We start from the raw sequence: 55,826 nt of genomic DNA, 5'->3' as shown, positions 1-55,826 counted from the left end.
ACGCGCACCACTGCCTGGTACCGTCCGTGCCACAACTAAACACCACCCACCCCAACCACGTCACGCTCAGCAGCCAGCCCACAAGGGGCCGTCAGACGGTTAACACCGAAAGGCGGTCCCATGCCCGTGGACGGCATCGCCCCGCAGACCCTCAGTACCCAGCAGGCGGCCAACGCTCTCGGCTGCAGCCTCAACACCCTCTACAAGCTGCTCGAAACCGGCAGCCTGCACAGCTTCCGCGTGGGCAGGCGGCTGCGCATCCGGCTGTCCGACCTGGAGCAATTCATGGCCAACGGCGGCACCCGATGACCGCCGCGGAAAGGGCCGGCGAACACCTGCCGCCGTGGCTGGCGAGGCTTTCCCCAGAGTGCCGAGACGCTGTGCGGCGCAATGTCGCCCAAGCGCCGCCACTGGCAGACGAGCAGGTCGAGCGCCTGGCGGCCCTGCTGCGCACCGGCGGTGGTGCCCGGTGAGTAATAGCCCACCAACGCAAGCAAGCCGCCCGCTGGGAGCGCGGCGGCCTGCAAAGCGTCTGGGGAGACGCGCCCAGCATGACACACACGCCCGACATTGCCCGGCAACCAAGGCGGCGCCCGGGTGAGTGGCTTCGACAAATTCGGCTGGCTCAAGGCCTTGCTGCGCGACCCGCGGTTCACCGACAGGGAGGCGCGGATAGGCGCGGCCATATGCGTCGAGTTCACGCGGGCTGACGGCACCGGCTGGGAGGTGCCATTGACCACGCTCGCTGCGGTGCCGCCAAGCGGTCTGTCTGTAACGCGGCTCAAGCAGTTGCTCGCGCGGCTCGTCCAGATGGGCTACCTGGTGGAGACATCGCGGTCAGGCGGTGGCCGTGCGCAGTTTGCGAAGCGGGCGCACAGCCTTGCCGGGCCGCCGAAACCTGGTACGCCAGCGGAGCAGGTTTCCGAGGAAACCCGGTACGCCAGCGTGCAAAACCTGGTACGCCAGCGTGTGAAACCTGGTACGCCAGCGTTACACAAAGTGGCCTCTGACCTGCAGCAATGCACCCCTACAGGTACTTCTACAGGTACTTCTACAGGTGTGTTGCGCGCGGGCGCGCGCGAGCGCACACGCCCAGACCCCTACTGCTCGAAGCACATGCCGGACGGGACGACGGACAACTGCGGCGGCTGCCTACGAGCCCGCAAGCGGTGCGAGCAGTGGGACAGCGAGCAGGAGCGCGCAGCTGCGGAGGCGGCAGCCGCCGCGAGGGCGCTGCGGGAGAACTGCCCCAGGTGCGAGGGCCGGGGTGTCGAGGACCTACCGGATGGCACGGGGCGCAAGTGCGACCACAGCGTGGTGGGCCACCAGGCGGCGGCTCTGTGAGCGCGGCATTGCGGCCCCACGTCAAAGCTGGCGGCCTAACGGGGTCCACCTGGTGTGGCCGTGCCCGGCGGGCGACTACGGCGACGCTGGAGGCCATACAGCGCTGGCGCCATGGCGCAATGCCAACAGGCGCAACACCATTGCGCCATGGCGCCACGCACGGCAGGTGGCCAGCGTGAGGCGCTGTGACGACTGCGGCACGCAGCTGTTGCGCACCAACCGCACCAGCTGCTGCGCGGAGTGCACCCTAATTCGAAAGAACGACCGGCTCACCACACCCGCCATGCGGGAGCGACGCGAGCAACTCTTGCGGGCCGCCGCCGTGGCTGCCCGCATCGCAGAGATGAGTGACGAAACACCAACCGATAGAAGGGAATACAGATGACCCGTACCAACGGCGCACCCGCGCCTGGCTCGCCACCCTTACCCGACCACATCTCCCACCGAGACGGAGTACTTGTCTACGACACGGGCACTCTCAAGTGCGACTTCGCGCAGGTGGGACGGGTGATAGACGAGTTACACGAAAGCCACTTCCTCAACGACCCCGACCTCGACAGAGACGTGCTGCACGTGCTCATCCTGAGCCGGTTGGTCGGCCACCAACAGGGCGACGGGACGTGCGCGTTCAGCGAGGAGCAGTTGTTCGCCGCCGCCGCGGATGGCCGGAACATTGACCTGGCCGACAGCATCATCGCCGCCGCGCGTCTTACCGCGGATGGCAAGCCGCACTATCACGCCGTTGCCGTACGGGACGGCATGCGCGGCATCACCGCTCAGTCAGGCCTGGAGGAGGCAAGGGTGCTGGCCCTCCAGGCGGGGCAGGACGAGCAGGAGCGCTGGGAAGCGGCCTGGGTCGTCGGTTGCGGCGAGCGATGCCGGGTCGAGGAGATTATCGACCCGGCCCGCAGTGACCCGGCTGCCTGGGGCGAACCAACCTGGACAGCAGCAGCCCGCCGGTGACCACACCGCCTGTCGCCGGCAATCCCGCCAAGGACCCGGCGCTGCTGGTGCCGTGCCCGGTGTGCCACGCGGAGGTGGGCCAGCCGTGCGTGGGCCGCCGCATGCGCAGCCCAGGGGACCGCCACCGCGAACGGGTCGAGGGGGCAGCTGCTGCTGCAGCGGCAGACCCGGCGCACTTGCCGCCGCCGTGGCCGGGCCGCGACACGTTCGACCTGGTGTGCATGGTGTGCCGCGAGGAGATCACCGCGCAGCGCCGGGGCTACGCCGCGGTGGACCGCCACGCCGCCATGCGCCGCACCGCCACGCTGGCGCAGTGGCGCGCAGAGCACGGGGTGGCAGGCCAGCACCTGCCGCCGCTGCGCTGGCGCCTGGTGCACGCGGACTGCGACCGGGTGCGGCGCCAGGCCCGCGGGGACGCCCGCATACGCGCGGAGGAACTGCGCACTGTGCGGCGGCTGCTGCGCATGAGCGCCGCCCTCACCACCCGGCGGTGGGTGGCTGACACGGATTGGCCAGCCCTGGTGGCCTACGTCATCCGGGGGTCTGCGGTCACGGCGGCCAATGCAGCGGCGGCACGGCGCCACGCGGAGGCCGCGAAGCGCGCTGTGCTGCAGGAGGACCGGGAACCGGATGCCGTCTGAGCAGTGGCGCCCGGTGCCGGGCTGGGAGCAGCTGTACGAGGTGTCCGACCTGGCCCGTGTCCGCAGCCTGGACCGCACGGTGCACCAGCTGGGGGAGACACGCACACGCCACGGCCAACTGCTGAGCGCCGTGTGGACCCGCGACGGACAGCTGCAAGTCAGCTTCTCCGCGGCAGGCCGCACCACCACCTACCGGCTGGCCGTATTGGTGCTGCGCACCTTCGTGGGTGAGGCGCCGCCGGGTTGCCGCCCGGCCTACGCCAATGACGATCCTGGAGATTGCCGCCTGGCGAACCTGCGGTGGGCGCCGCCGCCGCCGAAAGACGCGGCGGCACGACGCCACCCGGCACAGCATGCTGCGCAGCCGCCCGCCGCGCTGGTGTGCCATACCGAGGCCCGCGCGGAGATCACGCACTGGTCCTGTGCCGCCGAAGCGTGGGAAGCCGGGTACGAGCTTGCGCCGTGCTCGCGGGACTGCCGCGGCCTGCACACCATCGTGGCCGCAGACGGTAAGGGCCGCCTCCGCGCCACCACCCTGCACCGTGGCGCCACGGCGCCAAACAACAACCAGAGGGGAACGCCATGACCGATCTGCCGGGGCAGCTGCGCCAGCTGCCCGCCGAGGCCGTGATGCAGCTGGACGCGGAGTTCAGCATGCTGTCCCGCCTGCCCACCGCGCACACCGCCGCCGCCTGGGCTGACGGCTGGTGCTGGCGCATCCAGTGGGACCTAGGCCTGGACCAGCGCCACCTGGACCCGCCCGGCCTGGACACCCTGCGCCTTGGCGAACTGGTGGTGCTGCGCGACCACTTCGGGCAGTCCCGCTGGTGCTGCTCGCCCATCCCGGCCCTGGCGCAGTGGTGCCGCCAGCTGGTGGAGGCGCTGGTGGACGAGTTCGACCGCCGGGCGTGGGTGCGGGCCAACGAGGAGGCACGGTTCCAGATCATCGCCGCGGAGGAGAACCGGCGGGCGCGGGAGGGCAAGCCGCCACCGGACCTGCGCGGGCTGCCCACGTGGAAGGAAATCAGCACGCCGCCCGCGGATAGCTGAAATGCCAAGCGCGCTGGGCACTTACGGCAACACGCCGCGCCAGCGCGACCGCTAGACGGGTGTCGGCGGGCGGGCGTAGCATCCGGCGCAAGGCAAACCGCTGGTCCGCTGACGGGCTGGTCCGGCGGGGCGCCCATCGCCAGCTGGAACGTGAGCGCGTCGGACGCGACGGACAGGCCGAACCGGCTGGCGGCGGCCCGTAGGCGCCCTGGCACAGGGCACGCGGGCCACTCAATCAGCTATGCACATGCGTTGCGCGGAAACGCGATTCGTCGCGCGCGCCTACCCACAGGAGACACGCCAATGTCTGGCATCCAGGAACAACTCGACCGCCTGGTGGCGCTGCGCGATCAGGCCGCCGCCAAGGTCACCGCCATCCTCGACAACGCCGAGGGGGAGGGCCGCACCCACCTCACGCCGGAAGAGACCACCGAGTGGCGGCAGCGCACCGCCCACATCGCAGAACTGGACGAACTGATCGAACACCAGCGCGGCGAACTCCAGCGCAGCGGAAAGCTCAACCACGATGCGCAGCGCGTGCGCCAGGCGTCCGGCCAGCCCGGCGGTGGCGCAGAGTCCGAGAGCGCGGCGTGGGCGCAACGCGCAGCGCAGGCCATCCACAGCATGGGCGGGGAGGGCCGCGCACTCACCAGCGGCGCAGTGGACGTGCCCCGCCTGGTGGAGCCGACCGTGACGCCCATGGCCCGGCCCAAGCGGCTCATCGACCTGCTGGTCAACCGCAAGCAACTGGAGGGCAACGCCTTCGAGTACTTCCGGCAGACCGTGCGCACCAACAACGCGGCACCGGTGGCCGACAACGCGCTCAAGCCCACCAGCGTGCTGACCACCACCGCGGTGCAGGACCGTGCCCGCGTCATCGCCCACCTGTCCGAGCCCGCCCCCATCCGGCTGCTGCAGGACGTGGAGGGCCTGGAGCAGTGGCTGGCCACCGAGATGGCAGAGGGCGTGCTGGACGCGCTGGAGCGCCAGGTCATCGTGGGCAACGGCACCGGGGAGAACATGCTGGGCGTGCGTGCGGTGCCCGGCACCACACAGGTCGCCTACGCCACCAGCGTGCCCACCACCATGCGCAAGGCGCTGTCCGCGCTGCAGCTGGCCGGCGAAGCTCCCAACGCGGTGGTGATGCACCCCACGGACGCGGAGACAGTGGACCTCACCCGCTGGGGCACAGACGGCGGGTTCCTCACCGGCGGCTACGCCAACGATCCCGGCGCCGGATTCGGCACCAGCGCCAACATCTTCGGCGGCCCCGAGATCCAGCGCGTCATCAGCCCCAGCGTCCCGGCAGGCACCGCACTGCTTGCCGACTGGAGCGTGGTGCGGCTGTACGTGCGGGAGGCAGTCAACGTGCTGCTGGACATGTCCGGCGAACTGTTCACCAAGAACCAGTTCATCGCCCGCGGGGAAGGCCGCTTCGGGCTGGGCGTGCTGCGGCCCAGCGCCATCGCCGTTATCGACCTGACGCCGTAATGCCTGCCACCGAGGACGGGATCACGGCGGTGCCCACCGGTAACGGGCGGTGGCGCTGGACCTGGCGCGCACCGTGGGGTGCGGTCCACACGGCGCACGACACCAACAAGACGGAGGCGCTGGCGCTGGCTGCCGGGCGCCGGTGGCTGCGCAAGCAGCAGCGCCCGTGAACGTGTGGGACCAGGACGACGGCGGCGAGTGGCTGGAGATCAGCCAGTGCGCCAAGCGCATGGGCATCACACCCGAGCGTGTGCTCGACCTGGTGCGGCGCCGTGCCCTGCGCAGCCGTCACGCCTACGGCGTCACCCTGGTGCAGCCCGCCATCCTGTCCGGCGCCGTGTAGGAGAGCTTGCCGCCGCGTGCCTCCTCGTCAGTCGTGGCGGCGGCAAGGGTGTGCGGTGCGGGTCCAGACCAGCGGCCCGCACCGCCACCCAACCGAGCACCGTGCTGCGCGGCACCGCCAGGCCAGACCACCGGCCCCTACCGCGTCCAGCCCACCGGGCCGCGCAGCACGGCCAAGCAACCACACCAGGCGGCACGCCAACGAGCGCCAGCGGCGACCACAGCGGCAGCCCAACACCGCCACCACCGCGCCGACCCACGGGGGGTAAGGGGGTGCTCAAAGTCCCCAACCTGGCCAGCCCCCGACCGATCCGGCTCCGGTTTTCTCCCCCCGCCATGGTGAACGCGCAACACCGGCCTGGCGGGGTCAGCTGGGAGGCCGCTGGCGGGGCCTAGAACAGCCGTGATCTGGCCGGATTCGCCCGGCTACGGCGTCAGTCGGAGCGGCTGGGCGTTTACCACCAAAGTGAACACCCGGCGCGCAGTCGGTTCTGGGTGTGTACCAGAGGGAGGGCGCGATGCCGAGGCTCTACGACGACGCGGCGCGGGCGGCCCGTGATGCGCAGCTGCTGCGGCTGTACCTGGCGGGCCACAGCTACCGCGCCATGGCGGCGCAGCCCGGCCTGGACCTCTCCCTGCGCGGTGTCGTCAAGGCGGTGCGGCGCCAGCTGGCCGCCGGGCTGGACCAGGCTGCCGTGGCGGCAGCCTTCGCTGCCGCGTACCGGGCCGCCTGTGCCGGGGACCCCCGGGGCGCGCGGGCGGTAAGCCGTCTGCTAAGCGCGCTGGGCAGTCCCGGCGTGGCGCCGCCCGAATCGAGCGGTGGGTGAGGCACCATAGTTGCTGGCGGTGTACCGGCCAGGTCTAACTGCGCCCCCACCCCGTAGAAACATCCGCGACGGAAGTTAGCCGAATGCCGAAACGTAGCCCCTGGGCAGGACACCACAAGCGTGAAGGGGCGGCCAACGCCAAGATGCTCCAAATCTGGCTGTCAGCCGAACACCCCTGCACGTGCGGCCACCCCCAGGGCTTCCACCGGGACACTGACGACGGCAAAAACCTCGGCAGGTGCGAACCTGCCGACTGCGACTGCACGGCGTTCGAGGAAGACGTGATCGCCGCAGCTGCGCGGCGACAACCACCCCAGCCTGTGCAGAGGCCACCCCAGCCGGTGCGGCGGCGCGGGCGCAGGATGAGCGATGACGACGCGCTGGCGCGGGCCATGCGCGCCGAGGAGCAGCGGGAGGTTAGCGCTGATGAGGCGTGGGACCGCGCGCTGCACGCCAAGCGCCCCAACCCCATCGGCAAGCCCCGGCGCGAGACGCTCGACAACCCGGCGGCCATGGACGCGCTGCGCCAGCTGGGCGGCAGCCCAGAGGACCTCACCGGCAGCTGAAAGCACATCACCCCGGCGCGCAGGCCGGGGTGATGTAGGCAGGGGGTGAGCGGCGGGCCGCTGGGGCGTCACTCCTCCAGCTTCGCCACAGCCTCCCTGTAGGGCAGGTCCCGGTATTGCCGGTGGCTCAGCTGCGGCGCGCCGTTCTCGTACCGCTGCGCCAGGTCCTCGGCTTGCGCCCTGGTGGTGCACACGCCTCCCACTGGCGTGAAGGCGCTGCCTCCCTTCTGCGCCGCGTGGTACTCACGGTCGCCTGTGCGGGTGATGCGGTAGACGTAGCGCCCGCCGCCGCGTGCCCGCCACTGGTTGGCGTCATCCCGCCACTGCTCGAACGCCAGCTGCACCGGCTGGTGCCAGGCCCGCCGGGCTGCCCCGGTAGTGGCGGCGGGTTCCGGCGTGGACGCGGCCCGTCGCTTGACGGTGTGCCGTGGCGAACTCTTTGGCGCTGCGTGGCCGCTGCACGCGGGGGTCGTGTAGTTGCTGCTCACTGTGGGTTTCCTTCCGGTGGGTGGCGGCCCGCTGCGGGCTGCTCAGCAAACGCCACGCTAGCCTCGGTCGCCCTGCCGCTCAAGCCTCCCGGCGCGCCTGCCAGCGTGCTGGGCGGCCACAAGCCGAAACTGTGCACTTATTGCGTAACGGGTAAGTCGGAGTTCCTGCGCACCCTGACGCTCGGCCTGGTGGCCAACCATTCGCCCGCCACCCTGAACCTCATCCTGGTCGACTTCAAGGGCGGCGCAACGTTTCTCGGGTTCGACCGGCTGCCGCACGTGTCGGCGGTCATCACCAACCTCGCCGACGAGGCGCCGCTGGTGGCCCGCATGCGGGACGCGCTGGCGGGGGAGCTGAACCGTCGCCAGGAGGTGCTGCGCGCGGCCGGCTGCGCGGGCGTCGCCGACTACGACCGCGCACGGTCCGCAGGTCGCGCGCTGCCGCCGCTGCCGGCGCTGTTCATCGTGGTCGACGAGTTCTCCGAGATGCTCACCCAGCACCCCGAGTTCGCCGAGCTGTTCGTGGCGATCGGGCGGCTCGGCCGGTCGCTGCGGATCCACCTGTTGCTGGCGAGCCAGCGCCTCGACGAGGGCCGGCTGCGGGGCCTGGAGTCGCACCTGTCCTACCGCATCTGCCTCAAGACGTTCTCCGCCAACGAATCCCGCACGGTGCTCGGTGTGCCCGACGCGCACACCCTGCCCGGCAACCCGGGCGCCGCCTACCTCCGCACCCCGTCGGGTGAGCTGACTCGCTTCCAGGCGGCCTACGTCTCGGGCACCTACGCCGCGCCGGCCGCCCGGGCGACCACGACGGCGCCGGCCCGCCCGCGCGTGACGCGGTTCTGCGCCGCCCCCGTCGGCAGCGTCAGCATGGCCGCCGCGTCGCCGTCGGCCGCGTCGCCGTCGGCCGCGGCGCCGGACGCCGGCAACCGGACCGTGCTCGACGCCGTCGTCGGCTGCCTGACCGGGCACGGTCCCGACGCGCACCGCGTGTGGCTGCCGCCGCTGGCCGAATCCCCGCCGCTGGACCGCCTGCTCGAGCACGCGGGCCCGCTCGCGGTGCCCGTCGGCGTGATCGACCGGCCGTATGACCAGCGCCGCGATCCGCTGCTGGTCGAGCTCGGCGGCGCGGCCGGCAACGTGGCCGTCGTCGGCGCGCCGCAGGCCGGCAAGTCGACGACGCTGCGGACGCTCGTCCTGGCGCTCGCGAGCTGCCACCGCCCCGCCGACGTGCAGTGCTACTGCCTGGACTTCGGGGGCGGATCGCTCGCGGCGCTCGCCGGGCTGCCGCACGTGGGCGCCGTGGCGGGCCGCGGGCAACCCGACCTGGTGCGGCGCACGGTCGCCGACATGACGATGCTGCTGCGCGCCCGCGAGGACCGCTTCCGCGAGCTCGGGATCGATTCCATGGCCGAGTTCCGGCGCCGCTGCGCCGCGGGCGACCCCGCCGTCGCGGGGGAGCGGTCCGGCGACGCCTTCCTCGTCGTGGACGGCTGGTCAGCCATCCGCCAGGAGCACGAATCGCTCGAAGCGACGATCACCGACCTCGCCGCCCGCGGGCTGTCCTACGGCATCCACGTGGTGATCGCGGCGTCGCGGTGGGCCGAGCTGCGGGCAGCCGTCAAGGATCAGCTCGGTACCCGCATCGAGCTGCGGCTGGCCGACAGCGCCGACTCCGAGCTCGACCGCAAGGCCGCCGCGCTGGTGCCCGCCGATCGGCCCGGGCGCGGGATCACCCCTGCGGGCGAACAGTTGCAGGTCGCGCTGCCACGCCTGGACGGCCGCGCGGACGCGGCGGATCTCGCAGCAGCGCTCGGGGAGGCCGCCGACGGTTTGCGCGCCCGGCACGGCGACGAGGCGGCGCCACCGGTGCGCCTGCTCCCGGAGGTCGTCGAGTTCGCCGCGCCGGCGGGCGAGGGCTCGGCGGTTCGGCTGGCGCTGGGTCTGGCAGAGGGCGACCTCGCGCCGGTCTGGCTCGATTTCACCGAGCAGTCCCATCTGCTGATCCTCGGCGACAACGGCTGCGGCAAGACAGCGGTGCTCCGCACGGTGTGCAGGTCGTTGTGCCACGACGCGTCCGGCGCGGCGCGCGTGCTGGTCGTGGACTACCGGCGCACGCTGCTCGGCGTCGTCGAGACCGACCACCTCTTCGGCTACGCGATGTCCGCGACCGCCCTCGAGTCACACGTCACCGCGCTGACGTCGGAACTGCGCTCGCGGCTTCCCGGCGCCGACGTCACGCAGGCGCAGCTACGTGACCGGAGCTGGTGGAGCGGACCGGAGATCTACGTCGTCGTCGACGATTACGACCTGGTCGCCACCGCCGGTGGCAATCCGCTGCTGCCGCTGCTGGAGTTCGTGCCGCAGGCCCGCGACGTGGGCCTGCACCTGGTGGTCGCTCGGCGCACCGGCGGTGCCGCCCGCGCCATGTTCGATCCGCTCTTGGGGCGGCTCCGCGAAGTCGGCTGCGCCGGGCTCATGATGAGCGGTGGCGCCGACGAGGGCGTGCTGATCGGCGGCGTGCGACCGGCCGTCCTGCCGCCGGGACGGGGCACCCTGGTCACCCGCCGCGGTGGCGAACAGGTGCTCCAGGTCGCCTGGAGCCCCGAATGACCGCGGCGACGACGTGGCGGGCCGTGATCGCCGTCGGACCGAGTGCCGTCTGCGTCCGGCGGGCCGGTGCGGGGGAGTGCGACCGACTCGACGCCGAGGTGGTCGACGCCGCGCTGACCGGAGTCGACGACGACGTGGTGCTGCTCGACGACGAGCCGATTGCGGTCGAGGCGCTGTGGCACGGCATCTTCGCGGGCGCCCTGCGCGGCATCACCGGCGGCGTGGCACTCGTCTTCCCGACGGCATGGCCCGCCGCTCGGTGCGAGACGGTCGCCGCCGTCGCCCGGCAGCTGACCGCGGACGTGACCGTGCACCGCCGCGCGGAACTGCTCGCGGAACCGGCTGCGGCGCTGATCGTCGAGATCGGGCCGGACGCGGTGTGCATCTGCACGGTCGCGCCGGAACCGACGGTCCTCGACCTGGTCAGCCGGGACGCCCCGCCCGCCGACGTCGCGGACGCGGTCGTCAAGGTGGCGGCCCGCCACGTTCGCGGCGCGGTGGGCATCGACTGCCCCGACGAGGTGCCCGGCGCCACCGTGCTGGCGACGATGATCGGCGCGCGCCTGCGCGAGCGTGGCCGGTGCGCGACCACGGTCGGCGACGACCGGTTGTTCGCGGTCCCGCCGGCGGACGCGCCGGTGAAGCGGCAGTTCGTCGGCACTGCCACGCAGTGGCCGAGGCGGCGGCTCGTGGTGATCGCCGCGCTGGCGGCCGCAGCCCTCGTGGGCGCGCCGTTCCTCGCGATTGCTCAGCGCACCCCGCCGGCACCGATGCCCACCGCCCTGTTCGTCGAGGGGCGGGTCGCGGTCGAGATCCCCGTCGACTGGACCGTCGAGCGCATCACCGGCGGTACCGGATCGGCGCGGGTGCAGGTGACCTCGCCGGCGGATCGACAGACCGCGCTCCACCTCACCCAGGCGCCGCTGCCGCCGGGCGACGATCTGGGCGATGTGTCCGCCGCGCTGCAGACCGCGATCGACACGGCGCCCGGCACCTTCCTCGACTACCGCTTTGACGACCGACGCGGCGACCGCGACGTCATCTCCTACCGCGAAGTGCGACCCAGCCGCACGGTGCAGTGGCTGGTGTTCGTCGACGGGCCGGTGCGGATCGGCATCGGCTGCCAGAGCGCCGCGGGGCAGGAGCGGGCGATCGAATCGGCCTGCACGCGCGCCGTCGCGTCCGCCCGGGCGCTGCCGCGCAGCTGAGCGGAACCGAATCGGTTGGTGCGCAGTCCAACCCAGTAGTTCACAACCGATCAGGGGGAGCCATGACCACACCGGCCGGCGGCAGTGCCGCCGCATCGAACACACTCACCACCGACTTCGAGCTCATGCGCCACGTGGCCGGCCAGGCCGAGGCGCGCAACGAGGAAATCCGGGCCATGCTGCACAGCTTCATCGGCCGCATGACCAGCGTGCCCGCCACGGTGTGGGGCGGCGCCGCCGCCACCGCCTTCCGCGGCGTCGTCGACCGCTGGAACACCGAATCGCTGAAGCTCCACCAGGCGCTGCAGGGCATCGCCGAAACCATCCGCAGCAACGAGCGGGCCCTCGCCGCGGCCGCCGAGGCGCACTCGCAGCAGCTCGGTTCCGTCGCCTCCGGCATCTGACCACCGAAACCGAATCAGGAGCACTTCATGGACCCCGTGCTGTCGTACAACTTCGACGAAATCGAGTTCACCGTCCGTCAGGACATCCACGCCACCTCCGCCCGGCTCAACGGCGCGCTGGAGGACCTGCGGTCGCAGATCGCGCCGCTACAGCAGGTGTGGACCCGCGAAGCCGCCGAGGCCTACCGCGCCCAGCAGGCCAGCTGGGACTCCGCGGCCGCCGCGCTCAACGACATCCTGTTCCGCCTCGGCAACGCCGTGCGCGACGGCTCCGACGAGGTGGCGGCCACCGACCGCCGCGCCGCGGGCGCCTGGGGGTAGCCCGCGCCGGCGCAGCAGAGACCCTGTGCGGTCCCGATAGGAGGGGAGCCTTCGGGACCGCACAGTTCTGTCTGCAGCGGACGCAACCACGGCGGCGGGCGTAAGAATTCGGACATGAGCCGCAGCGCGTGAACCGCGGTCGCGCGGTTATTCAGCCGGGGACCGGCAGAGGTCGGTTGAACCGAGCGCGCGACGAGGGGTGCCGAAGATATGTCCGAACGGCTGGGAGTGGCGGTGATCGGCCTCGGCGGTGCGGTCGCGACCACAGCGGTGGCAGGGATCGAGATGATCCGCAAAGGCTCCAGCGACCTGTCGGGGCTTCCGCTGGCCGACAAGCAGGTCGACGGGCTGCCGGATTACCGCGACATCGTCTTCGCGGGCTGGGACTTGAGCCCCGACGACCTGGCGACCGCCGCCATGCGCCACGGCGTCATCGGCGAAACCCAGCTCAAGGACGGCGCGTCGGCGCTGCACGAGATGCGGCCGTGGGCGGCGGTCGGCAGCCGCGACTTCTGCGCCAACATCGAGGGCGCCAACAAGATCGCCGCCGATGGGCACCGCGCCGCCGTCGAACGCATCCAGGCCGACCTCGCGGGCTTCAAGCGCGGCAACAACCTCGATCGGATGGTCGTGCTCAACCTCGCCTCCACCGAGCGCAAGGCCGACGCCGACGCCGAGGCGCTGCAATCGGTGGCCGCCTTCGAGCGCGGACTCGACAGCGACGACCCCGCGATCAGCCCCGCGATGATGTACGCCTACGCGGCGATCTCGCAGGACACGCCGTACGCCAACTTCACGCCGTCGGTGGCGGCGGACGTTAAGCCGCTCGCCGACCTCGCCGCGCAGCGCAACGTGCCGGTGGCGGGCAAGGACGGCAAGACCGGGCAGACGCTGCTCAAGACCGTCATCGCCCCCGCGCTGCGGGATCGGGCACTGCACGTCGACGGCTGGTTCTCCACCAACATCCTGGGCAACTCCGACGGGCTCGCGCTCGACGACCCGAAGTCGCTGGAGAGCAAGGTCGGCACGAAGCTCTCCGTGCTCGACCAGCTGCTCGGCTATCCGGTCGAGGACCACATCGTGATGATCCACTACTACCGACCGCGCGGCGACGACAAGGAAGCCTGGGACAACGTCGACTTCACCGGCTTCCTCGGCCAGAAGATGCAGCTCAAGCTGAACTTCCTGTGCAAGGACTCGGTGCTCGCCGCGCCGCTGGCGATCGAGATCGCGCGCTGCCTGACACTGGCGCAGCAGCGCGGCGAGGGCGGCGTGCAGGAGCAGCTCGGCGTGTTCTTCAAGTCCCCGCAGACCCGCGGCGGCCAGCCCGAGCACGAGTTCTTCGCCCAGCAGGCGACGCTGGACGCGTGGTTGGCGGCGCGGTGACCGGTGTCGCCGCGCCGGCGCACCAGCTGACGCCGGCGGTGCTCCCGCTGTTCCGCGAACTGGGAGACCTCAAGCGGATCCGCACCGCCGACCGCGACGGGTCCCTCGCCGAGCGGTTGTTCCGCGACGCGTGGGCCGGCATCGTCCGCGGCGAACCGCACACCGACGTGATGGCACGCACCGTCGCCGCGGCGCTCGCCGCCGCCCGGCTCGGCGGGCTCGACCTGCGCACCCTGCGCACGCTCGGGCTCCGCGACGACGCCGAGGCCGTCCTGCAGGACGCCTTCGACGAGGTGACCGGCGACATCGACGGTGGGCTCGCCGGCCGGCTCCGGAGCGCGCTGCCCGATGGCGCGCCGGCATCGGGCACGACACCGCCGTTCGTCGACGCGCTGGCCCGGCAGCCACGCGCCGGGGTCACCAGCCCGGGCCGGCCGCGGATCATGTTGGCGCCGTTCGAGAACCACGCCGAACACTGCCTGCTGGTCGCGGTGTACGGCGTGCTGGTCGCGCCGTGGTACCACGCCGATCCGACGCCGGTGTTCGTGGCGTCGCTGGCCCACCACCTGCACAACGCGGCGATGCCCGACTCCGGGTTCAGCGGCGAGATCCTGCTCGGCGGCACGCTCGACGGCGTCGTGAGCCGCGCCCGCGACCACGCGCTGGCCCAGCTCGACCCGGCGCTCGCAGACCAGATCCGCACCGCGCTCGCCCCGATCGGCGGCGACGCCACCGCCGAAGCCCGCGCGTTCCACGTCGGCGACGTGCTCGACCGGGTGCTGGAGATCCAGCAGCACCTGCGGACCGCGTCGGTGACCATGACCGATGTGCTCGACACCTACGGGCTCGTCCACGACGGACCCGTCAAGGCGTTCCACGACCGCATCCTGGCGGATACCGGCCTGGCGTGAGCATGCTCGTCTCGCCCGCCACCGGCGAACCGTTGCGGTCCGACACCCCGCACTCGCTCGCCGACGGCGCGGGCGGCCGCTGGCCGGTGGTCGACGGCATCCCCTACCTGCGGGGCGGGCGCGACGACCTGGTCGCGACGGCGCTGGCGCACCTGGACGCCGGCCGGTCCGACGACGCGCTCGTCGCGTTGCTCGCCGACCAGGACGACTGGTGGACCGGCCCGACCGCCGAGCCCGCCGCGCTGCGGCGCCTGGTCGCCGAGCGGGCGTCGCTGACGCTGCGGGAGGCGCTGGCGCTGCTGCAGCTGGGCCCGGTCGCCGACTATTTCACCTACCGCTGGGGCGATCCCACCTATCTCGGCGCGCTGGCGCTGCTGCAGGCGCACTGGCAGGCGCCGGACACGGCGTTCGAATTGGCCTGCGGCATCGGTCATTTCGTGCGGGAACTGTCGCGGCGCGGGGTTCGCTGCACCGGCGCCGACGTGGTGTTCGCCAAGTGCTGGGTGGCGCGGCACTGGGTGGCGCCCGACGCCGACTACCTGGTGTTCGACGCCGCCCTGCGGTGGCCGATCGGCGACGCGCGCTTCGACCTCGTCCAGTGCCATGACGCGTTCTACTTCCTGCCCCGGCAGGACGAGGTCGCGGCGCGGTTGCGCGACGCCGTCGCACCCGGCGGCACGCTCGCGGTCAGCCACGTCCACAACGCCGGCTACGCGGGCGGGGCGAAGGGGCCGGCACGATCGGCCGCCGAGTGGGCGGCGCTCTTCCCGGCCGCCGCGGTGTACGACGAGCGGACCCTGCTCGACGCGCTGCTCGACGCCGGCACGCCGCAGCCCGTCGGCTGGGCCGAGGACCCGGCGATCGAGGCGTGGTCGCTCGTCGAACCCGCCGGGCCGGCGCGCGCGGTCGCCGGCGGAGTCGCCGAGCCGCCCGCCGACGCCCACCTACAGCCGCACCCGCTGCTCGACGGCGACACCGTGCGCTGGCCGTCGGCGCGCTACCGCGAGGAGTACGCCACGAGCCCATGGCAGGACGTGGCGTTCGACCCGGTCCGCAGCCGCCGTCTCGTCGACCTCCCGGAGCGGTGGTGACGATGGCGGGCACACGCTGGGGGATCGCCGGGTTCGGCTGGGTGGCCCGCGACTACATGGCGCCGGCGATCGCGGCCGCCGGCGGCACGCTCGTCGCCGTCGCCGACCCGTCGCCACGCGCCCGGGCCGCGGCGGAGGCGGCCGGGATCGCCGCCTACGACGACGCGGGCGCGATGCTCGCGCGCGGCGACGTCGACCTGCTCTACGTCGCCACCCCGAACAACGCCCACTTGCCGCCGGTGCTGGCCGCCTGCGCGGCGGGCGTGCCGGTGCTGTGCGAGAAGCCGATGGCCGCCACGCTCGCCGACGCCGAGGCCATCGCCGCCGCGGTGACCGACGCGAACGTGTTGTACGGCACCGCCTTCGACCAGCGCCACCATCCGGCGCACCGCCGGCTCGCCGAGCTGATCGCCGACGGCGCCGTCGGGCGCCCACTCGCCGTGCGGATCGTCTACGCGTGCTGGGTCGGTGCGCAGTGGTCGGCGGACGGCTCCGAGCGCCCGAACTGGCGGGTCGACCCGACGGCGGCCGGCGGCGGCGCCGTCATCGACCTGGCGCTGCACGGCCTTGACCTCACGCAGCTGCTCGTCGGACAACCGTTGCAGCGATTGCACATCGACGTCCAGCAGCGCCTGCACTCCTACCCCGTCGACGACGGCGGCGTGCTGTCCGGGCGCACCACCACCGGGGTGCTGGTGAGCAGCCACGTCGCCTACAACTGCTGCGAGCAGCTGCCCCGGCGCCGGCTCGAGGTGCTCGGTGAATCGGGGCTGCTGACCGCCGTCGACACCATGGGCCAAACCGCCGGCGGCACGCTCACGCTGACCCGCGACGACGGCGCCGACCTGATCGGCTTCGGCGACGCTTCCCCGTTCACCGCACAGGCCGCCGCGTTCCAGCGGGCGGCCGCCGGTGAGCCGCACGACTTCTCGATCACCCGCGACCTCGACCTGATGCGCCTGTTCGACCGAGCCTACAAGGAGGCGTGCGCATGCCGTTGAGCCATTTCGCCTGCGCGCACTGCGGTTTCTGGCAACACCACTTCGCGCCGCCGGACTGCCCGGTGTGTACCGACGTGCGCAACGACCTGCCCGCCGACGGCTGGTGTTTCCTGCCCGAGGAGCAGGTGCGCGCCGGCCACACCGGCGAGGTGCGGCAGGTCGCCGAGAACCTCTACGCCTGCACCACGCAGCCGTCGCTGGGTCTCGGCGGCACCGGCTGGCTGATCACCCGGCCCGAGGGCAACATCGCGTTCGAGGCCGCGCCGTACTACTGCGACGAGATGCTTTCCGCCATCGCCGATCTCGGTGGTGTGGCGGTGTTGGCCGCCAGCCACGCCCACGCCTACGGCGCGCTGTGGCAGCTGCAGCGCGCATTCGACCCGCCCGTCGTCGCCATCCACCGCGACGACCTGCGGATGACCAAGGCGTTCCGGGTCACGCGGCCCTACGACGACGTGCTCGAACTGGCGCCCGGCTACACGCTGCACCACACCGGCGGCCACTACGAGGGCCACGCGGCGCTGCACGATGCGCCCGGCCGGCGACTGTTCTGCGGCGACATGTTCAAGATCGACCAGGACGAGCACGGCCGCAGCTCCGCCATCAGCAGCCACAAGGCGTTCCACAAGGAGATCCCGCTGACGCACAACGAGATCCGGCGCTACCGCGACGTGATCGCGCCGCTCGACTTCGACGCCGTGCTCACCCCGTTCGAGTACGCGCCCGAAATCGGCCGCGACCTCGCACTCGCCGCGCTCGACGACCAGCTGGCGCACCCGCCGGCCGTCCGCGCCGTCGCGCTGGAGGCGCTGCGGTGATCGTCTCCGACCATCCCGTGCCCGACGTCGTCGCCGCCTACATCGACGCACTGCCGCCCGGCGACTGGTTCTTCTTCGACATGAGCCCGCTCGACGTGACCGGCGTGCCGGCGTGGAAGGCCGCGTTCTTCCCGCACGACCCGGCCGCGGCCGGCTGCGACATGCAGCAGGGCACCGGGTACGGCGCCGAGCCCGAGCAGGCGATGATCGCCGCCACCGCGGAGGTGCACGAGGAGGTGCGCGCGCGCCTGGGTTTTGCTGCGCTGCCGCAGGTGTCGGGCAGCTACACCGACCTCGCGCGGGAGCGCGGCGGGGACGGCGTCGTCGACCCGCTGACGCTGTGCCTGCCCGCCGGGTCGGCCGTCGACCGCGACACGCCGCTGCGGTGGGTCACCGCGGCGCGCTGGTTCACCGGCGAACCCGTGCTCGTGCCGGTCGACGTCGCGGCGCTGACCGCCGACCACCTCCCGCCCGGCTACCGGCCGTTCACCACCTTGATCACCAACGGTCTGGGCGCCGGACCGTCCCGGTCCTGGGCGGCGGCGCACGGCATCTTCGAATGTCTGCAGCGCGACGGCAACGGCCTGGTGTTCCGCGCCATGGACGCCGGTGTCCGGCTCACGTTCGACGACGGCGGGCTGCCGCCGCAGGTCGGCGCCGTGGCGGACCGGATCGCCGCCGCCGGGATCGACCTGCTGCCCAAGTTCGCCACCGACGAGTTCGGCTTCGCCAACCTCTACGTCGTCGGCGCCGACTACGACCCGGCCGGGCTGCGGATCCCGATCGCGATGACCGGCGCTGGGGAGGCCGCCGACCTCGACCGCGGGGCGGCGCTGCGCAAGGCCGTGCTGGAGTACGCCCACGCCCGGGCGCGCAAGGCGTTCGTGTTCGGTCCGCTGGAGCTCGTCGCGACGGTGATGCCGCCCGGCTACTGGGAACGGGCGCGGGTGTGCTGCGACCGGGCCGCGCGGGCCACCGAGCCACGGCAGGTCGAGGCGTTCCGGCGCTGGCTCGCCCTCGACGGCAACGGGCTGCGCGACCTGTTCGCCGACCCGGTGTTCGCGGTGCGCTCGTCGCGATCCTTCGGCACCCTGCCGGCGAGCACGGTGCGCTCGCCGGTCGAGAAGGGGCACGAGGCGGCCCGCCGCCTCCGCGCCGCCGGCCTGGACCCGTTGATCGTCGACTTCACCGCGCCGGGCAGCGCCATGCACGCCGTGCGGGTGATCGTGCCCGGCCTGGAGGTGGAGACCATGAGCTACCACCGGATCGGGGAGCGCAACACCGCCAAGCTGATCGCCGCGGACAGCCCGCTGATCCGCATGGGCGAACCCTCCGACACCCGGCGCCCGGTGCGGCTGCCGCCGGAGGCCTACGACCGGCTCGGCGGGGTGCCGCTGCTCGACACCGCGGCCGTCGACGCGAAGGTGGGCGCGCTCTATCCGCTCTACCGGGAGCCCGGCGCCCACGAGATGCTGTTCCACACCCGGGCGGCTGCGTAACGTGCGCTACGCCTACAACACCAACGGCGCCGCGAACCACCGGCTCGACGACGCGATCCGGCTGATCGCCGACGCCGGCTACGACGGCGTCGCGCTCACCCTCGATCACCACCACCTCGACCCGCTGGCCGACGGTTGGCGGCGGGAGGCGGAACGCGTTGCGGCGCTGCTGGATTCGCTGTCGCTGGGCAGCGTCGTCGAGACCGGCGCGCGGTACCTGCTCGATCCGCGCGACAAGCACCAGCCGACGCTCGTCAGCGCCGAGCCGGCCGGTCGCGCCCGTCGCGTCGACTTCCTGCGCCGCGCGGTCGACGTCGCGGCGGTGCTGGGCTCCGAGACCGTCAGCTGCTGGGCGGGCGTGCCCAAACCGGGCGTCGACCGCGACGCCGCGTTCGGCTGGCTCGACGCCGGGCTCGCGCAGGTGTGCGCGTACGCCGACAGCGCGGGCGTGTCGGTGAGTTTCGAGCCGGAACCCGGCATGCTCGTCGAGACCGTCGGCGACTACGAACGCCTCGCCGCGCGGCACCCGAGCCTGCGGCTGGCGCTCGACACCGGTCACTGCCTGGTCACCCAGGACGTCTCACCGCACGACGCCGTCCGCCGCTGCGCCGGGGCGCTCGGCAGCGTCGCGATCGAGGACATGCGCCGCGGCGACCACACCCACCTGCCGTTCGGTGAGGGCGACATGGACGTTCCCGCGGTGCTGGCGGCGCTGCGCGACGTCGAGTGGCGGGGCCTGGTGTGCGTCGAGCTGTCGCGGGAGAGTCCGCGGGCGCACCAGGCGATCCCCGAGGCGATCGACTACCTCAAGGCGGCGCAGCGATGAGGGTCTGCTTCGTCTCGCGGCGCTTCTTCCCGGCGATCTCCGGCATGTCGATCTACGCGATCAACCTGCTCCGCGAGCTGGTCGCGGCCGGCCACGACGTCACCATGATCAGCCAGTTCTACGGCGACCCCGCCCGCCGCGCCGTCTACGGCGGCGGACCGCCGCCGCCGGTGCCCGGCGTAAAGGTGATCGGCTTGGAGGCGGTGGGTGAGCAGGACGGCGGCGACTTCGAACGCGACGTCGAGACCATGGCCGCCACGATCGCGGCCGAGCACCGGCACCGGCCGTTCGACGTGCTGCACGCGCAGTACGGCTACCCGACCGGCTGGGCCACGCTGATCGCCGCCCGGCGGCTGGGCGTGCCGTGCGTGGTGTCCGTCCAGGGCGGCGACGGGCACTGGGTGGGGTCGTGCTGCGAGACGCACAGGTTGGCGATGGTCCGGGTGCTCGACGGCGCCGACGCGCTGCTCATCGGCGGCCGCAGCTTCGCCGAGGAGGTCCGCGACCGGCTCGGCACGCCCGTCGAGCGGTTCACGATCGTGCCGGGCGCCGTCGACACCACCCGCTTCACCCCGGGCCCGCCGGCCGAGGGCCCGGTGCGGCTGCTCTACCACGGCCGCGTCGACCGCCGCAAAGGCGTGCTGGACATGCTGCGGGCGCTGCCGGCCGTGGCGGGGGAGTGGGTGGCGACGGTCTCCGGCATCGGCCCCGACGTCGCGGCCGCCCACGCGCTGGCCGCCGAACTGCAGCTCGGCGACCGGGTGACGTTCACCGGCTATGCCGACTACGACGCCGTCCCCGACCTCTACCGCGCGCACGACGTGTTCGTGTCGCCCACCTACGCCGAGGGGTTCTCGAACACCATCCTCGAGGCGATGGCGAGCCGGCACGCCGTCGCCGCCTGCCGGTCGGTCGGTGTCGTCGACTGCCTGCGCGACGGGGAGAACGGCCTGCTCACCGAGCCCGGCGACGTGCCCGCGCTGGCCGGTGCGCTGTCCCGGCTGGTCACCGACGCGGGCCTGCGCGACAAGCTCGCCGACGCCGCGCTGGCCGAATGCCGCCGGGTGTACAGCTGGACCGCCGTCGGCCGGCAGATCAGGGGGGTCTACGACCAGGTGCGGTCCCGGCCCGTCGGCGCCGCCGTCGCCGAGGACCTGCCCGTCGCGCCGTGCCGGTTCCGCGCCGAACCGCACCTGCTGTGACCGCCATGCACGTCATGGCCGTGTCGCCACACCTCGACGACGCCGCGTTCTCCGCCGGCGGCACCCTGGCCCGCCACGCCCGGCTCGGCGACCGCGTCACCGTCGTCACCTGCTTCACCGGCAACGTCGAGCAGCCGCGGGGCTTCGCGCTGGCCTGCCAGCTCGACAAGGGCCTCGGGCCCGACGTCGACTACATGGCGCTGCGGCGGGCCGAGGACGAGCGCGCGTGGGCCGTCATCGACGCCGACGTCGAACACCTGCAGTTCCTCGAGGCGCCGCACCGCGGGTACGGCGGCGCGCCCGAGCTCTTCGGCGACCGGCTGCCCGGGGACGACGCGGTCGAGCACCTGGTGCCCGTCCTGTCCCGGCTGGTCGCCACCGCCGACCTGGTGCTCGGCCCGCTGGGCATCGGCGGGCACGTGGACCACCTGGTGGTCCGCGAGGCGCTGCAACGGGTGGTCCCCGACGGGCGGCTGCTGCTCTGGGAGGACTGGCCGTACTCCGACCGCACGTCGGACGCGCCGGCCGACGCCGACGTCGTCGTCAACCTCGACGCCGCGCTCCTCGAGGCCCGGATCGCGATGTGCGCGGCGTACCAGAGCCAGCTCGGATTCCAGTTCGGCGGCGAGGCGGTGATGGCCCTGCGGCTCAAGGCGAAGAAGCGCGAACGGTTTCACCGGCCGGACGCGTTTTGACCTGCGCGGACGTCCGCCGGTAAAGTCGGCCGTCGGCGTGCGTCGACGTATGCCGGTTCCGGGTCACCGTCGGTCGCCGGGATCCGGCGAGACCACGTCTTGACCGGCACCCGGTCCCCGGGATCCATCCGAGAAGCAAGAAGGTAGTCGCTGTGCCCACATACACGCCGAAGGCGGGTGACACCACGCGGACGTGGCACGTCATCGACGCCACGGACGTCGTGCTCGGCCGGCTCGCCGTCGAAGCAGCCAAACTGCTCCGCGGCAAGCACAAGCCGACGTTCACCCCCAACGTCGACGGCGGTGACTTCGTCATCGTCGTCAACGCCGACAAGGTCGCCATCGGTGGCGACAAGCTGCAGAAGAAGTTCATCTACCGCCACTCGGGTTATCCCGGCGGCCTGCGGGCCCGCTCGGTGGGTGACGAGATGGCCCGCCACGCCGACCGCGTGGTGGAGAAGGCGATCGTCGGCATGCTGCCGAAGAACCGCCTCGGCCGGCAGATCCAGAAGAACCTCCGGGTCTACGTCGGGCCGGATCATCCGCACGCCGCGCAGCAGCCGGTGGCCTACGAGATCAAGCAGGTGGCCCAGTGACCGACACCTTCGAACCGGCCGAGACCGTCTACGCCGACGAGCCGGCCAACCCGGACGCCTACGTCGTCGACCGCCCCATCCAGACCGTCGGCCGCCGCAAGGAGGCCGTCGTCCGCGTCCGCCTGGTGCCCGGCACCGGCCAGTTCCACCTGGACGGCCGCACGCTGGAGAACTACTTCCCGAACAAGGTCCACCAGCAGCTCATCAAGGCGCCGTTCGTCACGGTCGACCGGCTGGACCAGTTCGACGTCTACGCCCACCTCGACGGCGGCGGCCCGTCCGGGCAGGCCGGCGCGCTGCGGCTCGCGATCGCCCGGGCGCTCATCCTGGTCAACCCCGACGATCGCCCCGCGCTGAAGAAGGCCGGGTTCCTCACCCGCGACCCGCGTGCCATCGAGCGCAAGAAGTACGGCCTGAAGAAGGCCCGCAAGGCGCCGCAGTACAGCAAGCGCTGATCGGAGTGCTCCGCGGCGGCGTGGCGGTGCCCCACACCGCCCGCCGCCGTGGACACTGTTTTCTGCCCGGGCGCAGTGGGGGAGGTTTGTCGGCATGGGTCGACTGTTCGGCACCGACGGGGTGCGTGGGGTCGCCAACCGGGAGCTCACCGCGGAACTCGCGCTCGCGCTGGGCTCCGCCACCGCGCGGCTGGGCACCGCGACGCCCGGTCGGCGCCGGGTGGCCGTCGTCGGCCGTGATCCGCGGGCCAGCGGCGAGATGCTCGAAGCCGCCGTCATCGCCGGGCTCACCAGCGAAGGTGTCGACACCCTCCGCGTCGGGGTGCTGCCCACGCCCGCGGTGGCCTACCTGACGTCCGCCTACGACGCCGACTTCGGCGTCATGATCTCGGCGTCCCACAACCCGATGCCCGACAACGGCATCAAGATCTTCGGCGCGGGCGGGCACAAGCTCGACGACGCCACCGAGGACCGCATCGAAGAACTGCTGGCGCGCGGTCCCGGCAGCCGGCCGACCGGCGCCGCCATCGGCCGCGTGGTCGACGCCGACGACGCGCTCGACCGCTATCTCCGCCACATCGCCAAGGCCGTCACCGCCCCGCTCGACGCGCTGACCGTCGTGGTGGACTGTGCCCACGGCGCGGCGTCGACTGCGGCGCCCCGCGCCTACGCGGCCGCGGGCGCGCGGGTCATCGCGTTGAACGCCGACCCCGACGGCCGCAACATCAACGACCGCTGCGGGTCCACTCACATGGCGGGCCTGCAGGCGGCCGTCCGCGCGCACGGCGCCGACCTCGGGCTGGCGCACGACGGGGACGCCGACCGCTGCCTGGCCGTCGACGCCGACGGCCGGATCGTCGACGGCGACGCCATCCTGGTGGTGCTCGCGCAAGCCATGCAGGAGGCGGGCGAGCTGGCGTCGAACACCGTGGTGGCGACCGTCATGAGCAACCTCGGCCTGCACCACGCCATGAGCGCCGCCGGGATCACCGTCCGCACCACCGCCGTCGGCGACCGCTACGTGCTCGAAGAGCTGCGCGCCGGCGAGTACACCCTCGGCGGCGAGCAGTCCGGCCACATCGTGCTGCCCGCGCTGGGCACCACCGGCGACGGCATCGTCACCGGGCTGCGGCTGATGTCGCGGATGGCGCAGACCGGCCTGCCGCTGGCACACCTCGCGTCCGCGATGACGACCCTGCCCCAGGTGCTCATCAACGTCGAGGTGGCCGACAAGGCGACGGTTGCGCGGGCGCCGTCGGTGCGCGAAGCGGTCGAGACCGCCCAACGCGAACTCGGCGACACCGGCCGGATCCTGCTGCGGCCGTCGGGAACCGAGCAGCTGGTGCGCGTCATGGTCGAGGCCGCCGACGAGGACACCGCCCGCCAGCTCGCGGTGCGCGTCGCCAACTCGGTCAGCGCCCAGCGCTGACGGAACCGTCGCGGGACCGGTCGCGTCCCACCCACCATGGGGAACCCACCGACCGCCCGCGTGGACGTCGCCGGCCTGCAGGCCGCCGCTGACCGATTCGAGCGCTCAGCCGCCGACGTCGAGGCCGTGCTCAGCGGCCCACTGCAGAAGCTCGGTTTCGACGGCGCCTGCGCGGGCCGGATGTACGTCGCCAAGGGCGACGCGCTGCGCAACGCGCTGCAGCACCTGACCGGTGAGGTGGCCGCCTGGTCGCGCGCCAGTGCGGAAGTGGCCGCCGCCCTGCGCAGCGGTGCCCGGCGCTACGCCGACGCCGACGCCCGCAACGCCGCCGGGCTGGGCTGAGCGGTGGCCGACGCGCTGGATGTCGCGGGGCGCCTCGCCGAGGGGCGCCCGGCCGTCGACCACACCCAGACCTACGTCGCCGCCAGCCAGCGCATCGGCTACCGGCACGCCGACCTGACCACCAATCCCGCGCAGCTGCGGGATTGGTACGACAGCGAGGACCGCCTGGACCTTCGCGTGCTCGACGGCGACTGCGCGGCGCTGCGGGACGCGGCGACGGCGCTCGACGCGTCGTTGCAGGTGCAGCGCGAGCAGCTCGATGCCGTCGCGAAGGCCTGGCAGGGCGGCGGCGCCGACGCCGCGGCCGAGTTCCTGCGCCGGCACTGCGACGCCGCCGCGGCCACCACCGAGAACGTGCGGCGGGCCGCCGACACCGTGGCGACGCTGCGCGACGCGCTGTGGCGGATCGTCGACGGCAAGGTGACCGCCGTCGTCGGCATCGACGACCGCCGGGCGGCCGAGCGCAACGCCTGGCTGGCGGCGGCGACCTCGGTGCTGACCGGCGCGGGCGACCAGCAGGTTGCGCACGAGACCGTCGAGCAGCACATCAAGCCCTACGTCGACGCCGACGTGCGCAACGACTGGCTGCGGGTGATGCGCGAGACCTTGTCCACCGTCGGCCAGTCGTACGACGCCACGACACAAGGCCTGACGTCGCGGCCGCCCGTCGCGTTCGACGTGCCCGGCGAACTGGGACCAGCACCGGCGCGCGACGCCGCCGCCCCACCGACCGGAGGCGCCTCGGCAGCAGCACCGGGGTCCGGTGGGGGATCGTCGGGCGGCGGCGGATCGGGCGCGCCCGCGGCGTCTGCCGCGCCGCCGCCCGCCATGTCGCCGGCCGCAGCGCCGGCGGTCGCCATGTCGCCGGCCGCAGCGCCGCCGGGCGCTGCCCCGATGTCGGCGCCGCTGCCGACCGGAAGCGGTCAGCCCGCCGGCGCCATGACCGCTCCGCCGCTGCCCGCCGCCCCGGCGATGGCTCCGGCCGGCGCCGACGGCATGGGCGGTGCGCTCGGCGGGTTGTCGGGCTTCGCAGGTCAGCTGCGCGACGCCCTGGGCGGCCTGCTGACCGCGCCCGCGTCGGCGCTCGGTGGGTCGCCCGGCGGCGGGCTGCCCGGGCTGGGCGACGACCCGCGCACCGGCGCTTCGAGCCTCGGCCACCCGGACGGCGGCCCGGGCGATCCGCAGGCGGGCATCGACGACGCCCCGGCGGCGGCCGGCGACGCGCCGGACGACGATGGCGGGCCGGACGACGATGGCGGGCCGGACGACGACAAGGACCCGGAGGACGACCCGGAGAACAAGGAGTTGGACGGTACGCCAGAGGACCCGGACGGAAAGCCGGAGGACCCGGAGGGCAAGGGCTCGGACGAGCCGGACGACGAGGCGACAGCGGACGCCGCGGGCGGCGAACCCGGGGCCGAGCCCGCCGAGGAGGATGCTTGCCACGACCAGCCCGCCCCGACACCGCCGCCCGCACCCGGCGACGTGCCGCCACCGGGTGCCGACGCCGCCGGCCCACCGCCGGCGCCACCGGCCGACGCTGCGGCGACGCCCTGCGAGATCGCCGCCGACGAGCTGCCGCAGGCCGGACAGTGAGCGACACCGACGCCCGGCTCGCCGACATCCTGGCGCGCTACGAATCGACGCTCGACGCCATCGACACCGCGGCGCCGAGCGCGCCGGCCGCCGACACCGGCGAGCGCACGGTGCTGCGGCCGGCGGACCGGCAGCGCGGCTACCGGCCGCCGACCTTCGGCTCCGACGCTCAGAGCAGCGCGCGCAGCTCCTCGACGTAGGCCAGTTGCTCACGCGGCTCGGCCGCCAGCGGATTGACCAGCAGCGTCGTCACGCCCGCGGCCGCGAACGCCTCGACGCGCTCGGCGATATAGCCGCGCGGGCCGACGAGCGACACGTTGCGCACCAGCTCGTCGGGCACGGCCGCGATCGCCTCGGCCTTCCGACCGGCCAGGAACAGCTCCTGGATCCGGTCGGCCACCTCGCCGAAGCCGTAGCGCGTCGCGAGCGCGTGGTAGAAGTTCTTGCCCTTGGCGCCCATGCCGCCGATGTAGAGCGCCAGCTGCGGCTTGACCCACGCCAGCCGATCGTCGACGTCGTCCCCGATGCCCAGCGCGACACCCACCATCACGTCCAGCGGCCCCAGAGCCGGATCGCGCTTGGCCAGCCCGGCGCGCAGCGCGTCGCCCCACACCTCGTCGGCGCGCTCGGGATCGAAGAAGATCGGCTGCCAGCCCTCGGCGATCTCGGCGGTCAGCGTCACGTTCTTGGGCCCCAGCGCCGCGATGGACACCGGGATGCGGTCGCGCACCGGATGGTTGATCAGCTGCAGTGGTTTCCCGAGCCCGGTGCCGCGATCGGGCGGCAGCGGAAGCTGGTAGTAGCGGCCGTCGAAGACGACGCGCTCGCGCCGCCACACCTGCCGGCAGATCTCCACCACCTCGCGGGTGCGGCCCAGTGGTGCGTCGAACGGCACGCCGTGGAAGCCCTCGATCACCTGCGGACCGGACGTGCCGATGCCCAGCCGGAACCGGCCGTCGGACACGAAGTCGAGGCCGGCCGCCGTCATCGCCAGCAGCGACGGCGTGCGGGTGTAGATCGGGAAGACGCCCGACCCGAGCTCGATTCGCGACGTCTTGGCGGCGAGATAGCCGAGCAGGCTCACGGCGTCATAGGAGTACGCCTCCGGCACGAGCGCGATGTCCGCACCGGCCTGTTCCATGGCGACCACCTGCTCGACGCCTTCGAAGAACCCGCCGGAGTAGTTGAGCATGACGCCGGTACGCATCACCGAGTTATACACCCAACCGGTTGGTTGGCCGCTCGGCGGGTCACGGCTTCAGCAGTGCGACGACCTTGTCCTCCAGCGCCACCGGATCCGCCGCCGGATCCGCGGGCTGGGTCTTGGGCAGTGAGGCCTCGGGGTCGGCGAAGTCCGCATAGGTCTTGTCGCCGGCGAGCTCGGCCAGCAGGTAGCCGGTGAGCAGCGCGCGCACCAACTTCTGCGTGCGCTTGTCGGCGCCCGGCAGGCCGAGCGCGCGGGCCAGCCGGCGGCCCTCGACCAGGCCGTCGCCCTTGGCCTTCTTGCTGATCCGCAGCGCCGCGCCGTCCCAGGCCCGGGCCAGCTCGACGGCGTTGGATCGCAGCGTGATCGGCTCGCCGGGGGAGCTGAGGATCAGGCCCGAGCCGGTGAGCGTGGCGGCGGGCGCTTCGGCCGGCGGCGTTGTGACGCTCGGGAAGAGCGCCGCCACCGCCTTGGCCCGGCCGCCCAGCCCGGCCGCGGCGAACACCGCCGCCGACCCGCCGAAGCCGTGCCCGGCGACGCCGAGCTTCTTCGGGTGCACGCTGATCTCGCCGGCACCCAGCCGGACCCGCGACACGATGTCCAAGGTGGCGCCCAGGTCGGTCGCGAAGTCCAGGACCGACGGCGCGAGCCCCCGCTCGGTGTCGGGGGCCGCCGCGACGATGCCCCACGACGCCAGGTGCTCGAGCGTGCCGGCGTAACGGTCGGCGCGGGTGAGCCAGTCGTGGCCGAACGCCACCGCCGGGAGGTTGAGGCCGGTCGCCGGGGTGAAGACGATCCCCGGCAGACCGGCAAAGGCCAGGTCACCACGCAGCACGCGGTGCGGGCCGCGACGGGTCAGGGCGCCGAAGAGCTTCTTCGTCTTGGCCATGTGTCGACGGTAACCCACACCCTCAGCGCGGGACGGGCGGACCACACGCTGCCGTACCCTGGTCAGCTATGTGCGGAATCGTCGGGTACGTGGGACGACGGCCGGCCTGCGATGTCGTGGTCGAGGCGCTGCGGCGGATGGAGTACCGCGGCTACGACTCGGCCGGCATCGCGCTGCTCGACGGCCACGGTGGCCTGACGGTACAGCGCAAGGCGGGCCGGCTCGCCAACCTCGACGCCGTGCTCGCCGACTGCCAGGCCGGCAGCCTGGCCGGCACCAGCGGCGTCGGCCACACCCGCTGGGCCACCCACGGCGCGCCGACCGACCGCAACGCCCATCCGCACTGCGACCCGAGCGGCAAGTTCGCCGTCGTCCACAACGGCATCATCGAGAACTTCGCGGCGCTGCGGCACGAGTTGGAGGCCGGCGGCGTCGAGTTCGCCAGCGACACCGACACCGAGGTCGCCGTGCACCTGGTGGCCCGCGAGTTCCGCGCCGGCGAGCAGGCCGGCGACTTCGTCGGGTCGGTGCTGGCCGTGCTGCGCCGGCTGGAGGGCCACTTCACGCTGGTGTTCGCCCACGCCGACGACCCGGGCACCATCGTCGCCGCCCGCCGCTCCACCCCGCTCGTCGTGGGCGTCGGCGACGGCGAGATGTTCGTCGGCTCCGACGTCGCGGCGTTCATCGAGTTCACCCGCGACGCCGTGGAGCTGGGCCAGGACCAGGCGGTCGTCATCACGGCCGACGGCTACCGCGTCACCGACTTCACCGGGGCCGACGCGCCGTCCCGCGCGTTCCACATCGACTGGGACCTGTCGGCCGCCGAGAAGGGCGGCTATGACTACTTCATGCTCAAGGAGATCGCCGAGCAGCCCGCGGCCGTCTCCGACACGCTGCTCGGACACTTCGTCGACGGGCGCATCGTGCTCGACGAGCAGCGGCTCTCCGACCAGGAGCTCCGCGAGGTCGACAAGGTGTTCGTGGTGGCCTGCGGCACGGCCTATCACTCCGGGCTGCTCGCCAAGTACGCCATCGAGCACTGGACGCGGCTGCCCGTCGAGGTCGAGCTGGCCAGCGAGTTCCGCTACCGCGACCCCGTGCTCGACCGCAGCACCCTGGTGGTCGCCATCTCGCAGTCCGGCGAGACCGCCGACACGCTCGAGGCGGTGCGGCACGCCAAGGAGCAGAAGGCCAAGGTGCTGGCGATCTGCAACACCAACGGTAGCCAGATTCCCCGCGAGGCCGATGCAGTGCTCTACACCCGCGCCGGGCCGGAGATCGGTGTCGCCGCGACGAAGACGTTCCTCGCCCAGATCGCGGCGAACTACCTCGTCGGCCTGGCGTTGGCGCAGGCGCGCGGCACCAAGTACCCCGACGAGGTGGCCCGCGAGTACGCCGACCTGGAGGCCATGCCGGCGCTCGTGGAACGCGTGCTCGCCGGCATGGAGCCAGTCGCCGAGATCGCGCGGCGGTTCGCGAGGTCGCAGACGGTGCTGTTCCTCGGCCGCCACGTCGGCTACCCAGTGGCGCTGGAGGGCGCACTCAAGCTCAAGGAGCTGGCGTACATGCACGCCGAGGGGTTCGCGGCCGGCGAGCTCAAGCACGGCCCGATCGCGCTGATCGACACCGACCTGCCGGTGATCGTCGTGATGCCGTCGCCGAAGAACGCGATGACGCTGCACGCCAAGCTGCTGTCCAACATCCGCGAGATCCAGGCGCGCGGTGCGGTCACCATCGTCATCGCCGAAGAGGGCGACGACACCGTGCGGCCCTACGCCGACTACCTGTTCGAGATCCCGGCGACCTCGACGCTGTACCAGCCGCTGTTGTCGACGATCCCGCTGCAGGTGTTCGCCGCGTCGGTGGCGCAGGCCCGCGGCTACGACGTCGACAAGCCCCGCAACCTCGCGAAGTCGGTCACCGTCGAATAGCGACCAGCCGGCCGTCGCTAGTGTTAAAGCCGATGCGGCACTACTACTCCGCCGACGCCATCCGCGCCGCCGAGGAGCCCCTGCTGGCGAGCCTGCCCGACGGCGCGCTGATGCGGCGGGCGGCCTACGGGCTCGCGACGGCGATCGGCCGCGAACTGCGGTCGCGCACCGGCGGATTGGCCGGCCGGCGGGTGTGCGCAGTGGTCGGCTCCGGGGACAACGGCGGTGACGCGCTCTGGGCGGCGACGTTCCTGCGTCGCCGCGGGGTGTCGGCCAGCGCCGTCGTGCTCAACCCGGATCGGGTGCACGCCGCCGGGCTGGCGGCGTTCCGGCGCGCCGGCGGCAAGGTCGTCGACACCGTGCCGGCGGCGACCGATCTGGTGATCGACGGCGTGGTGGGCCTGTCGGGTTCCGGGCCGCTGCGGCCCGCGGCCGCCGAGGTGTTCGCCGTGGCGACGGCACCGGTGGTGGCCGTCGACATTCCCAGCGGCGTGGACGTCGCGACCGGCGTGGCGCACGACCCGTCGGTACAGGCGGCGCTCACGGTCACGTTCGGCGGGCTCAAACCCGTTCACGCGCTCGGCGACTGCGGCCGCGTCGAGCTGGTCGACATCGGGCTCGACCTGGCGCCCAGCGACCTCCGCGGCATCGAGGCCGCCGACGCCGCCGCGCGGTGGCCGAAGCCGGGCCGCACCGACGACAAGTACAGCCAGGGCGTCACCGGCGTGCTGGCCGGCTCCACGGCCTATCCCGGTGCGGCGATCCTCGCGACCGGCGCCGCCGTCGCCGCTACCGCCGGCATGGTGCGGTTCGCCGGCAGCGCGGCCGCCGAGGTGGTGTCCCACTGGCCCGAGGTGGTGGCCACACCGGACTTCCGCTCGGCCGGGCGCGTGCAGGCCTGGGCCGTCGGTCCGGGACTTGGCACCGACGACGCGGGCGCCGCCGCGCTAATCTTCGCCTTGGAGACCGAGCTGCCGGTGGTGGTCGACGCCGACGGGCTGACCATCCTGGCCGCGCACCCCGAGCTGCTGGACGGGCGGCAGGCGCCGACGGTGTTGACGCCGCACGCCGGCGAATACGCCCGGCTGGCCGGCCGCGACGTCGGCGAGGACCGCGTCGGCGCCGCCCGCGCGCTCGCCGACCGGCTCGGCGCCACGGTGCTGCTCAAGGGCAACGTCACCGTCATCGCCGAACCGGGCGGTGTCACCTACCTCAACGTGGCCGGGCAGGCGTGGGCTGCGACGGCCGGCTCCGGCGACGTGCTGACCGGGATCATCGGTGCGCTGCTCGCGGCGGGGTTGCCGCCGGGCGAGGCGGCCGCGGTGGCGGCGTTCGTCCACGCCCGCGCCGCGGGGCTGGCGGCCGACGATCCGGGGCCCGCGCCGGCGCCGATCTCGGCGACCGCCATCCTGCGCCACATCCGCACCGCGGTCGCCGCGCTCTGAGATCGGTGACGTCGCGGGCCGCGCGGCGAAATGCGGTGGCCGGCTGGTGAGACAATGAGCGGCGGTGACCGAAACACAGCCGCTGCAAACCCGTAGCCCCGCTGCCGCCGAGGCGGTGGTCGATCTCGGCGCGATCGCGCACAACGTCGGCGTGCTGCGGGAGCGGGCCGGCGGCGCCGCGGTGATGGCGGTGGTGAAGGCCGACGGCTACGGCCACGGCGCCACCGCAGTGGCCCGTGCGGCGCTCGCGGCCGGCGCGGCCGAGCTCGGCGTCGCCACCGTCGACGAGGCGCTCGCGCTGCGCCGCGACGGCATCAGCGCGCCGGTGCTGTGCTGGCTGCACCCGCCGGGCACCGACTTCGCCCCCGCGCTGCGGGCCGGGCTGGGCATCGGGGTGAGCTCGGTGCGCCAGCTCGACGAGGTGCTCGACGCGGTCACCCGCACCGGCGCCTCGGCGGAGCTGACGCTGAAGGTCGACACCGGCCTGAACCGCAACGGCATCGCCGCCGCCGACTACCCGCAGCTGCTCGACGCCGTGCTCGCCGCGCAGGCCGCCGACGCCGTCCGGGTGCGCGGCATCATGAGCCACCTGGCGTGCGCCGACGAACCGCAGCACCCCACCAACTCCCGGCAGGCGCAGCGGTTCACCGGCATGCTCGCCGAGGCCCGCCGTCGCGGCGTGCGCTACGAGGTGGCGCACCTGGCGAACTCGCCCGCCGCGCTCAACCGACCCGACCTCGCATTCGACCTGGTCCGGCCCGGCATCGCCGTCTACGGCCTCGACCCGGTGCCCGCCGCGGGGGGTGCCGGCCTGATCCCGGCGATGACGCTGCGGTGCACGGTCGCCATGGTCAAGCCGCTGCGGGCCGGCGACGGGGTGTCCTACGGCCACACCTGGATCGCGCCGCACGACACCACCGTCGCGCTGATTCCCGCGGGATACGCCGACGGCGTCTTCCGGTCGCTGTCGGGGCGGTTCGACGTGGTGATCGGCGGCCGGCGACGGCGCAGCGTGGGGCGCATCTGCATGGACCAATTCGTCGTCGACCTCGGGCCCGACGCCGCCGACGTCCGCGAAGGCGACGAGGCGATCCTGTTCGGTCCCGGCCTCGACGGCGAACCGACCGCCAAAGAGTGGGCCGACCTGATCGGCACCATCGACTACGAGGTGGTGACCAGCCCCCGCGGCCGCATCACCCGCGTGTACCGCGAGGCCGGCGCACGGTGAGCACGTCGGGCACCGCCGCCGGCACCGCCACCCTGGCGACCGCCGAGGACACCGTCGCGCTGGGCCGCCGGCTCGCCGCCGACCTGCGGGCCGGCGACGTCGTGGTGCTCGCCGGCCCGCTGGGCGCCGGAAAGACGATGCTCACCAAGGGCATCGCGGCCGGCCTCGACGTCGCCGGCCCGGTGACCTCGCCGACGTTCGTGCTGGCGCGGGTGCATCCCGCCCGCCGGCCAGGCGACCCGGCGCTGGTGCACGTCGACGTCTACCGGCTCCTGGACCACGACCGGACCGACCTGCTCGCCGAACTCGACTCCCTCGACCTCGACACCGACCTCGCCGACGCGGTCGTCGTCGTCGAATGGGGGGAGGGGCTCGCCGAACGGCTCGCCGACCGGCACCTCGACATCCGGCTCGAGCGGCTCACCGACTCCGACGTCCGCACCGCCACCTGGTCGTGGAGCACCGCGTGAGCACCGTCCTCGTCATCGACACCGCCACACCCGCGGTCACGGCGGCGGTCGTGCGCCGCGACGATCTCGCGGTGCTCGGGCAGCGCGTCACCGTCGACCCCCGCGCCCACGTCGAACAACTCACGCCCAACGTGCTCGGCGCGCTGCGCGACGCCGGGCTGTCGATGGCCGACCTGGGTGCGGTCGTCGTCGGCTGCGGCCCCGGGCCGTTCACCGGCCTGCGGGTGGGGATGGCCACCGCCGCCGCCTACGGGCATGCGCTCGGCATCGCGGTGCACGGCGTGTGCAGCCTCGACGGGATCGGTGCGCTGACCGCCGATGAGCCCGCCGACGTCCTCGTCGTCACCGACGCCCGCCGCCGGGAGGTGTACTGGGCGCGGTACCGGGCCGGCCGTCGCGTCGACGGGCCGGAGGTGGCGGCCCCGGCCGACGTGCCGGTCGACGGCGTGCGCGCGGTGGCCGGTTCGCCCGACCACGCCGCGCTGTTCGCGCTACCGCGCATCGACCACGTGCATCCCGATCCCGCCGGGCTCGTCGCGTCGGTCACCGACTGGGACGATCCGCAACCGCCGGCGCCGCTGTACCTGCGCCGGCCGGACGCCAGGACGCTAGCGGAGCGCGGCGCCCGATGACCGTCACGATCGACGCGCTGACGCAGGCCGACGTCGCCCGCTGCGCAGAGCTGGAGGCGCAGCTGTTCGACGGGGACGACCCGTGGCCGGCGTCGGCGTTCCGGTACGCGCTGCGGGCGTCGCACAACCGCTACTTCGCCGCGCGCGAGGGCGACAAGCTGGTGGGCTACGCCGGCATCGCCCGGCTCGGCGCGTCGCCGCCCTACGAGTACGAGGTGCACACCATCGGCGTCGATCCCGCGCACCGCGGCCGGGGCATCGGCCGGGCGCTGCTGGACGCGCTGCTCGGTGTCGCCGGCGACGCGACGGTGTTCCTGGAGGTGCGCACCGACAACGAGGTCGCGCAATCCCTCTATCGCAGCGCGGGTTTCGAGGTGATCGGCCGCCGCCGGCGCTACTACCGGATGAGCGGCGCCGACGCCTTTACGATGCGCAGAGAGGCGTCATGACCACCATCCTGGCGATCGAGAGCTCCTGCGACGAGACCGGCGTCGGCATCGCCCGGCTCGGCGCCGACGGCACCGTCACCCTGCTCGCCGACGAGGTGGCGTCGAGCGTCGACGAGCATGCCCGCTTCGGCGGCGTCGTGCCCGAGATCGCGTCGCGGGCACACCTGGAGGCACTCGGCCCGACGATGCGGCGGGCGCTGGCCGCGGCGGGCCTGGACGGCCCCGACGCCAGACCAGATGTGGTGGCGGCCACCATCGGTCCCGGGCTGGCGGGCGCGCTGATGGTCGGGGTCGCGGCGGCCAAGGCGTACGCCGCCGCGTGGGGAGTGCCGTTCTACGCCGTCAATCACCTCGGCGGGCATCTGGCCGCCGACGTCTACGACCACGGCCCGCTGCCCGAGTGCATCGGCCTACTGGTCTCCGGCGGGCACACCAACCTGCTGCACCTGCGATCGCTCGCCGAGCCGATCGTCGAGCTCGGCAGCACCGTCGACGACGCCGCGGGCGAGGCGTACGACAAGGTGGCGCGGCTGTTGGGGCTCGGCTATCCAGGCGGGCGGGTGCTCGACGAGCTCGCGCGCCGGGGCGATCGGACCGCGGTCGCATTTCCGCGCGGCATGACCGGCCCACGCGACGACCGCCACGCGTTCAGCTTCTCGGGGCTCAAGACCGCGGTGGCGCGCTACGTCGAGCGCCACCCCGACCACGACGTCGCCGATGTCGCGGCCGGTTTCCAGGAGGCCGTCGCCGACGTCCTGACCATGAAAGCCGTGCGGGCCGCCACCGATCTCGGGGTGTCGACGCTGCTGATCGCCGGCGGGGTGGCGGCCAACTCGCGGCTGCGCGAACTCGCCGAGGAGCGCTGCGCCGCGCACGGCATCACGCTGCGGGTGCCGCGGCCGCGGCTGTGCACCGACAACGGCGCGATGATCGCGTCGTTCGCCGCGCACCTGGTCGCGGCCGGCGCCGGTCCCTCGCCGCTCGATGTCGCCACTGATCCCGGGCTGCCGGTGCTGACGGGCCAGGTCGCGTGACGCTGCAGGACCGGCTGGCGGTGACCGACCTGCTGTACCGCTACGCCGAGCTGGTGGACGCCGGGGACTTCGACGGGGTCGGGCAGCTGTTGGCGCGCGGATCGTTCGCCGGCGTGCGCGGCGAGCGGGCCATCGCCGGGCTGTTCGCCGCGACCACCCGCCGCTACGACGACACCGGTACGCCGAAGACCCGTCACCTGGTGCTCAACCCGATCGTCGAGGTCGACGGCGGTACTGCGCGAGCCCGCTCCACGTTCTGCGTCGTGCAGGCCACCGAGGCGCTGCCACTGCAGCCGATCGTCGTGGGCCGCTACGCCGACGAGTTCGCGCGCGACGGCGCGGGCTGGTACTTCACCGCCCGCCGCGTCGATCTGGAGATGGTGGGCGACGTGTCGCAGCACCTGCTCGTCGACCCGGCGAATTAGCCTGCCCTCGTCCTTGAGTGCTAGCACTCGCATGTATAGAGTGCTAGGTGGCTGCGACGATCCCCGTGTCGGCACCCGCGACGACGGCGCGGAGAAGGCGTACGCCGAACACCTGATACATCGGAAAACGAAGAGGCCCGGGGAACGCCCCGGACCGTATCCCAAGCAAGTGGAGGGCTCCATCGTGGCGAGCGTGAACATCAAGCCACTCGAGGACAAGATCCTCGTACAGGCCAACGAGGCCGAGACCACGACCGCGTCGGGTCTGGTCATCCCGGACACCGCCAAGGAGAAGCCGCAGGAAGGCACCGTCGTCGCCGTCGGCCCCGGCCGGTGGGACGACGAGGGCGAGAAGCGAATTCCGCTGGACGTCTCCGAGGGTGACACCGTCATCTACAGCAAGTACGGCGGCACCGAGATCAAGTACAACGGCGAGGAGTACCTGATCCTGTCGGCGCGCGACGTGCTGGCGGTCGTCAACAAGTAATCGCGGTGTCCGCCCCGGGGATCTCGCACGCGTTGCGGCCGATCTCCGGGGCGGCATGCGTTCGACGTCAGGACGGACATTCATGAGCAAGCAGATCGAATTCAACGAAACCGCGCGCCGGGCCATGGAGGTCGGCGTCGACAAGCTCGCCAACGCGGTCAAGGTGACGCTGGGCCCGCGCGGCCGCCACGTCGTGCTGGCCAAGTCGTGGGGCGGACCCACGGTGACCAACGACGGCGTCACCATCGCCCGCGACATCGACCTCGAGGACCCGTTCGAGAACCTGGGCGCCCAACTGGTCAAGTCGGTCGCCACCAAGACCAACGACATCGCCGGGGACGGCACCACCACCGCCACGGTGTTGGCGCAGGCCCTGGTCAAGGCCGGCCTGCGCAACGTCGCGGCGGGCGCCAACCCGATTGCGCTCGGGTCGGGCATCAGCAAGGCCGCCGACGCGGTCAGCGAGGCGCTGCTCGCCGCGGCCACCCCGGTGTCGGGGCGAAGCGGCATCGCGTCCATCGCCACCGTGTCCTCGCGTGACCCCGAGATCGGCGAGCTGGTCGGCGAGGCCATGACGAAGGTCGGCGAGGACGGCGTGGTCAGCGTCGAGGAGTCGTCGACCCTGCAGACCGAGCTCGAGGTCACCGAGGGCGTGCAGTTCGACAAGGGCTACCTGTCGGCGTACTTCATCAGCGACTTCGACCGGCAGGAGGCCGTGCTCGAGGACGCCCTGGTGCTGCTGCACCGCGAAAAGATCAGCTCGCTACCCGACCTGCTGCCGCTGCTGGAGAAGGTCGCCCAGGCGAACAAGCCCCTGTTGATCGTCGCCGAGGACGTCGAGGGTGAGGCGCTGTCGACGCTGGTCGTCAACGCGATCCGCAAGACGCTGCGGGCCGTCGCGGTCAAGGCGCCGTTCTTCGGCGACCGCCGCAAGGCGTTCCTGGAGGACCTCGCGATCGTCACCGGCGGTCAGGTGGTCAACCCCGACGTGGGCCTGCTGCTGCGCGAGGTGGGCCTGGAGGTGCTCGGTACGGCGCGCCGCGTGGTGGTCACCAAGGACACCACGACCATCGTCGACGGCGGCGGCACGCAGGAGGCCATCGCCAACCGGGTGGCGCAGCTCAAGAGCGAGATCGAGACCACCGACTCCGAGTGGGACCGCGAGAAGCTGGAGGAGCGGCTGGCCAAGCTCGCCGGCGGCGTGGCGGTGATCAAGGTCGGCGCGGCCACCGAAACCGCGCTGAAGGAGCGCAAGGCCCGCGTCGAGGACGCGGTCGCCGCGGCCAAGGCGGCGGTCGAGGAAGGCATCGTCCCCGGCGGCGGCTCCGCGCTGCTGCAGGCGCGCTCGGCGCTCGATGAACTGCGGTCGTCGCTGTCCGGTGACGAGGCGGTCGGCGTCGACGTGTTCTCCACAGCACTGTCGTCGCCGCTCTACTGGATCGCCACCAACGCCGGGCTCGACGGCGCCGTGGTGGTCAACACGGTCGCCGGACTGCCGGCGGGGCAGGGCTTCAACGCCGCCACGCTGACCTACGGCGACCTGCTGGCCGACGGTGTCATCGACCCGGTCAAGGTCACCCGCTCGGCCGTCGTCAACGCGGCGTCGGTGGCGCGGATGATCCTCACCACCGAGACCGCGGTCGTCGACAAGCCGGCCGAGGAAGAAGAGCACGGCCACGGCCATCACGGCCACGCGCACTGATCAGCAGGACGCAGGCACCCCCGGGTTCAGTGGAGCCGGGGGTGCCGCCTTTCCACGCGCTCACCACATCGGCTGCACGTGCCTACTGGGAGCGATGGGTACGCCGCACGCCCGAACTCCGTACGCACGGCTCACCTCTGCGCACTGGCCCGCCACCGCGGGCGGAGACTGCCGTTTGCTGTGTAACTCAAGCCGTGCGGCGGATGCCTCGTTTCAAGAGCAGTTCGCGCTCGGATTCGCTCAGCCCGCCCCAGATGCCGTAGGGCTCGGCGACCGCCAACGCGTGCGAGCGGCACTGGGCGATCACCGGGCAGCGACGGCACATTTCCTTGGCGCGCATCTCCCGCTGGGCCCGGGCGCGGCCGCGCTCGCCGTCGGGGTGGAAGAACATCGCCGAGTCGACGCCGCGGCACAGGCCCTGCATCTGCCAGTCCCACACGTCGGCGTTCGGCCCGGGAAGCTGCTGTGGTTGTGGCATCGGAACCCCTCTCTGCACCGCCGCCGGACAGCGGGGACGCAGAAGTCGTGAAACGATCTTTCGAAACATGTCGCCGGTGACCGCTCGTGAAATCAAATTAGGGGCGGTCGGCGAAATGCGTCAACACTTCCCCGGTGTGCGAAACGACATAACCGCAGGTCGAGAATTTACGTCACGTTCATCCGGGGGACCCGCGGGCGGCAGGAGTGGGGCTCGAAACGGCGCTTGACGCTCACGCCGGACGCAATTGTCCAGTTCAGCGCGCGATCGTCGGCGGGCGATTTCCCGACGACAGACCAGTCGTTGACCTGGCGTTAACATGCGCAGCACAAACTGTTAACCGATGAACGCAGAACCCTCGCCGCTGTACGCCGCCGCCTTCGGCGCCGCACCCGGCCGGTGGCCGCTGCCGCCGGCGGCCACGCCCGTCGAGCGATGGTGGCGGGCGGTCGCCGCTGCCGGTCAGGGCCGCTACGCCTCGGCCCGCACGGAACTGGCGGAGATCCGGCGGGCGCCAGGAGGCGCGGCGCTCGACTCGCTGGCGCACAGCACGGAGGCGTCGCTGCTGCGTCAACTCGGGTGGCATTTGCTGGCCCGCCGGTGGGACGGGCGCGCCCTCGCGCTCGCCGACGGCGGGCCCGCGCACGCCGACAGCCTCGTCGGCCTGGCGGCCGACGCCTTGGGGGTGGGGCGGTTCGCCGCTGCCGGCGAGCTCCTGGGGCGGGCCCGCCGACCGCCCACCGACCTGCGCGTGCGGGTGCGGCTGGCGTGGGTGAGCGCCGAGTTGGCGATGGCCACCGGTCACGGTGCGGACGCGGTGCGCAGCGCCGAGGCCGGGCTGGACGTCGCCGAGGAGTTCGGGTCCGCACGGCACGTCGTCAAGACGCGGCTGGTGCTCGCGGCGGCGCTGTGCAGCACGGGGCGGCTCGACGACGCCCGCGGCCACGGCGACCAGGTGCTCGACGCCACCGAGCGTCACGGGCTGCTGCCGCTGCGCTGGGCGGTTTCCGGTCTGCTGGCCGACATCGGCAGCGCCCGTGGAACGCGCGACGAGCTCCTCGCGATCAACGAGGCGTGCGCGGTGGCGGTCGAGCGACGCGGCGGGCGGTGGCGTCACCGCTGAAAGCGGCTCGTGGAGCCGGTGCGCCACCAGTCGATATTGTCTGCTGCATGCCGGGATGAGGCCCGGCTCGTAACGCTGAGGACGCTTTCGTCGATGACACATCCGGGAGACCGCCTCGATGCTGTCGTTGCTCACGCAGTGGCCGGCAATCGGGACGCGCTCCGGGAAGTGCTGGAGACCATTCGTCCGATTGTGGTGCGGTACTGCAGAGCTCGGCTCGGCACCGGCGAACGAAGTGGCCTGTCAGCGGACGACGTGGCACAGGAGGTGTGCTTGGCCGCCATATCGGCGCTGCCCCGCTATCAGGACCAGGGGCGGCCCTTCTTGGCTTTTGTGTACGGCATCGCCGCACACAAGGTGGCCGACGCCCACCGCGCGTTCGCCCGCAACCGGGCCGAGCCGACCGAGGTGCTGCCCGAGCGGATGTCCGTCGAGGCGGGTCCGGAGCAGAACGCGATCGACGCGGACGCCGCGGCGCGGATGGACGCGCTGCTCAACACCTTGCCGGCCAAGCAGCGCGAGATCGTGATCCTTCGCGTGGTGGTGGGGCTGTCGGCGGAGGAGACCGCCGAGGCGGTCGGCACGACCGCCGGTGCGGTGCGGGTGGCGCAGCACCGGGCGCTGGCTCGGCTGCGCAACGAGATCTTGGCGACGGGGCGGGGCTATGAGTGACATGAACCGCCGCTTCGGGGGCGGCGACGCCGACGTCGAGGCGATCGCGCGGACGGACCGGATGCTGGACGCGCTGGCGACGGGTCGCCCGGTGCCGCCTACCGATTCGGCCGACGACGAGATTGCCTGGCTGCTCGCCGGCTGGCGCGATCACGTCCGCCACACCCCGCTCGCGCCGAGCGCCGGAATCGGTCTGGCCGACGCGGTGGCCGCGCTCGAACAGGGCAGTCGCCCCGCGCCGTCCGCGCGACGCGGCGTCGGCCTTCGGGTCGTGGGGTCCGTCGCCGCGGCGATGCTGGTGTTCGGCGGCTTCGGCGTGGTGGTATCCGACGCCCAGCCGGGTGACGCCCTCTACGGCCTGCGCACGATCATCTTCGGCGAAACCGCGTCGGAGCAGCAGGTGGTCCTCGCCGCGCAGACCGAGCTCAAGCAGGTCGAGCAGCTCATCAACGAAGGCCAGTGGGCGGCCGCGCAGGAGAAGCTGACCGCGCTGTCGAACACCGTGGAGCGGGTCGGCGACGACACCACCCGCGAGAACCTCGACGGCTGGGTCGCAGTGCTGAACGAGAACATCGAGGCGCGCAACCCCGCGGTGACGCTCCCGCCGAGTCCGGCCCAGGCGCCGCCCCCGGTCGTCGTGACCGACAGCCCCGATCCGACGGCGGCGACCCCGTCCGGCGTCGACCCGGCGGCCACCCCGTCGACCGATCCGGCCACGCAGCTGACGTCCGTCCCCAGCGCGGAGCCGACGAGCGCGCCGCAGCCGAGCCCGACGCCGACGAGCGCGCCGCAGCCAAGCCCGACGCCGACGAGCGCGCCGCAGCCGAGCCCGACGCCGACGAGCGCACCGCAGCCGAGCCCGACGCCGCAACCGAGCCCGACGCCGACGAGCGCGCCGCAGCCGAGCCCGACGCCGCAACCGAGCCCGACGGCACAGCCGACGCCGCGGCCCACCCCGCAGCAGCCGGCGACCTCGCAGCAGCCAGCAACATCGCAACCGACGGCCGCCCCGCGACCGACCCCCGCGCCGACCACTCCGGCACTGACCACCCCGGCGGCGCCGTCAGCGGTGCAGCCGTCGGCTCCGGTGGCGCGGCAAGCGCAGGATCAGCCCGTCGTGACGACCACGCCGGTCGCCGCGAACGTCAGCGGCGCAGGGTAGCCGCGGCTCAGCGGAAGCCGTCGCGCTCCGACGCCGCCTCGTTCAGCGAGGCGTCGGCGTAGCCGCGGCAGTAGTCCCAGGTGACGTAGGCGTCGGGCTCGGGATCGTAGGCCGGCTCGTGCGGACGGACAGTGCCGTCGACCAGGAGCTGTAAGAGGTTGGCGCGCAGCATGTCCCAGTCGTGGTAGTGGTCCTGCTGGCATTCGTCGCAGCAGACGACCAACCCGCGGATGCCGCGATGGGCGAGCAGCGCCTCGTAGACCGCCAGATCGGCCAGGTCGGCCTCGACCGCGGTGCGCTCCTGCGGGTCCAGCGGTTGCCCGGGCTCGATGGCGTCCAGCGCGGCCGAGGGGTCGCACGGATCGTCGGCGAACGGGTCGGGCGGCAAACCCGGTGGTAGGTGGTCACGCACGCCCCTAGCGTACGCAGCGCGGCTGGTGTCGCGCCAGCCGCCGCACGGCTGGCCGGGATGCCCCCCGCCGGCGGCGGGGACCCAGGCCGGCGGCGTGGAGCCGATAGGATGAATGTTCAGCTCCACCCCCTTTTGGAGGCTTCATGTCGAACCCCGCGACGCTCACCGACGCCAGCGACCGCATCCTGCTGGGCGCCGAACCGGTGGCTGCCGTGGTGCCGACCGAACAGCCCGCCGCGGCGAGCATGCCGATGCGCACCGGCGGCGACGACCCGAACAAGATCGCCATGCTCGGGCTGACGTTCGACGACGTGCTGCTGCTGCCCGCCGCGTCGGACGTCGTTCCGGCACGGGCCGACACCTCCAGCCAGCTCACGCGCCGCATCCGGCTCAAGGTGCCGCTGGTCAGCTCGGCGATGGACACCGTGACCGAGGCACGCATGGCCATCGCGATGGCGCGCGCCGGCGGCATGGGGGTGCTGCACCGCAACCTGCCCGCCGCCGAGCAGGCCGGTCAGGTCGAAACCGTCAAGCGGTCCGAAGCCGGGATGGTGACCAACCCCGTCACCTGCACGCCGGACAACACGCTCGCCGAGGTCGACGCGATGTGCGCCCGCTTCCGCATCTCCGGGCTGCCGGTGGTCGATGCGTCGGGCGCACTGGTGGGGATCATCACCAACCGCGACATGCGCTTCGAGGTCGACCAGAGCAAGCGCGTCGCCGAGGTGATGACCAAGGCGCCGCTGATCACCGCGCAGGAGGGGGTCACCGCCGACGCCGCGCTGGGGCTGTTGCGGCGCAACAAGATCGAGAAGCTGCCGATCGTCGACGGGCGCGGCAAGCTCACCGGCCTGATCACCGTCAAGGACTTCGTCAAGACCGAGCAGCATCCGCTCGCGACGAAGGACAGCGACGGGCGGTTGCTGGTCGGGGCCGCCGTCGGCGTCGGTGAGGATGCGTGGGCGCGGGCGATGGGTCTGGTGGACGCCGGGGTCGACGTGTTGGTGGTCGACACCGCCCACGCCCACAACCGGCTGGTGCTGGAGATGGTCGGCAAGCTCAAGGCCGAGGTCGGCCACCGGGTGGACGTGGTGGGCGGCAACGTCGCGACGCGCTCCGGGGCGGCCGCGCTGGTCGAGGCGGGCGCCGACGCGGTGAAGGTCGGCGTCGGGCCGGGCTCGATCTGCACCACACGCGTCGTCGCCGGTGTCGGTGCGCCGCAGATCACCGCGATCCTCGAAGCCGTCGCGGCCTGCGCGCCGTTCGGCGTGCCGGTGATCGCCGACGGCGGCCTGCAGTACTCCGGAGACATCGCCAAGGCGCTGGCCGCCGGGGCGTCCACCGCGATGCTCGGCTCGCTGCTCGCCGGCACCGCCGAGGCGCCGGGCGAGCTGATCTTCGTCAACGGCAAGCAGTTCAAGAGCTACCGCGGCATGGGGTCGCTGGGGGCGATGCAGGGCCGCAGCGAAGGCGGGGCCGCGAAGTCCTATTCGAAGGACCGCTACTTCCAGGACGACGTGCTGCGCGAGGACAAGCTGGTGCCGGAGGGCATCGAGGGCCGGGTCCCGTTCCGCGGCCCGCTGGCGACCGTCATCCACCAGCTCACCGGCGGCCTGCGGGCCGCGATGGGCTACACCGGCGCCGCCACCATCGAGGCGCTGCAGCAAGCGCAGTTCGTGCAGATCACGTCGGCGGGCCTCAAGGAGAGCCACCCGCACGACATCACCATGACCGCCGAAGCGCCGAACTACTACTCGCGCTGACCGCGCCCGCCGCGCACACGAACCTGAGGACACCGCATGCGTGACTTGGTCGAGATCGGCCTGGGCCGGACCGCTCGGCGCACCTACGAGCTGGACGAGGTGAACATCGTCCCGTCGCGGCGCACGCGGTCGTCGCAGGACGTCTCGACGGCCTGGCAGCTCGACGCCTACCGCTTCGAGATCCCGGTGATCAGCCACCCCACCGACGCGCTGGTGTCGCCGGACTTCGCGATCGAGCTGGGCCGGTGCGGCGGCCTGGGCGTGCTCAACGGCGAAGGCCTGATCGGCCGGCACGCCGACGTCGAGGAGAAGGTCGCCCGCGTCGTCGAGTGTGCGGCGGCCGACGCCGACCCGTCGGCCGCGATCCGGCTGCTGCAGGAGCTCCACGCGGCACCGCTCGACCCCGACCTGCTCGGCGCGGCGGTCGCCCGCATCCGCGATGCCGGGGTCACCACCGCCGTGCGGGTGAGCCCGCAGAACGCGCAGGCCCTCACCCCGTCGCTGGTGGCGGCAGGCATCGACCTGCTGGTCATCCAGGGGACGATCGTCACCGCCGAACGGGTGGCCCGCAACCACGGGGGCGGCGAACCTCTGAACCTGAAGACGTTCATCTCCGAACTCGACATCCCGGTGGTCGCGGGCGGCGTGCTCGACCACCGGACCGCGCTGCACCTCATGCGCACCGGCGCGGCCGGCGTCATCGTGGGCTACGGCTCGACGCGCGGCGTGACCACCAGCGACGAGGTGCTGGGCATCAGCGTGCCGATGGCCACCGCCATCGCCGACGCCGCCGCGGCCCGCCGCGAATACCTCGACGAGACGGGCGGCCGCTACGTGCACGTGCTCGCCGACGGCGACATCCACACCTCCGGCGACCTCGCGAAGGCCATTGCGTGCGGCGCCGACGCCGTGGTGCTCGGCACCCCGCTCGCCGCCGCGGCCGAGGCGATGGCGGACGGCTGGTTCTGGCCCGCCGCGGCCGCGCACCCGTCGCTGCCCCGGGGGGCGCTGCTGCACGTGGCGCCGGGCGAACGGGCGCCGCTGCACCAGGTGCTGGCCGGCCCGTCCGACGATCCGTTCGGGTCGCTCAACCTGGTCGGCGGGCTGCGCCGGTCGATGGCCAAGGCCGGGTACTGCGACCTCAAGGAGTTCCAGAAGGTCGGCCTCACCGTCGGGTGCTGACCGGCGCCGCCCCTACGCTGAGGCGATGCTGCTCTTCTTCAGTTTCGGCACCAAGCAGAAGGTCCTCGGTGCGGGGGAGGTGCGCACCTGCCCGCGCTGCTCCAACACCACGCAGTGGACGCGGGTCCGCGAGTACAAGCAGTTCTCGCTGTTCTTCATCCCGGTCGCCCGGTGGAAGCGGCGGAACGTCGAGGTCTGCGGGGTGTGCGGGACGGCCGTCGCGGCCTGAGCGCGAAGTTAGGCCAGCCTTTCTAGCCGGTTACCGGTGGGTAGCTCCATAATGCTCGGATGGAGCCTGACTACGACGTCCTGATCATCGGTTCGGGTTTCGGGGGCAGCGTCACCGCGCTGCGGCTCACCGAGAAGGGGTACCGCGTCGGGGTACTCGAAGCGGGCCGCCGCTACGCCGACGAGGACTTCGCCAAGACCTCGTGGAACCTGCGGAAGTTCCTGTGGATGCCGCAGCTCGGCATGTACGGCATCCAGCGCATCCACCTGCTGCGCAACGTCATGATCCTCGCCGGCGCCGGGGTGGGCGGCGGCTCGCTGAACTACGCGAACACGCTCTACGTGCCGCCGCCGCCGTTCTTCTCCGACCGGCAGTGGGCGCACATCACCGACTGGCGCGCCGAGCTCGCACCGCACTACGACCAGGCGCAGCGCATGCTCGGCGTGGTCCGCAACCCGACCTTCACCGACGCCGACCGGATCATGAAGGAGGTCGCCGACGAGATGGGCGTCGGCGACACCTTCGTGCCCACGCCGGTCGGGGTGTTCTTCGGCCCGGGCGGCGAGAAGGCGCCCGGCAAGACGTTCGACGACCCGTACTTCGGGGGCGTCGGCCCGGCCCGCACCGGCTGCATCGAGTGCGGCTCGTGCATGACGGGCTGCCGTCACAACGCCAAGAACACGCTGGTGAAGAACTATCTCGGGCTGGCCGAGCGCGCCGGCGCCGAGGTCATCCCGATGACCACGGTGACCGACGTCGAGCAGCGCGCCGACGGCAGGTGGCAGGTCACGACGGTGCGCACCGGGCGGAAGCTGCGCCGCGGCAAGCGCACGTTCACCGCGAACGCCGTCGTCATGGCCGCCGGCACCTACGGCACGCAGCGGCTGCTGTTCAAGATGCGCGACACCGGCAAGCTGAAGCTGTCGGACCGGCTCGGTGTGCTGACCCGCACCAACTCCGAGTCCATCGTGGGCGCCGGCCGGCTGACGGTGAGCGACGATCTGAACCTCACGCACGGCGTCGCCATCACGTCCTCGATCCACCCGACGCCCGACACGCACGTCGAGCCGTGCCGCTACGGCAAGGGCTCCAACGCGATGGGGTTGCTGCAGACGCTGATGACCGACGGCGCCGGGCCCGAGGGCACCGACGTGCCGCGCTGGAAGCAGCTCATCCAGGCGGCCCGGCAGGATCCGCGCGGCACGCTGCGGCTGCTGAACCCGCGCCGGTGGAGCGAGCGCACGATGATCGCGCTCGTCATGCAGCATCTCGACAACTCGATCACCACCTACACCAAGCGCAACCGGTTCGGCATCCGTCGCTACCTGAGCAAGCAGGGCCACGGCGAGCCGAACCCGACCTGGATCCCGGTGGGCAACCGGGTGACCCGCGAGATCGCGAAGAAGATCGACGGCGTCGCCGGCGGTACCTGGGGCGAGTTGTTCAACATCCCGCTGACGGCGCACTTCTTGGGCGGCGCGGTGATCGGCGACAGTCCCGAGCACGGCGTCATCGACCCCTACCACCGGGTGTGGGGTTACCCGACCATGTACGTCGTGGACGGGGCCGCCATCTCGGCGAACCTCGGCGTCAACCCGTCGCTGTCGATCACCGCGCAGGCCGAGCGGGCGGCGTCGCTGTGGCCGAACAAGGGCGAACAAGATCAGCGGCCGCCGCAGGGCGCGCCCTACGAGCGGCTGCAGCCGGTGCCGCCGAAGCATCCGGTGGTGCCGCAGGAGGCGCCGGGCGCGCTGCGGTGGCTGCCGATCGCGCCGGTCAGTTCGGCGAGCTGACCCGCTCGACGGCCACATAGGCCGAGCTGAGCGCCGAGGTCTGCGACAGCGGGTCCAGCGTCTCGCCGTCGACCAGCAGGTTCCGGTTGACGCCGAACGACAGCGGTGTCCCGCCGCCGCGCGGGTCGAACACGCGCGAACCCCAGCCGTGGTCGATGACCACCAGGCCGCGGCGCACCGCGTCCGACAGCGACGCCTGCAGTTCGACCTCCCCGACGGCCGAGGACACGCGCACCCGATCGCCCTCGCCGATGCCCAGCGGCGCCGCGTCGGCGGGATGGATGAGCACGTCGGTGCCCTTGCCCGCCGGGTGCAGACCCGGCAGGTCGTTGAGCCAGGAGTTCATCGAGTGCCGGTGGCGCCGGTTGCCCAGCGTGAACGGATAGCGCTGCGGCGCGGCGGGCGCCGGCCCGCTCAGCAGCTCGCGGGCGCGGGCCACGAACTCCGGCGGCGCGGCGTGCACCCGCTTGTCCTCGGTGCGCAGGGCGGCGCGGAAGTGCCCGAACTCGCGTGGGCCCAGCACCATGCCGTGCGGGTGGGCGACCAGATCGCGCCACCGCACGCGGCGACCGCCGACCTTGCGCGACGTGGCGATCAGCAGCCGGTCCAGCCAGCGCGGGGTGAACTCCAGGCCGGGCCGGCGGGTGAGGCGGGCCAGCCGACGGGTAGCCCGCACGACCTGGTTGAGCCCCTTGGCGCCGAACAGCGGCCGGCGCATCGCGATCGCCAAGTCCACCCAGATGCGCCACTCCTCGCGCGCGCCCGGTGGCGGGTCGACCGCCTTGGCGCCGAGCTGCACGAACGGCTCGTCGTGCATGCTGCTGGTGAAGGCCGGCAGGTCGTCGCGCTCGAGCCAGTGCACCGCCGGCAGCAGCCAGTGGGCGTGCCGGTGGCTCTCGCGCTGCACCAGGTCCACGGCCACCAGCAGCTCCAGCTGGGCCAGCGCGGCGTCGAGCTTCGCGCCGTCGGGGCCGGAAATCACCGGGTTGCCGGAGTTGACGATCAGCGCCCGCAGCTGCCCGGGCCCGGGGGTGGTGATCTCGTCGGGTAGCTCGGCCAGCGCGTGGGCGCCCGCCACCATCGGCCGGCCGCGCAGCCGGCTGCGGTGCTCGGGCGCCTTGGCCAGGTCGAACATCCGCAGGGCGTCGACGTAGCCGGGCTCGAAGCGGCGGCCGCCGGGGCGGTCCATCCGGCCGGTGATGACGTTGAGCACGTGGCCGAGCCATTCACCGACGGTGCCGGCCTCGTGCAAGGAGACGCCGGTGCGGGTCACCACCATGGCGCCGCGGGCGGCCGCGAAGTCGCGGGCCACGCGCTCGATGTCGCTGCGGGAGAGCTCGCAGCGGGCCGCGAGGTCGTCGAGGTCGGCCTCGGCGACCAGCGCGCGCAGCTCCGGCACGCCCGTCGCGAGCGTGCGGCAGTCCTCGTCGTGTTCGAGGCCTTCGTCGAGGATCACCTTCACCAGCCCGAGCAGCAGCGCCCAGTCCTGCCCCGGCCGCACCGCGAGGTGGAGGTCGGCTTTCGCCGCCGACTCGGTGCGCACCGGGTCGACGACGACGATCGTGGCGCCCGCGGCCTGCCGGGCGAGCGCCCGCCGCCAGCCGCCCGGCACGGTCTCCAGCCAGTTCCACGCGCTCACCGCCGGGTTGGTGCCGACCAGCAGGAAGTAGTCGCAGGCGTCGATGTCGGACACCGGCGACATGAGCTCCGAGCCGTACATCGCCTGCGCCACCACGTGCATCGCGTTCTGGTCGACCGAACCCACGAAGTAGCGGCTCCGGGTGCCGACGGCGTCCAGCCAGCCGTTCATGAAGACGATGTTCGACGACGAGAAGCCCGCCGGGTTGCCGTAGTAGACGCCCACCGCGTCCGGGCCGTCCGCGTCGATCAGGGCGTTCAGCCGGGCCGCGATGTCGGCGATCGCCTCGTCCCACGACGCCTCGACGTAGCGGTCGCCGACGCGGCGCATCGGGTGCAGGATCCGCCGCGGATGCTCGACGAGCTGCCCGGCGGTGCGGCCCTTGGCGCAGAAGTCGTGCCAGCTGTGCGGGTTGCGCCGGTCCGCCGAGATCTTCTCGATCCGGTTGTCCGCGACGGTGACGTCGATGCCGCACGAGGCCAGGCAGTAGCGGCAGAACGTGTGCACCGTCCGGCGCTGCGGCTCGGGGGTGCTCATGCGGTCATCCTGCCCGAGCGCCGGCGGGCGACGCCGCCGAATCGGATTGAGCGGACCGCTTGAATCGGCGGCCGCCGGGCGCACTTCTAGACTGTGCCCGTGACGGAACCCGCGGTCAGCACGGCCGGATCTGCCCCCGAACGTCCCGTGCTGGTGATCGACTACGGCGCCCAATACGCCCAGCTGATCGCCCGCCGGGTGCGGGAGGCGCGGGTGTATTCGGAGGTGGTGCCGCACACCGTCGGCGTCGAGGAGATCGCGCAGCGCCGGCCGCGGGCCATCGTGCTGTCGGGCGGGCCGGCCAGCGTGTACGCCGACGGCGCGCCCCAACTCGACCCGGCGCTGTTCGAGCTGGGCGTGCCGGTGTTCGGCATCTGCTACGGCTTCCAGGCGATGGCGCAGGCACTCGGCGGCACCGTCGCCCGCACCGGCACCAGCGAATACGGCCGCACCGAGCTCAGCGTCACCGGCGGCGAATTGCACGCCGGGCTGCCGGAGATCCAGCCGGTGTGGATGAGCCACGGCGACGCGGTGACCGACGCGCCCGCGGGCTTCGACGTGGTGGCCCGCAGCGCCGGTGCGCCCGTCGCGGCGTTCGAGGACCGCGCCCGCAAGCTCGCCGGCGTGCAGTACCACCCGGAGGTGCTGCACACACCGCACGGCCAGCAGGTGCTGAGCCGGTTCCTGCACGACTTCGCGGGCATCGGTGCGCACTGGACGCCGGCGAACATCGCCGACGCCCTCGTCACGGCGGTCCGCGAGCAAATCGGCGACGGCCGCGCCATCTGCGGGCTGTCGGGCGGGGTGGACTCGGCGGTGGCCGCGGCGCTGGTGCAGCGGGCGATCGGTGACCGGCTGACCTGTGTGTTCGTCGACCACGGGCTGCTGCGCGCCGGTGAACGCGCCCAGGTCGAGCGCGATTTCGTCGCCGCGACGGGCGCCCGGCTCGTGACGGTCGACGCCGCCGACACGTTCCTGACCGCCCTGTCGGGCGTCCACAACCCCGAGGGCAAACGCAAGATCATCGGCCGCGAGTTCATCCGGGCGTTCGAGGGCGCGGTGCTCGACGTCGTGGGCGACAGCGGGCCGCCGGTCGATTTCCTGGTGCAGGGCACGCTGTATCCGGACGTCGTCGAATCCGGCGGCGGCGCGGGGGCGGCGAGCATCAAGAGCCACCACAACGTCGGCGGGCTGCCGGCCGACCTGAAGTTCCGGCTGGTCGAGCCGCTGCGGCTGCTGTTCAAGGACGAGGTGCGCGCCGTGGGCCGCGAACTCGGCCTGCCCGAGGAGATCGTGGCGCGCCAGCCGTTCCCGGGCCCGGGGCTCGGCATCCGCATCGTCGGGGAGGTGACCGCCGACCGGCTCGCGACGCTGCGCCGCGCCGACCAGATCGCCCGCGAGGAGCTGACCGCCGCCGGCCTCGACGCGCTGATCTGGCAGTGCCCGGTGGTGCTGTTGGCCGACGTGCGCTCGGTGGGCGTGCAGGGCGACGGCCGCACCTACGGCCATCCCATCGTGCTGCGGCCGGTGTCGAGCGAGGACGCGATGACCGCCGACTGGACGCGGGTGCCCTATGAGGTGCTCGAGCGGATCTCGACGCGCATCACCAACGAGGTGGCCGAGGTGAACCGGGTGGTGCTCGACATCACCAGCAAGCCGCCCGGCACCATCGAGTGGGAGTGACGCGGCGGCGTCAGGCGAGCGCCATGTCCCAGAACGCGATCTCGTGGCGCAACACCTCGGCGACGAGCTCGCCGTGGCCCTCGGGAGCGGCGAGCGCGCCCAGCCCGGCGACGTAGTCGACGAAGCCGGGATCGGTCCAGTGCTCGACGAACTCGCGGTATTCCGCCGCGCCCGGTGCGGCCGCCGACCACGCCAGCAGGTACACCCGCTCGATGACCCACAGCGCGGTCACCGCCGCGTCGTAGGGTGCGGCGTCGAGCCGGCCGAGCAGTTCGCGGTAGGCCAGGGTCGCCGGCAGCGGCGGCTGCCCGGTGTCGAGCCCGCGACGCGACGCCTGGTCGTCGAACCAGTCGAGCTCGGCCACCAGCGCGACGCAGCCGCCGGCGAGCACCGCCTGGGCGTGCCGCGGTGCGCGGGCGAGTAGCCGTGCCTGGAACGTCAGCAGGTCGGCGACGTAGCTGGCGTCCTGCACCAGCCAGCGGTCGAACGCTGCGCGGGTGATGTCGCCGTCACGAATGCCGAGCAGGAACGGGTGGTGTGTGGCTGCGGTCCAGAGGTCGTCGAGCACCGGTCGAGCGTAGGCGGAAATCTCAACGCCACAGCGGCAGGGTCGACACGCGCCGAGCGGTCAGTCCGCGTCGGCGGCGGCGGAGTCGATGGACTGCGCGAGGATGCCCGCCACGGCCGATTCGATGGTCGACTCGATCGATTGGGTGAGCGTGGCGGTGACCGCGGAGACGGCCTGCGTCCGGAACCGCACCAGCATGGTGATCAGTTCGGCCACCTCGGGATCGGGCGGCAGCGCCGTCCCCGGCGCCAGCCGGTCGGCCACGTGCTCGACGCCGGCGCGCACCAGGATGGCGCTGATCTGGTCGATCAGCGGGGCGATCTGTTCGTGGATGTCGATGAGCGTGCCGGTCGCGACGCCGAATTGCCGCATCTCGGTGAAGGTCTCGATCAGCTTGGGGCGCATGATCGTGGCGTCACCGGAGCCGTCCTCGTTCAACTTGATGACGCCGAGACCGACCATGCGGTCGAATCCGGCGTCGTCGTCGACCAGCCGCCGCGCCTCCGCCTCGGGCATGCGCTCCGGCTTCTCCACGGCCCAGCTGCCGGCGATGGCCGACTCCAGCCCCAGCATGTCGCCGAGGTCCTTGCCCTGCTCCCAGGCGCTCAGCATCTCGTGGACGTGGGCGATGTTGTAGCCGCGGTCGAGCATCGAGGTGATCAGCCGCAGCCTGGTCAGATGCGTGTCGTTGAACAGCGCGATGCGGCCCACCCGCAGCGGCGGGTGCAGCAGCCCGCGGTCGCGGTACACCCGGATGTTGCGGGTGGTGGTGCCGGCGAGCCGGGCCAGCTCATCGATGCGGTACTCGCCGGCGGCCTCGACGCCGTGCGGCTGCACCGCCGCGTCGAACAGCTGCGCCACCGCCGCCTCGATGACGTCCCGCGAGCCGCGCCGCACCCGGCGCGGCGCCCGGCGCACGTTGGACAGGATGGTCGAGATGGCTCCGGCCTGCGGTCGCAGGTCGGAGCGATCGGTCACGTGCTCATGCGGGGGCAACCGACAGCCGGGCGGGCTGTGCCGCGGCGTGGTAGTCGTCGACCCGGAAATCCCGCATCTGTCGAAGATACTGGGTGGCGAACCCCGGGTACATCGACGCATTGAACCCGTCGGCGGTGAGGTACCAGCTGTTGCACCCCGACATCCAGGTGGTCTTCGCGAGCCGCCGTTGCAGCCGATCGTTGTACCGGCGCTGCACGTCCTCGCGCACGTCGAGATAGCGCAACCCCTCGGCCAGCACAGTGGTGATGCCGCGGACCGCGTAGTCGATCTGGCCCTCGACGTAGACCAGCAACGAATTGTGGCCCGGCCCGGAGTTCGGTCCCGTCATGAAGAACAGGTTCGGGTAGCCGTGCGCGCTGACGCTCTTGTACGCCTGCGCGCCGCCCGCCCAGTCCGCCGCCAGCGACCTGCCGTCGAGCCCGGTGACGGGAAAGGGCGGCCCGGTGAGGTGGACGTCGAACCCGGTGGCGAACACGATGCAGTCGAGGTGATGTTCGATGCCGTCGCTGGTGCGGATGCCGACCGGGCTGATGGTCGCGATCGGCCAGTCGATGAGCTTGCAGTTCTCGCGCTGCAATGCGGGGTAGTAGTCGTTGGACACCAGCATCCGCTTGCAGCCGGGCCGGAAATCCGGGGTGAGCTGACGCCGCAGCCACGGATCCTTCACCTGGCGCCGCAGGTGCGCCCGGCCCAGCCGGCTCACCAGCGACGTCAGCGGCGTGTCCCACACCAGCGCGGTGGCCGTCAGCTCGTGACCCCAGAACAACGCCTGTCGCGTGAGTCGTTGTGCGCCGGGCACGTTGGCCAGCGGCGGCGGTGTGGTGAGCGGCAGCCGGGGCAGCACCCAGCCGGGGGTGCGCTGGAAGACCTTGACGAAGGCGGCCGTCTTCACCAGTTCGGGCACGATCTGCACGGCGCTGGCCCCGGTGCCGATGACGGCGACCTTCTTGCCGGTGACGTCGTAGTCGTGGTCCCACCGCGCGCTGTGGATCTTCGTGCCCTGGAAGCTGTCGATGCCGCGGATGTCGGGCCACTTGTGGTCGGGCAGCGGGCCGGACGCCAACACGACGGTGCGGGCGCGAAAGGTCGTGCCGCCCATCGTGTCCACGGACCACACGCCGGCGTCGCCATCGAACCGTAGGCCGTTGACCTCGACCCCGAAGCGCAGCTTTTCGCGCAGCTCGAACCGCTCGACCAGCTCTTCGATGTGCGCCCGGATCTCGTCGGCGCCGGAGTAGGCACGCGTCCAGCTCGGTTCGCCGGTGAACGAATACGAGTACAGCAGCGACGGGATGTCGCAGGCCGCACCCGGATAGGTGTTGTCGCGCCAGGTGCCGCCGACCCGGTCGCTGCGTTCGACGATCACGAAGTCGTCGACGCCGGCCGCGCGGAGCTTGATCGCGGTGCCCAGCCCGGTGAACCCGGCGCCGACGATCAGCGTGTCGTAGGTGTGCGCCACGTCAGGCCGCCGGCTCGTAGGTCAGTTCCTTGAACCAGCTGGGGATGGGGCGCAGCAGCTTCCGCGGATACCGGTCGGACAGTTTCACCATCGGGTTGGCGATCCAGTGGTAGGGGTTGCGGGCATTGACCACCAGGCGCGCGTGCAGCTTGAGGATCTGGTAGGTGGGTACGCGCCAGGTGTATTCGGCGCGCCCGCCGAGCTCCTTGAACCGATTCATCGCCTTGTACAGCCGCTCGGGCTCCAGGCCCATGTCGACGATGTTGTTGCGCATGCGGTTCAGCAGCGGCATGTACATGATCATCCCGATCACCAGACCCGGGCTGGCGAAGCTTCCCACGAAGTCGATGGCGAGCTTGCGCGCCTTGGCGTGGCCGATCATGTTCAACACTTCGAAATCGACCGCGATGTGCCGGGATTCGTCGTTGTTGATCTTCTCGAACACCTGGTGGCACACCGGGTCGTGCACCTCGTCGAGCAGGAACTTCAGCAGCGCGCCGTCGAGGGCGACCTCCAGCATCGGGATCACCGTGCCCAGCACCGACAGCGACATGTCGTCGGCGTAGCGGTCCAGCCATTCGATCGCCAGCCGGATGTTGACGTTCGGCTCGGGCATCTCCGGCTCCGGCTCTCCCGTCGCGTCGCTCGCCTTGGTGTCGAGCATGCCCCAGCGCTTCATCAGCGCCAGTTCGGCATTGGCGTGCCGCTGCTCCTCGGCGTGGAAGTAGCGGTAGATCTCGGCGATGGTCGGGGTGGGCGCCTTCTTCGCCAGCGCGGCGAACCCGCGCGCACCGACGTTCTCGATCCAGCACAGGTCGGCCATGAAAGCCTTGAGCTTGGGCCGGAACTCGTCGGAGATGGTCTCGGCGCCCGGTGCGTCCCAGTCGATGTCGGCGAGCGCCCACTGCCGGTCCTTGATCTTCTCCAGCATGACGTCCATGTCGATGGCCATGTGTTCTCCTTTAGGTGAGGCCGGCTCGGGTGAAGCCGATCGCGCGGGTGTAGAGCTGCGGCGCAAGGCGTTTGGCGTGCCAGCCGACGCGGGCGTCGAGCTGCGGCAGGCAGTAGAGGCCGCCGCGGTCATGGGTGTCCAGGCACATCCGTGCCACGCGCTCGGCGGAGAGGCCGGTCCAGCGCATGAGCCGCGACGCCAGCGCCGTCGCCTCCTCGGTGATGGCGCCGGAGTCCAGGATGTTCGTCTTGACGAAGGTGGGGCACAGGGCGGTGACACCGATTCCGGTGCCGGACATCTCGGCGGCCAAGGTCTCCGACAGCGACAGCACGCCGGCCTTGCTGACGTTGTAGGCCGCCATGCCGGGCGCCGCTCCGAACGCGGCGGCGGAGGCGACGTTGACGATGCCGCGCGGCCGGTCGGGGCCGGCGTCGCGCAGGATCGGTGCGAACACCTCGCACCCGTGAATGGGTCCCCACAGGTTGACGCCGAGCACCGATTCCCAGGTCTTGCAGCCGATGTCGCCGATCGAGTGGCCACCGGCGCCGATGCCGGCGTTGTTGACCACCAGGGTGGGCGGGCCGCCGAAGAACAGCTGCGCCTGCTCGGCGAGCTCGGCGACGTCGTCGAGGCGGGAGACGTCGCAGTGCACGGCGGTGGCGTGTCCGCCGGCGGCGGTGATGTCGTCCGCGGTGGCGCGGGCGGTGCGGGCGTCGACGTCGCTGCACACCACCCGGCCCCCGCGGGCGGCGAGTTCGGCGGCGAACGCTCGACCGATGCCGCTGCCGGCACCGGTGACGACGGCGTCGGCGCGGCGGCTGCGGACATCGGATCGCCACGGCGGGAAGCCGATCATCCGGCGACCCGCTCGCGCTCGGCGCCGGCCAGTGCGTCGGTGACGAAGGCGGCCACCCGTGCCATCGCGGGACGGGCCTCGGGGGTGAGCCGCGGAAGGGCCTGGAACACGTGCACCTGGTCGGGCCAGAGCTGCAGTTCGCAGTGGCCGCCGGCGGCCCGCAGGTCCTCGGCGAGTCGTTCGGCGTCCGCGGCCAGCATCTCGGCGCCGCCGGCCTGGATCAGCGTCGGGGGCAGCGGCCGGCCGGCGGCGACGGCCATCGCGAGCCGCGGATGCTCGGGATCGATATCGCCGCAATACAACTCGACGAGTTTGGCG

The 55,826-nt window shown here is 72.5% G+C and carries 58 protein-coding genes and 2 pseudogenes (1 of these 60 only partly in view); 48 read left to right on the top strand and 12 right to left on the bottom strand.

Going from position 1 to position 55,826, the window contains the following annotated elements:
* The first annotated feature begins 120 nt into the window (after positions 1 to 120).
* From LV457_RS05810 to LV457_RS05760, 11 genes are all read left to right on the top strand, one after another.
* A complete protein-coding gene (locus tag LV457_RS05810; RefSeq protein ID WP_232169630.1) occupies positions 121 to 309 on the top strand; it encodes a helix-turn-helix domain-containing protein in 189 nt (62 codons plus the stop codon).
* A 288-nt stretch (positions 310 to 597) separates the two neighbouring features.
* Positions 598 to 1,344: a hypothetical protein gene (locus LV457_RS05805; protein ID WP_232169628.1), complete on the top strand. Its 747-nt coding sequence runs from the start codon at positions 598 to 600 to the stop codon at positions 1,342 to 1,344.
* A gap of 381 nt (positions 1,345 to 1,725) precedes the next feature.
* Complete coding sequence (locus LV457_RS05800; RefSeq protein ID WP_232169626.1) at positions 1,726 to 2,307, top strand: hypothetical protein; 582 nt, start codon at positions 1,726 to 1,728, stop codon at positions 2,305 to 2,307.
* Positions 2,304 to 2,948, top strand: a complete 645-nt coding sequence (locus LV457_RS05795) for a hypothetical protein (RefSeq protein WP_232169625.1) — start codon at positions 2,304 to 2,306, stop codon at positions 2,946 to 2,948. The genes LV457_RS05800 and LV457_RS05795 overlap by 4 nt, the downstream gene beginning before the upstream one ends.
* On the top strand, positions 2,938 to 3,534 hold the full coding sequence (locus LV457_RS05790; RefSeq protein ID WP_232169623.1) for an NUMOD4 domain-containing protein: 597 nt from the start codon (positions 2,938 to 2,940) through the stop codon (positions 3,532 to 3,534). The genes LV457_RS05795 and LV457_RS05790 overlap by 11 nt, the downstream gene beginning before the upstream one ends.
* Entirely contained in the window at positions 3,531 to 3,998 is a 468-nt protein-coding gene (locus tag LV457_RS05785) for a hypothetical protein (protein WP_232169621.1), read from the top strand. The genes LV457_RS05790 and LV457_RS05785 overlap by 4 nt, the downstream gene beginning before the upstream one ends.
* A gap of 303 nt (positions 3,999 to 4,301) precedes the next feature.
* Positions 4,302 to 5,489, top strand: coding sequence for a phage major capsid protein (locus tag LV457_RS05780; protein ID WP_232169619.1), 1,188 nt, complete (start codon positions 4,302 to 4,304; stop codon positions 5,487 to 5,489).
* On the top strand, positions 5,489 to 5,659 hold the full coding sequence (locus LV457_RS05775; RefSeq protein WP_232169618.1) for a hypothetical protein: 171 nt from the start codon (positions 5,489 to 5,491) through the stop codon (positions 5,657 to 5,659). Before LV457_RS05780 ends, LV457_RS05775 begins: the two co-directional genes overlap by 1 nt.
* Positions 5,656 to 5,832 carry a hypothetical protein gene (locus LV457_RS05770; protein WP_232169616.1) on the top strand — a complete coding sequence of 59 codons (177 nt, stop codon included), beginning with the start codon at positions 5,656 to 5,658 and terminating at the stop codon, positions 5,830 to 5,832. Before LV457_RS05775 ends, LV457_RS05770 begins: the two co-directional genes overlap by 4 nt.
* Positions 5,833 to 6,349: 517 nt before the next feature.
* On the top strand, positions 6,350 to 6,658 hold the full coding sequence (locus LV457_RS05765) for a hypothetical protein (RefSeq protein ID WP_232169614.1): 309 nt from the start codon (positions 6,350 to 6,352) through the stop codon (positions 6,656 to 6,658).
* 362 nt (positions 6,659 to 7,020) lie between these two features.
* Entirely contained in the window at positions 7,021 to 7,224 is a 204-nt protein-coding gene (locus tag LV457_RS05760) for a hypothetical protein (RefSeq protein WP_232169612.1), read from the top strand.
* Positions 7,225 to 7,292: 68 nt separating this feature from the next.
* On the opposite strand, the gene LV457_RS05755 is transcribed toward LV457_RS05760, so the two are convergent.
* Positions 7,293 to 7,712, bottom strand: coding sequence for a hypothetical protein (locus tag LV457_RS05755; protein ID WP_232169611.1), 420 nt, complete (start codon positions 7,710 to 7,712; stop codon positions 7,293 to 7,295).
* 147 nt (positions 7,713 to 7,859) lie between these two features.
* On the opposite strand from LV457_RS05755, the pseudogene eccCb reads away from it, so the two are divergent.
* From eccCb to LV457_RS05660, 19 genes and pseudogenes are all read left to right on the top strand, one after another.
* Positions 7,860 to 10,325: pseudogene (eccCb, locus tag LV457_RS05750) on the top strand (type VII secretion protein EccCb); the annotation flags it as partial.
* Positions 10,322 to 11,533 carry a type VII secretion-associated protein gene (locus tag LV457_RS05745; RefSeq protein ID WP_232169608.1) on the top strand — a complete coding sequence of 404 codons (1,212 nt, stop codon included), beginning with the start codon at positions 10,322 to 10,324 and terminating at the stop codon, positions 11,531 to 11,533. The pseudogene eccCb and the gene LV457_RS05745, both read left to right, overlap by 4 nt.
* Before the next feature lie 62 nt (positions 11,534 to 11,595).
* Positions 11,596 to 11,937, top strand: coding sequence for a WXG100 family type VII secretion target (locus LV457_RS05740; protein WP_232169606.1), 342 nt, complete (start codon positions 11,596 to 11,598; stop codon positions 11,935 to 11,937).
* 27 nt (positions 11,938 to 11,964) lie between these two features.
* Entirely contained in the window at positions 11,965 to 12,258 is a 294-nt protein-coding gene (locus LV457_RS05735) for a WXG100 family type VII secretion target (RefSeq protein ID WP_232169604.1), read from the top strand.
* A 210-nt stretch (positions 12,259 to 12,468) separates the two neighbouring features.
* A complete protein-coding gene (locus tag LV457_RS05730) occupies positions 12,469 to 13,644 on the top strand; it encodes an inositol-3-phosphate synthase (protein WP_232169603.1) in 1,176 nt (391 codons plus the stop codon).
* Positions 13,626 to 14,555 (top strand): hypothetical protein, encoded by a 930-nt coding sequence (locus LV457_RS05725; RefSeq protein WP_232169602.1) that lies wholly within the window; start codon positions 13,626 to 13,628, stop codon positions 14,553 to 14,555. The genes LV457_RS05730 and LV457_RS05725 overlap by 19 nt, the downstream gene beginning before the upstream one ends.
* Positions 14,556 to 14,557: 2 nt before the next feature.
* Positions 14,558 to 15,646, top strand: coding sequence for a bifunctional 2-polyprenyl-6-hydroxyphenol methylase/3-demethylubiquinol 3-O-methyltransferase UbiG (locus LV457_RS05720; protein ID WP_232169979.1), 1,089 nt, complete (start codon positions 14,558 to 14,560; stop codon positions 15,644 to 15,646).
* 2 nt (positions 15,647 to 15,648) lie between these two features.
* Positions 15,649 to 16,647: a Gfo/Idh/MocA family protein gene (locus LV457_RS05715; RefSeq protein ID WP_232169601.1), complete on the top strand. Its 999-nt coding sequence runs from the start codon at positions 15,649 to 15,651 to the stop codon at positions 16,645 to 16,647.
* Positions 16,638 to 17,465, top strand: a complete 828-nt coding sequence (locus LV457_RS05710) for an MBL fold metallo-hydrolase (RefSeq protein WP_232169600.1) — start codon at positions 16,638 to 16,640, stop codon at positions 17,463 to 17,465. Before LV457_RS05715 ends, LV457_RS05710 begins: the two co-directional genes overlap by 10 nt.
* Positions 17,462 to 18,964: a YcaO-like family protein gene (locus tag LV457_RS05705; protein ID WP_232169599.1), complete on the top strand. Its 1,503-nt coding sequence runs from the start codon at positions 17,462 to 17,464 to the stop codon at positions 18,962 to 18,964. Before LV457_RS05710 ends, LV457_RS05705 begins: the two co-directional genes overlap by 4 nt.
* 1 nt (position 18,965) lies before the next feature.
* On the top strand, positions 18,966 to 19,790 hold the full coding sequence (locus tag LV457_RS05700) for a sugar phosphate isomerase/epimerase (RefSeq protein ID WP_232169598.1): 825 nt from the start codon (positions 18,966 to 18,968) through the stop codon (positions 19,788 to 19,790).
* Entirely contained in the window at positions 19,787 to 20,992 is a 1,206-nt protein-coding gene (locus LV457_RS05695; RefSeq protein WP_232169596.1) for a glycosyltransferase family 4 protein, read from the top strand. Before LV457_RS05700 ends, LV457_RS05695 begins: the two co-directional genes overlap by 4 nt.
* Before the next feature lie 14 nt (positions 20,993 to 21,006).
* The gene (locus LV457_RS05690) at positions 21,007 to 21,687 is read left to right on the top strand and encodes a PIG-L deacetylase family protein (protein WP_232169594.1); all 681 of its coding nucleotides are present in this window, start codon (positions 21,007 to 21,009) and stop codon (positions 21,685 to 21,687) included.
* A gap of 152 nt (positions 21,688 to 21,839) precedes the next feature.
* On the top strand, positions 21,840 to 22,283 hold the full coding sequence (rplM, locus tag LV457_RS05685) for a 50S ribosomal protein L13 (protein WP_232169592.1): 444 nt from the start codon (positions 21,840 to 21,842) through the stop codon (positions 22,281 to 22,283).
* 18 nt (positions 22,284 to 22,301) lie between these two features.
* Positions 22,302 to 22,738 (top strand): annotated as a pseudogene (gene rpsI, locus LV457_RS05680) (30S ribosomal protein S9); the annotation flags it as partial.
* A 94-nt stretch (positions 22,739 to 22,832) separates the two neighbouring features.
* Positions 22,833 to 24,167: a phosphoglucosamine mutase gene (glmM, locus tag LV457_RS05675; protein ID WP_232169588.1), complete on the top strand. Its 1,335-nt coding sequence runs from the start codon at positions 22,833 to 22,835 to the stop codon at positions 24,165 to 24,167.
* A 36-nt stretch (positions 24,168 to 24,203) separates the two neighbouring features.
* Complete coding sequence (locus LV457_RS05670) at positions 24,204 to 24,509, top strand: type VII secretion target (RefSeq protein ID WP_232169586.1); 306 nt, start codon at positions 24,204 to 24,206, stop codon at positions 24,507 to 24,509.
* Positions 24,510 to 24,512: 3 nt separating this feature from the next.
* Positions 24,513 to 26,105, top strand: a complete 1,593-nt coding sequence (locus tag LV457_RS05665) for a hypothetical protein (protein WP_232169583.1) — start codon at positions 24,513 to 24,515, stop codon at positions 26,103 to 26,105.
* The gene (locus LV457_RS05660; RefSeq protein ID WP_232169581.1) at positions 26,102 to 26,305 is read left to right on the top strand and encodes a hypothetical protein; all 204 of its coding nucleotides are present in this window, start codon (positions 26,102 to 26,104) and stop codon (positions 26,303 to 26,305) included. The genes LV457_RS05665 and LV457_RS05660 overlap by 4 nt, the downstream gene beginning before the upstream one ends.
* Here LV457_RS05660 and LV457_RS05655 read toward each other — a convergent pair.
* Both LV457_RS05655 and LV457_RS05650 read right to left on the bottom strand, forming a co-directional pair.
* Complete coding sequence (locus LV457_RS05655; protein ID WP_232169579.1) at positions 26,275 to 27,312, bottom strand: LLM class F420-dependent oxidoreductase; 1,038 nt, start codon at positions 27,310 to 27,312, stop codon at positions 26,275 to 26,277. The two genes, LV457_RS05660 and LV457_RS05655, sit on opposite strands and share 31 nt — an antisense overlap.
* A 43-nt stretch (positions 27,313 to 27,355) precedes the next feature.
* Complete coding sequence (locus tag LV457_RS05650) at positions 27,356 to 28,198, bottom strand: dienelactone hydrolase family protein (RefSeq protein WP_232169576.1); 843 nt, start codon at positions 28,196 to 28,198, stop codon at positions 27,356 to 27,358.
* Positions 28,199 to 28,266: 68 nt separating this feature from the next.
* Here LV457_RS05650 and glmS point away from each other — a divergent pair, with 68 nt between their 5' ends.
* The 10 genes from glmS (at position 28,267) to groL (ending at position 38,001) form a co-directional block, all read left to right on the top strand.
* Positions 28,267 to 30,129, top strand: coding sequence for a glutamine--fructose-6-phosphate transaminase (isomerizing) (gene glmS / locus LV457_RS05645; protein WP_232169574.1), 1,863 nt, complete (start codon positions 28,267 to 28,269; stop codon positions 30,127 to 30,129).
* A 32-nt stretch (positions 30,130 to 30,161) separates the two neighbouring features.
* The gene (locus LV457_RS05640; protein ID WP_232169572.1) at positions 30,162 to 31,574 is read left to right on the top strand and encodes an NAD(P)H-hydrate dehydratase; all 1,413 of its coding nucleotides are present in this window, start codon (positions 30,162 to 30,164) and stop codon (positions 31,572 to 31,574) included.
* A gap of 64 nt (positions 31,575 to 31,638) precedes the next feature.
* The gene (gene alr / locus LV457_RS05635) at positions 31,639 to 32,802 is read left to right on the top strand and encodes an alanine racemase (protein ID WP_374198737.1); all 1,164 of its coding nucleotides are present in this window, start codon (positions 31,639 to 31,641) and stop codon (positions 32,800 to 32,802) included.
* Positions 32,799 to 33,272, top strand: coding sequence for a tRNA (adenosine(37)-N6)-threonylcarbamoyltransferase complex ATPase subunit type 1 TsaE (tsaE, locus tag LV457_RS05630; RefSeq protein ID WP_232169570.1), 474 nt, complete (start codon positions 32,799 to 32,801; stop codon positions 33,270 to 33,272). The genes alr and tsaE overlap by 4 nt, the downstream gene beginning before the upstream one ends.
* Positions 33,269 to 33,904 (top strand): tRNA (adenosine(37)-N6)-threonylcarbamoyltransferase complex dimerization subunit type 1 TsaB, encoded by a 636-nt coding sequence (gene tsaB, locus LV457_RS05625; RefSeq protein ID WP_232169568.1) that lies wholly within the window; start codon positions 33,269 to 33,271, stop codon positions 33,902 to 33,904. The genes tsaE and tsaB overlap by 4 nt, the downstream gene beginning before the upstream one ends.
* Positions 33,901 to 34,353 (top strand): ribosomal protein S18-alanine N-acetyltransferase, encoded by a 453-nt coding sequence (gene rimI / locus LV457_RS05620; RefSeq protein ID WP_232169567.1) that lies wholly within the window; start codon positions 33,901 to 33,903, stop codon positions 34,351 to 34,353. Before tsaB ends, rimI begins: the two co-directional genes overlap by 4 nt.
* On the top strand, positions 34,350 to 35,387 hold the full coding sequence (tsaD, locus tag LV457_RS05615; protein ID WP_232169566.1) for a tRNA (adenosine(37)-N6)-threonylcarbamoyltransferase complex transferase subunit TsaD: 1,038 nt from the start codon (positions 34,350 to 34,352) through the stop codon (positions 35,385 to 35,387). The genes rimI and tsaD overlap by 4 nt, the downstream gene beginning before the upstream one ends.
* A complete protein-coding gene (locus tag LV457_RS05610; RefSeq protein WP_232169565.1) occupies positions 35,384 to 35,812 on the top strand; it encodes a nuclear transport factor 2 family protein in 429 nt (142 codons plus the stop codon). The genes tsaD and LV457_RS05610 overlap by 4 nt, the downstream gene beginning before the upstream one ends.
* 184 nt (positions 35,813 to 35,996) lie before the next feature.
* Entirely contained in the window at positions 35,997 to 36,299 is a 303-nt protein-coding gene (gene groES, locus LV457_RS05605) for a co-chaperone GroES (RefSeq protein ID WP_041310041.1), read from the top strand.
* An 82-nt stretch (positions 36,300 to 36,381) separates the two neighbouring features.
* Complete coding sequence (gene groL / locus LV457_RS05600) at positions 36,382 to 38,001, top strand: chaperonin GroEL (RefSeq protein ID WP_232169564.1); 1,620 nt, start codon at positions 36,382 to 36,384, stop codon at positions 37,999 to 38,001.
* A gap of 187 nt (positions 38,002 to 38,188) precedes the next feature.
* Here groL and LV457_RS05595 read toward each other — a convergent pair whose 3' ends face one another.
* The gene (locus LV457_RS05595; RefSeq protein ID WP_232169563.1) at positions 38,189 to 38,479 is read right to left on the bottom strand and encodes a WhiB family transcriptional regulator; all 291 of its coding nucleotides are present in this window, start codon (positions 38,477 to 38,479) and stop codon (positions 38,189 to 38,191) included.
* Positions 38,480 to 38,822: 343 nt separating this feature from the next.
* Here LV457_RS05595 and LV457_RS05590 point away from each other — a divergent pair, with 343 nt between their 5' ends.
* From LV457_RS05590 to LV457_RS05580, 3 genes are all read left to right on the top strand, one after another.
* On the top strand, positions 38,823 to 39,602 hold the full coding sequence (locus LV457_RS05590) for a hypothetical protein (protein WP_232169562.1): 780 nt from the start codon (positions 38,823 to 38,825) through the stop codon (positions 39,600 to 39,602).
* A 93-nt stretch (positions 39,603 to 39,695) separates the two neighbouring features.
* Positions 39,696 to 40,274, top strand: coding sequence for a sigma-70 family RNA polymerase sigma factor (locus LV457_RS05585; protein ID WP_232169976.1), 579 nt, complete (start codon positions 39,696 to 39,698; stop codon positions 40,272 to 40,274).
* A complete protein-coding gene (locus LV457_RS05580) occupies positions 40,267 to 41,436 on the top strand; it encodes an anti-sigma-D factor RsdA (RefSeq protein WP_232169561.1) in 1,170 nt (389 codons plus the stop codon). The genes LV457_RS05585 and LV457_RS05580 overlap by 8 nt, the downstream gene beginning before the upstream one ends.
* Positions 41,437 to 41,443: 7 nt before the next feature.
* Here the strand turns inward: LV457_RS05580 and LV457_RS05575 are convergent, their stop codons facing one another.
* A complete protein-coding gene (locus tag LV457_RS05575) occupies positions 41,444 to 41,848 on the bottom strand; it encodes a DUF5319 domain-containing protein (RefSeq protein ID WP_232169560.1) in 405 nt (134 codons plus the stop codon).
* A 245-nt stretch (positions 41,849 to 42,093) separates the two neighbouring features.
* On the opposite strand from LV457_RS05575, the gene guaB reads away from it, so the two are divergent.
* Genes guaB through LV457_RS05555 form a run of 4 tightly spaced genes read left to right on the top strand, consistent with a single transcriptional unit; the run spans position 42,094 to position 46,815 of the window.
* Positions 42,094 to 43,611: an IMP dehydrogenase gene (guaB, locus tag LV457_RS05570; protein ID WP_232169975.1), complete on the top strand. Its 1,518-nt coding sequence runs from the start codon at positions 42,094 to 42,096 to the stop codon at positions 43,609 to 43,611.
* A 45-nt stretch (positions 43,612 to 43,656) separates the two neighbouring features.
* Complete coding sequence (locus tag LV457_RS05565) at positions 43,657 to 44,793, top strand: GuaB3 family IMP dehydrogenase-related protein (RefSeq protein WP_232169974.1); 1,137 nt, start codon at positions 43,657 to 43,659, stop codon at positions 44,791 to 44,793.
* 25 nt (positions 44,794 to 44,818) lie between these two features.
* Complete coding sequence (locus tag LV457_RS05560) at positions 44,819 to 45,022, top strand: zinc-ribbon domain-containing protein (protein ID WP_232169558.1); 204 nt, start codon at positions 44,819 to 44,821, stop codon at positions 45,020 to 45,022.
* Between the two features lie 59 nt (positions 45,023 to 45,081).
* Positions 45,082 to 46,815, top strand: a complete 1,734-nt coding sequence (locus LV457_RS05555; RefSeq protein WP_232169556.1) for an FAD-dependent oxidoreductase — start codon at positions 45,082 to 45,084, stop codon at positions 46,813 to 46,815.
* Here LV457_RS05555 and LV457_RS05550 read toward each other — a convergent pair.
* Entirely contained in the window at positions 46,799 to 48,991 is a 2,193-nt protein-coding gene (locus LV457_RS05550) for a molybdopterin-dependent oxidoreductase (protein WP_232169555.1), read from the bottom strand. The two genes, LV457_RS05555 and LV457_RS05550, sit on opposite strands and share 17 nt — an antisense overlap.
* A gap of 99 nt (positions 48,992 to 49,090) precedes the next feature.
* Here LV457_RS05550 and guaA point away from each other — a divergent pair, with 99 nt between their 5' ends.
* Positions 49,091 to 50,674 carry a glutamine-hydrolyzing GMP synthase gene (gene guaA, locus LV457_RS05545; RefSeq protein ID WP_232169552.1) on the top strand — a complete coding sequence of 528 codons (1,584 nt, stop codon included), beginning with the start codon at positions 49,091 to 49,093 and terminating at the stop codon, positions 50,672 to 50,674.
* A 10-nt stretch (positions 50,675 to 50,684) separates the two neighbouring features.
* Here the strand turns inward: guaA and LV457_RS05540 are convergent, their stop codons facing one another.
* The 6 genes in view from LV457_RS05540 to LV457_RS05515 are tightly spaced (at most 60 nt apart) and all read right to left on the bottom strand, a layout consistent with a single transcriptional unit that may run on beyond the window.
* Positions 50,685 to 51,242 carry a TenA family transcriptional regulator gene (locus tag LV457_RS05540; protein WP_232169550.1) on the bottom strand — a complete coding sequence of 186 codons (558 nt, stop codon included), beginning with the start codon at positions 51,240 to 51,242 and terminating at the stop codon, positions 50,685 to 50,687.
* Between the two features lie 60 nt (positions 51,243 to 51,302).
* Positions 51,303 to 52,220 carry a MerR family transcriptional regulator gene (locus tag LV457_RS05535; protein ID WP_374198735.1) on the bottom strand — a complete coding sequence of 306 codons (918 nt, stop codon included), beginning with the start codon at positions 52,218 to 52,220 and terminating at the stop codon, positions 51,303 to 51,305.
* 4 nt (positions 52,221 to 52,224) lie between these two features.
* Complete coding sequence (locus LV457_RS05530) at positions 52,225 to 53,700, bottom strand: NAD(P)/FAD-dependent oxidoreductase (protein WP_232169549.1); 1,476 nt, start codon at positions 53,698 to 53,700, stop codon at positions 52,225 to 52,227.
* Between the two features lies 1 nt (position 53,701).
* Positions 53,702 to 54,652: a ferritin-like domain-containing protein gene (locus tag LV457_RS05525; RefSeq protein ID WP_232169548.1), complete on the bottom strand. Its 951-nt coding sequence runs from the start codon at positions 54,650 to 54,652 to the stop codon at positions 53,702 to 53,704.
* A 10-nt stretch (positions 54,653 to 54,662) separates the two neighbouring features.
* Positions 54,663 to 55,508 (bottom strand): SDR family oxidoreductase, encoded by an 846-nt coding sequence (locus LV457_RS05520; protein ID WP_232169547.1) that lies wholly within the window; start codon positions 55,506 to 55,508, stop codon positions 54,663 to 54,665.
* A protein-coding gene (locus tag LV457_RS05515) for an alpha/beta hydrolase (RefSeq protein ID WP_232169546.1) crosses the window boundary here: on the bottom strand, positions 55,505 to 55,826 show its 3' end. 668 nt of this gene lie beyond the right edge of the window; the window shows 322 of its 990 coding nt (coding positions 669–990); the start codon falls outside the window, past its right edge; it ends in the stop codon at positions 55,505 to 55,507. The genes LV457_RS05520 and LV457_RS05515 overlap by 4 nt, the downstream gene beginning before the upstream one ends.

The sequence above is a fragment of the Mycobacterium sp. MYCO198283 genome, from assembly GCF_021213805.1.
Classification (GTDB): Bacteria; Actinomycetota; Actinomycetes; order Mycobacteriales; family Mycobacteriaceae; genus Mycobacterium.
This window is presented reverse-complemented; position numbering and strand designations above follow the sequence as displayed.

Excerpts from the sequence above, each read along its gene's own strand:
- LV457_RS05810 (WP_232169630.1), top strand. The coding sequence starts at position 121 with ATGCCCGTGGACGGCATCGCCCCGCAGACCCTCAGTACCCAGCAGGCG.
- LV457_RS05800 (WP_232169626.1), top strand. The coding sequence starts at position 1,726 with ATGACCCGTACCAACGGCGCACCCGCGCCTGGCTCGCCACCCTTACCC.
- LV457_RS05790 (WP_232169623.1), top strand. The coding sequence starts at position 2,938 with ATGCCGTCTGAGCAGTGGCGCCCGGTGCCGGGCTGGGAGCAGCTGTAC.
- LV457_RS05785 (WP_232169621.1), top strand. The coding sequence starts at position 3,531 with ATGACCGATCTGCCGGGGCAGCTGCGCCAGCTGCCCGCCGAGGCCGTG.
- LV457_RS05780 (WP_232169619.1), top strand. The coding sequence starts at position 4,302 with ATGTCTGGCATCCAGGAACAACTCGACCGCCTGGTGGCGCTGCGCGAT.
- LV457_RS05775 (WP_232169618.1), top strand. The coding sequence starts at position 5,489 with ATGCCTGCCACCGAGGACGGGATCACGGCGGTGCCCACCGGTAACGGG.
- LV457_RS05765 (WP_232169614.1), top strand. The coding sequence starts at position 6,350 with ATGCCGAGGCTCTACGACGACGCGGCGCGGGCGGCCCGTGATGCGCAG.
- LV457_RS05760 (WP_232169612.1), top strand. The coding sequence starts at position 7,021 with ATGAGCGATGACGACGCGCTGGCGCGGGCCATGCGCGCCGAGGAGCAG.
- LV457_RS05745 (WP_232169608.1), top strand. The coding sequence starts at position 10,322 with ATGACCGCGGCGACGACGTGGCGGGCCGTGATCGCCGTCGGACCGAGT.
- LV457_RS05740 (WP_232169606.1), top strand. The coding sequence starts at position 11,596 with ATGACCACACCGGCCGGCGGCAGTGCCGCCGCATCGAACACACTCACC.
- LV457_RS05735 (WP_232169604.1), top strand. The coding sequence starts at position 11,965 with ATGGACCCCGTGCTGTCGTACAACTTCGACGAAATCGAGTTCACCGTC.
- LV457_RS05730 (WP_232169603.1), top strand. The coding sequence starts at position 12,469 with ATGTCCGAACGGCTGGGAGTGGCGGTGATCGGCCTCGGCGGTGCGGTC.
- LV457_RS05720 (WP_232169979.1), top strand. The coding sequence starts at position 14,558 with ATGCTCGTCTCGCCCGCCACCGGCGAACCGTTGCGGTCCGACACCCCG.
- LV457_RS05715 (WP_232169601.1), top strand. The coding sequence starts at position 15,649 with ATGGCGGGCACACGCTGGGGGATCGCCGGGTTCGGCTGGGTGGCCCGC.
- LV457_RS05710 (WP_232169600.1), top strand. The coding sequence starts at position 16,638 with ATGCCGTTGAGCCATTTCGCCTGCGCGCACTGCGGTTTCTGGCAACAC.
- LV457_RS05695 (WP_232169596.1), top strand. The coding sequence starts at position 19,787 with ATGAGGGTCTGCTTCGTCTCGCGGCGCTTCTTCCCGGCGATCTCCGGC.
- LV457_RS05690 (WP_232169594.1), top strand. The coding sequence starts at position 21,007 with ATGGCCGTGTCGCCACACCTCGACGACGCCGCGTTCTCCGCCGGCGGC.
- glmM (WP_232169588.1), top strand. The coding sequence starts at position 22,833 with ATGGGTCGACTGTTCGGCACCGACGGGGTGCGTGGGGTCGCCAACCGG.
- LV457_RS05670 (WP_232169586.1), top strand. The coding sequence starts at position 24,204 with ATGGGGAACCCACCGACCGCCCGCGTGGACGTCGCCGGCCTGCAGGCC.
- LV457_RS05655 (WP_232169579.1), bottom strand. The coding sequence starts at position 27,312 with ATGCGTACCGGCGTCATGCTCAACTACTCCGGCGGGTTCTTCGAAGGC.
- LV457_RS05650 (WP_232169576.1), bottom strand. The coding sequence starts at position 28,198 with ATGGCCAAGACGAAGAAGCTCTTCGGCGCCCTGACCCGTCGCGGCCCG.
- glmS (WP_232169574.1), top strand. The coding sequence starts at position 28,267 with ATGTGCGGAATCGTCGGGTACGTGGGACGACGGCCGGCCTGCGATGTC.
- LV457_RS05640 (WP_232169572.1), top strand. The coding sequence starts at position 30,162 with ATGCGGCACTACTACTCCGCCGACGCCATCCGCGCCGCCGAGGAGCCC.
- rimI (WP_232169567.1), top strand. The coding sequence starts at position 33,901 with ATGACCGTCACGATCGACGCGCTGACGCAGGCCGACGTCGCCCGCTGC.
- tsaD (WP_232169566.1), top strand. The coding sequence starts at position 34,350 with ATGACCACCATCCTGGCGATCGAGAGCTCCTGCGACGAGACCGGCGTC.
- groL (WP_232169564.1), top strand. The coding sequence starts at position 36,382 with ATGAGCAAGCAGATCGAATTCAACGAAACCGCGCGCCGGGCCATGGAG.
- LV457_RS05595 (WP_232169563.1), bottom strand. The coding sequence starts at position 38,479 with ATGCCACAACCACAGCAGCTTCCCGGGCCGAACGCCGACGTGTGGGAC.
- LV457_RS05590 (WP_232169562.1), top strand. The coding sequence starts at position 38,823 with ATGAACGCAGAACCCTCGCCGCTGTACGCCGCCGCCTTCGGCGCCGCA.
- LV457_RS05585 (WP_232169976.1), top strand. The coding sequence starts at position 39,696 with ATGACACATCCGGGAGACCGCCTCGATGCTGTCGTTGCTCACGCAGTG.
- LV457_RS05580 (WP_232169561.1), top strand. The coding sequence starts at position 40,267 with ATGAGTGACATGAACCGCCGCTTCGGGGGCGGCGACGCCGACGTCGAG.
- guaB (WP_232169975.1), top strand. The coding sequence starts at position 42,094 with ATGCCGATGCGCACCGGCGGCGACGACCCGAACAAGATCGCCATGCTC.
- LV457_RS05560 (WP_232169558.1), top strand. The coding sequence starts at position 44,819 with ATGCTGCTCTTCTTCAGTTTCGGCACCAAGCAGAAGGTCCTCGGTGCG.
- LV457_RS05555 (WP_232169556.1), top strand. The coding sequence starts at position 45,082 with ATGGAGCCTGACTACGACGTCCTGATCATCGGTTCGGGTTTCGGGGGC.
- LV457_RS05550 (WP_232169555.1), bottom strand. The coding sequence starts at position 48,991 with ATGAGCACCCCCGAGCCGCAGCGCCGGACGGTGCACACGTTCTGCCGC.
- LV457_RS05525 (WP_232169548.1), bottom strand. The coding sequence starts at position 54,652 with ATGGCCATCGACATGGACGTCATGCTGGAGAAGATCAAGGACCGGCAG.
- LV457_RS05520 (WP_232169547.1), bottom strand. The coding sequence starts at position 55,508 with ATGATCGGCTTCCCGCCGTGGCGATCCGATGTCCGCAGCCGCCGCGCC.